General features: G+C 62.7%; 60 protein-coding genes and 4 tRNA genes (2 of these 64 running past the window's edge). 17 read left to right on the top strand and 47 right to left on the bottom strand.

What is annotated here, in order from left to right; genetic code table 11:
• Positions 1-337, top strand: the 3' portion of a protein-coding gene (gene cynS / locus Clow_RS02200; protein WP_055175603.1) for a cyanase. 128 nt of this gene lie to the left of the window's left edge; 337 of the gene's 465 nt are visible here — the last part of the coding sequence; its start codon lies beyond the left edge, outside the window; the stop codon is at positions 335-337.
• A gap of 67 nt (positions 338-404) precedes the next feature.
• Here cynS and rplE read toward each other — a convergent pair whose 3' ends face one another.
• The 5 genes from rplE to Clow_RS02175 form a co-directional block, all read right to left on the bottom strand.
• Positions 405-989, bottom strand: coding sequence for a 50S ribosomal protein L5 (gene rplE / locus Clow_RS02195; protein WP_055175600.1), 585 nt, complete (start codon positions 987-989; stop codon positions 405-407).
• Positions 989-1303 (bottom strand): 50S ribosomal protein L24, encoded by a 315-nt coding sequence (rplX, locus tag Clow_RS02190; RefSeq protein WP_055175597.1) that lies wholly within the window; start codon positions 1301-1303, stop codon positions 989-991. Before rplX ends, rplE begins: the two co-directional genes overlap by 1 nt.
• Complete coding sequence (rplN, locus tag Clow_RS02185; protein WP_018118351.1) at positions 1304-1672, bottom strand: 50S ribosomal protein L14; 369 nt, start codon at positions 1670-1672, stop codon at positions 1304-1306.
• Positions 1673-1887: 215 nt separating this feature from the next.
• Positions 1888-3897: a sucrose-specific PTS transporter subunit IIBC gene (locus Clow_RS02180; RefSeq protein WP_055175594.1), complete on the bottom strand. Its 2010-nt coding sequence runs from the start codon at positions 3895-3897 to the stop codon at positions 1888-1890.
• A 22-nt stretch (positions 3898-3919) separates the two neighbouring features.
• The gene (locus Clow_RS02175) at positions 3920-5332 is read right to left on the bottom strand and encodes a glycoside hydrolase family 32 protein (protein WP_069724546.1); all 1413 of its coding nucleotides are present in this window, start codon (positions 5330-5332) and stop codon (positions 3920-3922) included.
• A gap of 101 nt (positions 5333-5433) precedes the next feature.
• Here Clow_RS02175 and Clow_RS02170 point away from each other — a divergent pair, with 101 nt between their 5' ends.
• On the top strand, positions 5434-6309 hold the full coding sequence (locus Clow_RS02170; protein ID WP_055175589.1) for a carbohydrate kinase family protein: 876 nt from the start codon (positions 5434-5436) through the stop codon (positions 6307-6309).
• On the opposite strand, the gene Clow_RS02165 is transcribed toward Clow_RS02170, so the two are convergent.
• From Clow_RS02165 to rpsJ, 14 genes are all read right to left on the bottom strand, one after another.
• Entirely contained in the window at positions 6306-6914 is a 609-nt protein-coding gene (locus Clow_RS02165; RefSeq protein ID WP_055175587.1) for a hypothetical protein, read from the bottom strand. The two genes, Clow_RS02170 and Clow_RS02165, sit on opposite strands and share 4 nt — an antisense overlap.
• 5 nt (positions 6915-6919) lie before the next feature.
• Entirely contained in the window at positions 6920-7597 is a 678-nt protein-coding gene (locus Clow_RS02160) for a hypothetical protein (RefSeq protein ID WP_055175584.1), read from the bottom strand.
• Positions 7598-7644: 47 nt separating this feature from the next.
• Entirely contained in the window at positions 7645-8187 is a 543-nt protein-coding gene (locus tag Clow_RS02155) for a hypothetical protein (protein WP_055175583.1), read from the bottom strand.
• Positions 8188-8654: 467 nt separating this feature from the next.
• Positions 8655-8933 (bottom strand): 30S ribosomal protein S17, encoded by a 279-nt coding sequence (rpsQ, locus tag Clow_RS02150; protein WP_055175580.1) that lies wholly within the window; start codon positions 8931-8933, stop codon positions 8655-8657.
• A 2-nt stretch (positions 8934-8935) separates the two neighbouring features.
• Complete coding sequence (gene rpmC, locus Clow_RS02145) at positions 8936-9166, bottom strand: 50S ribosomal protein L29 (RefSeq protein WP_018118343.1); 231 nt, start codon at positions 9164-9166, stop codon at positions 8936-8938.
• Positions 9166-9582: a 50S ribosomal protein L16 gene (gene rplP, locus Clow_RS02140; protein ID WP_055175575.1), complete on the bottom strand. Its 417-nt coding sequence runs from the start codon at positions 9580-9582 to the stop codon at positions 9166-9168. Before rplP ends, rpmC begins: the two co-directional genes overlap by 1 nt.
• Before the next feature lie 5 nt (positions 9583-9587).
• Positions 9588-10334 (bottom strand): 30S ribosomal protein S3, encoded by a 747-nt coding sequence (gene rpsC / locus Clow_RS02135; protein ID WP_055175572.1) that lies wholly within the window; start codon positions 10332-10334, stop codon positions 9588-9590.
• The gene (gene rplV / locus Clow_RS02130) at positions 10334-10696 is read right to left on the bottom strand and encodes a 50S ribosomal protein L22 (protein ID WP_055175570.1); all 363 of its coding nucleotides are present in this window, start codon (positions 10694-10696) and stop codon (positions 10334-10336) included. The genes rpsC and rplV overlap by 1 nt, the downstream gene beginning before the upstream one ends.
• A 3-nt stretch (positions 10697-10699) precedes the next feature.
• On the bottom strand, positions 10700-10978 hold the full coding sequence (rpsS, locus tag Clow_RS02125; RefSeq protein WP_018118339.1) for a 30S ribosomal protein S19: 279 nt from the start codon (positions 10976-10978) through the stop codon (positions 10700-10702).
• 16 nt (positions 10979-10994) lie between these two features.
• Positions 10995-11831, bottom strand: coding sequence for a 50S ribosomal protein L2 (gene rplB, locus Clow_RS02120; protein ID WP_055175567.1), 837 nt, complete (start codon positions 11829-11831; stop codon positions 10995-10997).
• A 25-nt stretch (positions 11832-11856) separates the two neighbouring features.
• A complete protein-coding gene (gene rplW, locus Clow_RS02115; protein WP_055175565.1) occupies positions 11857-12162 on the bottom strand; it encodes a 50S ribosomal protein L23 in 306 nt (101 codons plus the stop codon).
• Positions 12162-12821, bottom strand: a complete 660-nt coding sequence (gene rplD, locus Clow_RS02110; protein WP_055175562.1) for a 50S ribosomal protein L4 — start codon at positions 12819-12821, stop codon at positions 12162-12164. Before rplD ends, rplW begins: the two co-directional genes overlap by 1 nt.
• On the bottom strand, positions 12818-13474 hold the full coding sequence (gene rplC / locus Clow_RS02105) for a 50S ribosomal protein L3 (RefSeq protein ID WP_055175559.1): 657 nt from the start codon (positions 13472-13474) through the stop codon (positions 12818-12820). The genes rplD and rplC overlap by 4 nt, the downstream gene beginning before the upstream one ends.
• 37 nt (positions 13475-13511) lie before the next feature.
• Positions 13512-13817 carry a 30S ribosomal protein S10 gene (rpsJ, locus tag Clow_RS02100; RefSeq protein WP_018118334.1) on the bottom strand — a complete coding sequence of 102 codons (306 nt, stop codon included), beginning with the start codon at positions 13815-13817 and terminating at the stop codon, positions 13512-13514.
• 681 nt (positions 13818-14498) lie between these two features.
• Between rpsJ and Clow_RS02095 the strand changes: the two genes are divergently transcribed.
• Genes Clow_RS02095 through Clow_RS02070 form a run of 6 tightly spaced genes read left to right on the top strand, consistent with a single transcriptional unit; the run spans position 14499 to position 17283 of the window.
• Entirely contained in the window at positions 14499-14990 is a 492-nt protein-coding gene (locus Clow_RS02095; RefSeq protein WP_245625664.1) for an Asp23/Gls24 family envelope stress response protein, read from the top strand.
• Between the two features lie 47 nt (positions 14991-15037).
• A complete protein-coding gene (locus Clow_RS02090; protein ID WP_055175556.1) occupies positions 15038-15346 on the top strand; it encodes a hypothetical protein in 309 nt (102 codons plus the stop codon).
• A 42-nt stretch (positions 15347-15388) separates the two neighbouring features.
• Positions 15389-15586, top strand: a complete 198-nt coding sequence (locus tag Clow_RS02085) for a hypothetical protein (protein ID WP_055175552.1) — start codon at positions 15389-15391, stop codon at positions 15584-15586.
• Positions 15583-16173 carry an Asp23/Gls24 family envelope stress response protein gene (locus Clow_RS02080; protein ID WP_055175549.1) on the top strand — a complete coding sequence of 197 codons (591 nt, stop codon included), beginning with the start codon at positions 15583-15585 and terminating at the stop codon, positions 16171-16173. Before Clow_RS02085 ends, Clow_RS02080 begins: the two co-directional genes overlap by 4 nt.
• Positions 16163-16726 carry a DUF6286 domain-containing protein gene (locus Clow_RS02075; RefSeq protein ID WP_055175546.1) on the top strand — a complete coding sequence of 188 codons (564 nt, stop codon included), beginning with the start codon at positions 16163-16165 and terminating at the stop codon, positions 16724-16726. Before Clow_RS02080 ends, Clow_RS02075 begins: the two co-directional genes overlap by 11 nt.
• A complete protein-coding gene (locus Clow_RS02070; protein WP_055175543.1) occupies positions 16723-17283 on the top strand; it encodes a hypothetical protein in 561 nt (186 codons plus the stop codon). The genes Clow_RS02075 and Clow_RS02070 overlap by 4 nt, the downstream gene beginning before the upstream one ends.
• On the opposite strand, the gene Clow_RS02065 is transcribed toward Clow_RS02070, so the two are convergent.
• The 12 genes from Clow_RS02065 to rplJ all read right to left on the bottom strand — a co-directional run bounded on the left by Clow_RS02065 (position 17280) and on the right by rplJ (position 34502).
• A complete protein-coding gene (locus tag Clow_RS02065; protein WP_055175540.1) occupies positions 17280-17954 on the bottom strand; it encodes a hypothetical protein in 675 nt (224 codons plus the stop codon). The genes Clow_RS02070 and Clow_RS02065 overlap by 4 nt on opposite strands.
• 80 nt (positions 17955-18034) lie before the next feature.
• Positions 18035-19225 carry an elongation factor Tu gene (gene tuf / locus Clow_RS02060; protein WP_055175537.1) on the bottom strand — a complete coding sequence of 397 codons (1191 nt, stop codon included), beginning with the start codon at positions 19223-19225 and terminating at the stop codon, positions 18035-18037.
• 346 nt (positions 19226-19571) lie between these two features.
• Positions 19572-21698 (bottom strand): elongation factor G, encoded by a 2127-nt coding sequence (gene fusA, locus Clow_RS02055; RefSeq protein ID WP_055176281.1) that lies wholly within the window; start codon positions 21696-21698, stop codon positions 19572-19574.
• Positions 21699-21854: 156 nt separating this feature from the next.
• Entirely contained in the window at positions 21855-21983 is a 129-nt protein-coding gene (locus Clow_RS12125; RefSeq protein WP_281175627.1) for a hypothetical protein, read from the bottom strand.
• Positions 21984-22011: 28 nt separating this feature from the next.
• The gene (gene rpsG / locus Clow_RS02050; RefSeq protein ID WP_055122280.1) at positions 22012-22479 is read right to left on the bottom strand and encodes a 30S ribosomal protein S7; all 468 of its coding nucleotides are present in this window, start codon (positions 22477-22479) and stop codon (positions 22012-22014) included.
• Between the two features lie 3 nt (positions 22480-22482).
• Positions 22483-22854, bottom strand: a complete 372-nt coding sequence (gene rpsL / locus Clow_RS02045; protein ID WP_055175534.1) for a 30S ribosomal protein S12 — start codon at positions 22852-22854, stop codon at positions 22483-22485.
• A gap of 446 nt (positions 22855-23300) precedes the next feature.
• Positions 23301-27302 carry a DNA-directed RNA polymerase subunit beta' gene (locus Clow_RS02040; RefSeq protein WP_055175530.1) on the bottom strand — a complete coding sequence of 1334 codons (4002 nt, stop codon included), beginning with the start codon at positions 27300-27302 and terminating at the stop codon, positions 23301-23303.
• Between the two features lie 70 nt (positions 27303-27372).
• Positions 27373-30867 carry a DNA-directed RNA polymerase subunit beta gene (rpoB, locus tag Clow_RS02035; RefSeq protein WP_055175527.1) on the bottom strand — a complete coding sequence of 1165 codons (3495 nt, stop codon included), beginning with the start codon at positions 30865-30867 and terminating at the stop codon, positions 27373-27375.
• A 194-nt stretch (positions 30868-31061) separates the two neighbouring features.
• Complete coding sequence (gene pgfA, locus Clow_RS02030) at positions 31062-32030, bottom strand: cell envelope lipid trafficking protein PgfA (RefSeq protein WP_055175523.1); 969 nt, start codon at positions 32028-32030, stop codon at positions 31062-31064.
• A gap of 43 nt (positions 32031-32073) precedes the next feature.
• Positions 32074-33354 carry an MFS transporter gene (locus tag Clow_RS02025; RefSeq protein ID WP_055175520.1) on the bottom strand — a complete coding sequence of 427 codons (1281 nt, stop codon included), beginning with the start codon at positions 33352-33354 and terminating at the stop codon, positions 32074-32076.
• A 163-nt stretch (positions 33355-33517) separates the two neighbouring features.
• Positions 33518-33904 carry a 50S ribosomal protein L7/L12 gene (rplL, locus tag Clow_RS02020; RefSeq protein ID WP_055175517.1) on the bottom strand — a complete coding sequence of 129 codons (387 nt, stop codon included), beginning with the start codon at positions 33902-33904 and terminating at the stop codon, positions 33518-33520.
• Positions 33905-33986: 82 nt separating this feature from the next.
• Positions 33987-34502, bottom strand: coding sequence for a 50S ribosomal protein L10 (rplJ, locus tag Clow_RS02015; RefSeq protein ID WP_055175515.1), 516 nt, complete (start codon positions 34500-34502; stop codon positions 33987-33989).
• A gap of 337 nt (positions 34503-34839) precedes the next feature.
• On the opposite strand from rplJ, the gene Clow_RS02010 reads away from it, so the two are divergent.
• Entirely contained in the window at positions 34840-35823 is a 984-nt protein-coding gene (locus tag Clow_RS02010; RefSeq protein WP_307302853.1) for an esterase/lipase family protein, read from the top strand.
• A gap of 52 nt (positions 35824-35875) precedes the next feature.
• Here Clow_RS02010 and rplA read toward each other — a convergent pair whose 3' ends face one another.
• The 9 genes from rplA to Clow_RS01965 form a co-directional block, all read right to left on the bottom strand.
• Positions 35876-36580: a 50S ribosomal protein L1 gene (gene rplA, locus Clow_RS02005; protein WP_055175512.1), complete on the bottom strand. Its 705-nt coding sequence runs from the start codon at positions 36578-36580 to the stop codon at positions 35876-35878.
• A 72-nt stretch (positions 36581-36652) separates the two neighbouring features.
• Entirely contained in the window at positions 36653-37084 is a 432-nt protein-coding gene (gene rplK, locus Clow_RS02000) for a 50S ribosomal protein L11 (protein WP_018119277.1), read from the bottom strand.
• 235 nt (positions 37085-37319) lie between these two features.
• Positions 37320-38195 carry a transcription termination/antitermination protein NusG gene (nusG, locus tag Clow_RS01995; RefSeq protein ID WP_055176275.1) on the bottom strand — a complete coding sequence of 292 codons (876 nt, stop codon included), beginning with the start codon at positions 38193-38195 and terminating at the stop codon, positions 37320-37322.
• A gap of 205 nt (positions 38196-38400) precedes the next feature.
• Positions 38401-38724 carry a preprotein translocase subunit SecE gene (secE, locus tag Clow_RS01990; protein ID WP_055175507.1) on the bottom strand — a complete coding sequence of 108 codons (324 nt, stop codon included), beginning with the start codon at positions 38722-38724 and terminating at the stop codon, positions 38401-38403.
• Between the two features lie 26 nt (positions 38725-38750).
• Positions 38751-38826 (bottom strand) — tRNA-Trp (locus tag Clow_RS01985).
• 120 nt (positions 38827-38946) lie between these two features.
• Positions 38947-39018: transfer RNA gene (locus Clow_RS01980), tRNA-Met, on the bottom strand.
• 34 nt (positions 39019-39052) lie between these two features.
• Positions 39053-39125, bottom strand: a tRNA-Thr gene (locus Clow_RS01975).
• A 229-nt stretch (positions 39126-39354) separates the two neighbouring features.
• A tRNA-Tyr gene (locus tag Clow_RS01970) sits at positions 39355-39439 on the bottom strand.
• A gap of 85 nt (positions 39440-39524) precedes the next feature.
• A complete protein-coding gene (locus tag Clow_RS01965; RefSeq protein ID WP_055175504.1) occupies positions 39525-40547 on the bottom strand; it encodes a polyprenyl synthetase family protein in 1023 nt (340 codons plus the stop codon).
• Positions 40548-40664: 117 nt separating this feature from the next.
• On the opposite strand from Clow_RS01965, the gene Clow_RS01960 reads away from it, so the two are divergent.
• The gene (locus tag Clow_RS01960; RefSeq protein ID WP_055175502.1) at positions 40665-41906 is read left to right on the top strand and encodes a geranylgeranyl reductase family protein; all 1242 of its coding nucleotides are present in this window, start codon (positions 40665-40667) and stop codon (positions 41904-41906) included.
• Here the strand turns inward: Clow_RS01960 and Clow_RS01955 are convergent.
• Genes Clow_RS01955 through Clow_RS01930 form a run of 6 tightly spaced genes read right to left on the bottom strand, consistent with a single transcriptional unit; the run spans position 41903 to position 47469 of the window.
• Positions 41903-42592, bottom strand: a complete 690-nt coding sequence (locus Clow_RS01955; protein ID WP_055175499.1) for a demethylmenaquinone methyltransferase — start codon at positions 42590-42592, stop codon at positions 41903-41905. The two genes, Clow_RS01960 and Clow_RS01955, sit on opposite strands and share 4 nt — an antisense overlap.
• Before the next feature lie 34 nt (positions 42593-42626).
• Positions 42627-43811 (bottom strand): glycosyltransferase family 4 protein, encoded by a 1185-nt coding sequence (locus Clow_RS01950; RefSeq protein WP_055175496.1) that lies wholly within the window; start codon positions 43809-43811, stop codon positions 42627-42629.
• Between the two features lie 52 nt (positions 43812-43863).
• Positions 43864-44301, bottom strand: a complete 438-nt coding sequence (locus Clow_RS01945) for a DUF3592 domain-containing protein (protein WP_055175492.1) — start codon at positions 44299-44301, stop codon at positions 43864-43866.
• Positions 44298-45923, bottom strand: a complete 1626-nt coding sequence (menD, locus tag Clow_RS01940; RefSeq protein WP_055175489.1) for a 2-succinyl-5-enolpyruvyl-6-hydroxy-3-cyclohexene-1-carboxylic-acid synthase — start codon at positions 45921-45923, stop codon at positions 44298-44300. Before menD ends, Clow_RS01945 begins: the two co-directional genes overlap by 4 nt.
• Positions 45920-46456, bottom strand: a complete 537-nt coding sequence (locus Clow_RS01935; RefSeq protein WP_055175485.1) for a hypothetical protein — start codon at positions 46454-46456, stop codon at positions 45920-45922. The genes menD and Clow_RS01935 overlap by 4 nt, the downstream gene beginning before the upstream one ends.
• Before the next feature lie 5 nt (positions 46457-46461).
• Positions 46462-47469 carry an o-succinylbenzoate synthase gene (locus Clow_RS01930; protein ID WP_055176274.1) on the bottom strand — a complete coding sequence of 336 codons (1008 nt, stop codon included), beginning with the start codon at positions 47467-47469 and terminating at the stop codon, positions 46462-46464.
• 359 nt (positions 47470-47828) lie between these two features.
• Between Clow_RS01930 and Clow_RS01925 the strand changes: the two genes are divergently transcribed.
• From Clow_RS01925 to menE, 3 genes are read left to right on the top strand one after another with little or no spacing between them, the layout of a single operon-like run.
• Complete coding sequence (locus Clow_RS01925; RefSeq protein WP_055175482.1) at positions 47829-48758, top strand: 1,4-dihydroxy-2-naphthoyl-CoA synthase; 930 nt, start codon at positions 47829-47831, stop codon at positions 48756-48758.
• A gap of 49 nt (positions 48759-48807) precedes the next feature.
• Positions 48808-49224: a DoxX family protein gene (locus Clow_RS01920; protein WP_055175479.1), complete on the top strand. Its 417-nt coding sequence runs from the start codon at positions 48808-48810 to the stop codon at positions 49222-49224.
• 17 nt (positions 49225-49241) lie between these two features.
• Positions 49242-50378 (top strand): o-succinylbenzoate--CoA ligase, encoded by a 1137-nt coding sequence (menE, locus tag Clow_RS01915; RefSeq protein ID WP_055175476.1) that lies wholly within the window; start codon positions 49242-49244, stop codon positions 50376-50378.
• On the opposite strand, the gene Clow_RS01910 is transcribed toward menE, so the two are convergent.
• Positions 50359-51279, bottom strand: coding sequence for a hypothetical protein (locus Clow_RS01910; RefSeq protein WP_055175474.1), 921 nt, complete (start codon positions 51277-51279; stop codon positions 50359-50361). The two genes, menE and Clow_RS01910, sit on opposite strands and share 20 nt — an antisense overlap.
• 196 nt (positions 51280-51475) lie before the next feature.
• On the opposite strand from Clow_RS01910, the gene Clow_RS01905 reads away from it, so the two are divergent.
• The 4 genes from Clow_RS01905 to Clow_RS01890 all read left to right on the top strand — a co-directional run.
• Positions 51476-52045, top strand: a complete 570-nt coding sequence (locus Clow_RS01905) for a DUF417 family protein (protein ID WP_055175472.1) — start codon at positions 51476-51478, stop codon at positions 52043-52045.
• A gap of 711 nt (positions 52046-52756) precedes the next feature.
• On the top strand, positions 52757-53656 hold the full coding sequence (locus Clow_RS01900; protein WP_055175469.1) for a 1,4-dihydroxy-2-naphthoate polyprenyltransferase: 900 nt from the start codon (positions 52757-52759) through the stop codon (positions 53654-53656).
• Positions 53657-53668: 12 nt separating this feature from the next.
• Positions 53669-54598, top strand: a complete 930-nt coding sequence (locus tag Clow_RS01895; RefSeq protein ID WP_055175467.1) for an AEC family transporter — start codon at positions 53669-53671, stop codon at positions 54596-54598.
• Between the two features lie 42 nt (positions 54599-54640).
• A protein-coding gene (locus Clow_RS01890; protein ID WP_055175464.1) for a hypothetical protein crosses the window boundary here: on the top strand, positions 54641-55964 show its 5' portion. 353 nt of this gene lie beyond the right edge of the window; only the first 1324 of its 1677 coding nucleotides appear in the window; the start codon lies at positions 54641-54643; its stop codon lies off the right edge, out of view.

Below are 55964 nucleotides of genomic sequence, written 5' to 3'. Positions count from 1 at the left end.
GCTGCTCGGCCAGCACCCCCTCACCGCCAAACAGGCTCAAAGCGTCGTCGAGTTCCTGGGCTTCGAGCAGCAAGAAGCACACGCCATCGCAGAATCCCTCCAATCACAGCCCATGCGCGGGAATGATCCTGCGGTGCTGCGCGATCCCACCATTTATCGCCTCCACGAGGCCATCAATGTTTATGGCGCGGCATTCAAGGCGCTCATTCACGAAGAGTTCGGGGATGGCATTATGAGCGCCATTAACTTCCAGGTCGATATTTCCCGCCGCCCCGATCCGGAAGGGGACCGAGTAACCATCACCTTTGACGGCAAGTTCCTCGATTACCGCTGGTGAGGCACCACCTGCACCAAAGAAAAATCCCCCGCGGCTCATCGCCACGGGGGATTCTATGCGCAGAGGCTTAGGCCTCCTTGGCCTGCATCTTGCCCTCGCCGTCCTTGAACGGGAAGCCCAGCAGACGCAGGAGGGAGCGACCCTCCTCGTTGTTCGTGGCGGTGGTCACCACGGTGATGTCCATACCGCGCGGACGATCAACCTTGTCCACGTCGATCTCGTAGAACATGGTCTGCTCGGTCAGGCCGAAGGTGTAGTTGCCGTGGCCGTCGAACTGCTGGTCAGAGAGACCGCGGAAGTCGCGGATACGCGGCAGAGCCACGGTGAGCAGACGATCCAGAAACTCCCACATGCGGTCGCCACGCAGGGTGACCTTGGCGCCGATGGGCATACCCTCGCGCAACTTGAAGTTAGCGATAGACTTGCGGGCGCGGCGGATCTGCGGCTTCTGGCCCGTAATCAGGGTCAAGTCCTCGATGGCGCCGTTGATGAGCTTGGAGTCACGAGCGGCGTCGCCCACGCCCATGTTCACCACGATCTTGGTCAGACCGGGGATCTGCATGACGTTCTCGTACTCATACTTGTCATTGAGCTTGGTGCGGATCTCATCGCGGTAGATGGTCTTGAGCCGCGGAGTGTAATTCTCGCTCATTAGATGTCCTCCCCGTTGCTACGCGCAATGCGGACCTTCTTGCCGTTCTCATCAAAGCGGTAGCCCACGCGGGTGGGCTTGCCCTCGGAGTCGAGCACCATCACGTTGGACACGTGGATGGGGGCCTCCTGGGTGACAATGCCACCGGACTCGGCACCGCGCTCGGGAGCGGAGTTGGCCACGTGCTTCTTGATGCGGTTCACGCCCTCCACGAGGACCTTCTCCGTCTTGGGGAAAGCCTGGATGACCTTGCCCTGCGCACCCTTATCGGGGCCGGAGATCACCTGAACCATATCGCCCTTATGGATCTTCACTTAGATCACCTCCGGTGCCAGCGACACAATCTTCATGAACTTCTTTTCACGCAGCTCGCGGGCCACGGGGCCGAAGATGCGGGTACCGCGGGGCTCGCCATCGTTCTTGATGAGCACGGCGGCGTTCTCGTCGAAAGCAATGTAGGAGCCGTCCGGGCGACGGGTCTCCTTCTTAGTGCGCACGATGACGGCCTTGACGACCTCACCGGCCTTCACATTGCCGCCGGGGGTGGCTTCCTTGACAGTGGCAACGATGGTGTCGCCAATGCCAGCAAAACGTCGGGTGGAACCGCCGAGCACGCGGATGCACAGGATCTCCCTAGCACCGGTGTTATCGGCGACCTTCAGACGCGATTCCTGCTGAATCACTACTGGTCTCCTGACCTGGTTTTATGTGCGGCAGATTTCCGCCCTGCGCGCACGCGGTCTATGTACATATCGCAGCGTGCACTCCGCCATAAGGCGGGCGATGAACCATCGTGGTCACAGGGTCTCGGCAAGGGGGCTCGGAACGCACCCCACAGGCCGACCTACACGCGCAACCTGCACATTAAACCACCAGGTGCCCCCCGCAATCAAATCCCCTAGGCGCTGGGCTGCTTATCCTCGCTGGGCTGCTTTTCCTCCACGCGCGGGTCCACCATGAGCAGACCGGCTCCGTGCTCCACCTCCTGTGGCAGGGCGAGCGCGGGGTTTACCGGGCCGGTGCGTTTGGAATTGGACACCACCACCGGCGTGGTCAGCTCGTAACCCGCGGCCTTGATGGCCTCCATATCGAACTCGCAAAGCAGATCCCCGGCGCGCACCTCGTCCCCCTTGGCTTTGTGCGGGGTGAAGTGCTGGCCCTTGAGATTCACGGTATCAAAGCCGATGTGCATGAGTACGTCGATATTCTTGCCCTCGGCGTCCTTGGTGCGCACCGCAAAGGCGTGCCCGGAGGGGAAGGCCACGATCACCTTGCCGTCCACGGGGCTATAGAGCGCCCCCACGGAGGGTTCAATGGCCGCGCCCGCACCCAGCTTCCCGGCCGCAAACATCGGATCGCTCACCTCGCTCAGCGCGATGGCGCGTCCGCTCAGCGGAGCCAGCACACCGGTGGCGTTCTCCGCCGCCTCCGGCACCGGGCTTGGCGACGCCTCCGCGGCACCCGGCGCGGCGGGGCTATCGGGGTCAATGGAACCGCGTTGGCGCAGCAGATAACGCCCGTAGAGCCAGGCGGCGGCAAAGGCCACCACAAAGACGATCACCGCGCACACGAGGAACTGAGTCCAATCGCCGCGGCGGATGGATACCACGCCGATGAATCCCGCCGCGCCCAGGGCCGTGGCCTTCACGTCGAGCAGCGCGATCAAGGTGCCGCCCACGGCGGCCGCTCCCATGCCGATGAAGAAGGGCCAGCGCAGGCGCAGGTTCACGCCAAAGACCGCGGGCTCCGTGATACCGAAGAGCGCGGAGACGCCGGTGGCCCCGGCCAGCCCCTTGAGTTTTTCGCTACGCGCCAGGGTGTACACGGCGAGGGTGACCGCACCCTGGGCGATATTGGCCATCGAGGCGATGGCGAAGATGAAGGAACCGCCCTCGGCCCACAACTGCATCTCGAAGGGCGGGAAGGATTGGTGCAGGCCGGTAATGACGATCGGGGTGTACACCAGGCCGAAGAGGAAACCACCCACCGGGCCCGCGAAGTCGTAGCCTGCGGCGAGGCCGGCGCCCAGGGCGTCGCCAAGCCAGCGCATAGCCGGACCCACCGCCACGAAGGTGGCAAAGCCCGTGATGAGAAGCGAAAGCAGCGGGGTGAGCAGGAAGTCCACGGTGCCGCTGAGGTGCTTGTGCAGGAACTTCTCGATGGTGGCCAGCAGGTAGGAGACCACCAGCACCGGCAGCACCGTGCCCTGGTATCCGGCCTGCGCCACCTGGAGGCCAAAGACATCCCAGTAGGGCATGTCCCCGCTGCTCATAGTGGCAGCCACCTCGTAACCGCTGACCAGCGAGGGCATCACCATCGCCATGCCCATGCCCGCGCCCAGGAACTCATTGCCGCCGAAACGCTTGGTAGCGGTAAAGCCCACCAGGATCGGCAGGAAGGCAAAGGGCGCGCTGGCCAGGAGGTTCACCAGTTCCGCAAAGCCCTGAAGCTGGGGAACGCTATCCACCAGGGCGGTGCTGGTGGGATCGCTGGCGTCCTTGGCCGTGAGCACGTTATAGAGGGCCATGAGGAGGCCGCCACCCACCAGAATGGGGATGAGCGGCACGAAAATATCGGCCAGCACCTTCACCGCGCGGGTAAACCAGTTGCCGCTGCGCGTGGCCACCTCTTTGAGTTCCTCGGTGCTCACGGCGATGGACTTTGAGGTCATGGCGTCCAGCTCGTCAAAGACCGTATCCACGTCTCCGGGGCCCACAATGATCTGGAACATCCCGCCGGAGCTAAAGGTGCCCTTGAGGTCGGGGTCATCGTCCAGGCGGGCCATATCCACCTGACCCTCATCTTTCAACACCATGCGCAGGCGGGTGGCGCAGTGCGCCGCCGCAACGATATTCTCCTCGCCACCCACCGCGCTCAAAACGCGGGAGGCGACTTCCTTGTGTTCCATCTATGCGATTCCTCTCGGTGATTCAGTTAATAATCTCAGGTGTGGCCCAGGCCTGCTCGGGATAAGCCTGGAGGCTGGCGGTGGCCGCGCCATCTTCGGCATAAATCTCCACGGCGGCGCCATCGAGCAGCACAGTCAATGTCCCCGGTCCGGCCCGGAAGGTTCGGGTATCCGCGGCATTGCCGTCCCCGCGGTCCAGGCCGCGCACGCTACCGCCGCTGCGCACGCTGCGGCTCACGCTCAGGGCCTGCGCGGCGGCGTCGTAATGCAGGCGCACCACCTCGTTGCCCGCGGTATCACGCAGGGCGATGCGGGTATCTCCCTCCCCCAGCTGTGTGCTCCACTCTGCGCCCTCGGGTGCCAGGGGTTCTTGATAGAGGCGGCCAGCGCGCAGGGTGACGCGGCGCGGCACGGTGAGCATGTGCACCCAGCCGTCCTGGGCGGTGGGGGCGTCGTCGCGGCCCGGCATGCCCATCCAGGCCAGCGCGAGGGCTTCGCCCGGCGCGATCCCCTCTTGATCCGCAATCAGTTGGGCGGCGTAGAACTCGTGGCCATAATCCAGCTCGCTAAAACCCCGAGTGACCTCGAAGGTGGTGCCGCGCAGGTGGCCCACGAGGTAGCCGCAGCGGTCGGGGTCGGCAAAGTTGGTAAGAAAGACGTCCGGGTTCTCCGGCAACATCTCTTCTACCTCGTCAAGGCCCTGGGGGCAGAGCACCAGGACGTCGTAAGCCTTGCCATCGTGCTTATCCACCATGCGCAGCAGGTTCGGGCACTCCCACATGTAGCCCTCGGGAATGAACACCGGGCTTCCCCCCTCCTGCGCTCCGGGGGCGGGGACGCAGCGCAGCGCGCCTTCAAAGTTCCAGTGGTGCAGGTCACGGGAGGTATAGAGCACCGCAGCGCCCTTCTCCTCCTCCGTCTGTGCGCCCAGCACCATGCGCCAGGTGCCCGGTTCCTCGGGGTTCTCGGTGATGTGTGGGTCGCGGTAGTGTCCGGTAAAGCCGGGGGTGGGGGCGTCGATAAGCGGATTAGCTTCATCGCGGCGGTAGGCGGAGGGCTCCCCCGGCTCGCCGTCCAGGAACACGCGGTTCTGGGAGGGGATGCGCTTGCCCTCTACTTTGAGGTTGCCGGTATAGAAGAATTGCACCGCGCCATCGCCCGTGGGCACGGCGCAGCCGGAATAACAACCATGCAGGTCATAGGGCTGGGTGGGCTCCAGCACCGAGGTACCTCCCTGCGGCTGCCAGGCGCGCTCACCGCGCGTATCCATCCGGGCGTGCGCCCAGCCGGTGCACTTGGGGGTATCGGGAAAGATGGGGTCGTATTGGTAGTGCACATGCAGCTGACCATCGCGCAGGAATACCCCATTGGGATCGTTGAGCCTGCCCTTGTGCGGGGCAATGTGGTAGACGGGACGGAGATGTGGACTCGTCATAGCCTTTAGTCTATCCGAGGACATGCCCGAAGTTGACCGATTACTTCCGTATATTGTTTCCGTATCCACGCCCATCCCCTTCCCTCCCCGCAGGAGCACACATGATTAGCGTTTATGGCGAAGGCCTCATCGACCTCGTCCCCGAATCCCCCACCCCCTTGGCTCCACTCAAGCCAGCCCTCGGCGGCGGCCCCTATAACGTGGCCATCGCCGCCGCACGCCAGGGCAGCACCGTGGCCTTCCACTCGCGCCTTTCCGCCGACGCCTTCGGCCAGGCGCTCGCGGAACGGCTCCGCTCCGAGGGCGTCAATACCGAGCATGTCCAGCGCGGCGACGAACCCACCACCCTCGCCGTGAGTGCTATCGACGCCGCCGGTGCCGCCACCTTCCACTTCTACAACGAGGGCACCGCCGATCGGCTCGTCACTCCGCAGGCACTACCCACGGACATCGCTTGCTTTGGCACCTGCTCGCTGGCCTGGGAACCCGGCGCCAGCCGCTACGCGGAGGTCTTAAAAGAACTGGCCGGGCGGGGCACCCTCATCGCCCTCGACCCCAATATCCGCCCTTCCTTTGCCACCCCCGAGCACCGCGATTTCCTGCTTGGTCTCCTGCCCTACGTCACCATTCTCAAACTCTCCGAGGAGGAGGTGGACTTCTTCGGCGGTCTCGATGCGCTGCGCGCCCCCGTCGTCATCGTCACGCGCGGTGGTGAAGGACTCAGCGTGCATACCGACGCCCTCAGCGCCGCGGTCCCCTCCCCCGCCATCACGGTGGTAGACACCATCGGTGCAGGCGATACCGTCATGGGCACGCTGCTGCGCATCATCGACGAAAAGCAGATCAGCCCCGCCGAAGTGGCGGGGCTGAATCAAACCTCCTGGGAGGAAATACTGCACACCTGCGCCGCCGCAGCGGCGATTACCTGCTCCCGAGCCGGTGCGCAGCCGCCCACTCGGGAGGAGCTAGAGGCTTAGTTAATAACTACCTCTACGTGGCGCTCGCGGGGGGCCGAGCCGTAGTTCTGCCGGCCCACCGGCTCCCACTTCATCGACGCACCGCAGCGCACGCGCTGGCTGGTGTAATCATCCATGATGAAGCCCCAGGCAATAGTGCCCTTCTCGCCCGGCATGAGATCGTAGGGGCCGAGGTTCTGGCCCATAGACCAGAACATCTCTCGGTTGTACTCCCAGTCGTACTTCTTCTTGATCTCGTCGGTGAGCTTCACCGTGACGGAAGCAGACCACGTCCACTTCTTCTTCTTGGTTTCCTTGATCGTCTGCTGAAGCGGAACCACACCATCGGTGTCGTTATAGGAGGACTGCTGCCCTTCCACATCGAAGTGCGAATCCTTCAGCACCACGTACTCACGAACCTCGCCGCGCTTGGTGCACTGGCTGCCGGGCTCCGGGCCGCGCTCCACCGGGCGCAGCTTTTGCACCGGAGTCCAGTTATCCGGGGTACGGCCCACGGAGGAATCCTCCGCCGCCATCGCCGGAGCAACCACCAACGAGCCGGTCAGCAGGGCCGCGGAGGCCGCCACGGAAGCGAGAGCCGCAGTAGCGATCTTCTTCACCGCCATGTGGATCACGCCTTCCCGTTAATCGTCTGCGAACCCGGGCCGCTATCGCCGGTCTTGCCCCACTTATCGTTCACCGGAACGTAGTTCTGGGTGTAATCGCCCTCGGCGGTGGTGCGGTGCCACACCACGAAACGGGTGGACGGACCCTTGCCATGGTACTTGCCAAAGGAGTTCTCGCCGCGCCACAGACCGGTCTTTTTATCGCAGGTGCGCACGCGACCGATAAATTCCTTCATGTGCACGCCATAATCGGCACGCACCGTCTCGCCCGGCTTCACCTTGATCGGACCGAGCTTATCGCCCACGGCCCACTCGGAGGTCTCCACCACTCCGTAACGAGTTTTCAGACCCTTGAAGAATACGTCCCAGGTATTACCCGAGCTCATCGCCTTCACCGACTCGTTCACGCCCTCCGTGACCTCCAGGGAGTAGGTGATGGTGCGGTCGGTGGTGTTGGTGAAGGAGGTGGTGCCGTTGTAGCGGTCCCACTCGTCCACGATCCACTGCTCCCAAGGATGGCGCTTAGCGTCCTTAATCGGATCGCACACGTCATCGTTGACGAAGGTGGAGCGGTGCTCATTCTGATCCGGGGAGATCTTTTCAGCGGCCACGGCGGTGCCGCTCGCCAGAGTGCTCAACCCCACGGCCAGGCTGCACACTGCCGTGATTAGTTTCTTCTTCATAGCCTTGCTCTTCCTCGGCGTTGTTGCAGAAATATCGTGCAGAGGGATTAGGCCTCGTTAGCGCGCATGGAAACCTTCACGTGGCGCTCCTTGGGGATGGTGCCGTGGTAAGGACGGCCGGTGTCAACCCACTTGCCGCCGGTGCAGCGGATGTGGGTGCCCTCGAAGCTCTGGTTCAGGAAGCCGTACTCCAGCACACCGGTGTAGCCGGGCTTCACGGGGTACGGGCCGAGGGTCTGGCCGACCTCCCAGGTCTGGCTGGACTGGTAGCCGGCGCTGAAGGTCACGTGGAAGAGCTTGAGCAGGTCAAAGTCCACGGAACCACCGATGTTCCAGGACTTGGTCTTGCCCTCCTTGAGGGTCTGCGTCAGGGGCAGGTCCTCATCGTTGTAGTTGGCCACGGTAGCGGTGCCCTCGACCTCGAAGGTGCTGCCGGTGATCGTCAGGGACTGACCGCGCTGACCCTCGATAGAGCAGGACTGGCCAACGGTACCCGGAACCACCGGCTGAGCGGCGGAGGCGGCGGGAGCAACGACGACGCCGAGGGAAACAGCCGCAGCGGCCACGGCGGAAACAATCTTGGAGCGCATATTTCGCCCTTTCTCAAATGATGATCGCTGAAGGTGGAGGCCAGGTGGCCACACAGCTATCGCATTCACCGCCTGCATTTGCTACGTGGGTAAGCACTCTATCTTGGGGCCGCCTGTGAAAACTTACGTGCGCAGTATAACCCTGTTAACGATTTTTCGATAGAGCAAGAAAGTTTCCAGGGGTAGTGATATTTCCTGGTTTACCCGTAGATATGCCCGGCCCCTCCAGCAAGAAACGCTCCCGTACTGCACGTTCATCTAGCGTTTACCTAAAATACAGCGGTGAATCTAGCTAGAAAGGTACTTTCGTACACACCTTTCGATACCCCCGTTGCCCCGCGCGCACCGGCTTCGCAGCATCGGCTTTCACGGCCTGGTGAGCAGTTTTGAACAGCCACAACAATGAGAAAACCCGGCCACCACTCCCCTATTCGGGAGGCAGCAGCCGGGTTTTCTACGAGAGAGCTTTACTTAGCCTTCTCGATGATCTCCACGAGACGGAAGTGCTTGTCCTTGGACAGCGGTCGCGTCTCAGCGATGCGCACGAGATCGCCCACACCAGCGGACTCATTCTCGTCGTGCACCTTCACCTTGGAGTTGGTGCGCATGGTCTTGCCGTACAGGGCGTGACGCTTGCGGTCCTCCAGCTCAACCACGATGGTCTTCTGCATCTTGTCAGAAACCACGTAGCCGGTGCGGACCTTCTGCGCGCCCTTTTCCTTCTTAGTCACGTTTGCCTCACTCATAATTAAGCCTCAGCTCCCGGGACAACGGACAGACCAAGCTCGCGCTCGCGGATGACGGTGTAAATGCGGGCGATGTCGCGCTTGACCGTCCGCAGCCGGCGGTTGTTGGTCAGCTGGCCGGTAGCCATCTGGAAGCGCAGGTTGAACAGCTCTTCCTTAGACTCTGCCAGGCGGGTCTCAAGTTCCTCCACGGAAAGCTCGCGGAACTCATGTGCGGGGGTACCGGTAGCCATTAGAACTGGTCCTCCTTAGAGATGATACGGACCTTGCAGGGCAGCTTCTGGCCGGCACGGCGCAGAGCCTCCACAGCGGTGGACTTATCCGGGTAGCTCATCTCGAAGAGAACGCGACCCGGCTTGACGTTAGCCACCCACTTCTCCACAGGGCCCTTACCGGAACCCATACGCACGCCGAGCGGCTTCTGGGTCAGCGGGCGATCCGGGAAAATGTTGATCCAGACCTTGCCGCCACGCTTGACGTGGCGGTTGATGGCAATACGCGCGGCCTCGATCTGGCGGTTGGTGATGTACGCGGGCTCAAGAGCCTGGATGGCGTAATCACCGAAGTTGATGCGGTTGCCGCCCTTGGATACGCCGCGACGAGTCGGGCGGTGCTGGCGGCGGTACTTCACGCGCTTGGGGATAAGCATTGCGTTTAGCCCTCCTGCTTCTTCTCAGCGCGGTTACGACGCTGACCGCCACGACGCGGGCGACCAGCGCGGTCACCACGGCCACGACGCTCAGACGGGGCGTTGATCTCGCTTTCACGACGACCGCCCACCACGTCACCCTTGTAGATCCATACCTTCACGCCGATGCGGCCGAAGGTGGTGTGCGCCTCGTGAACGCCGTACTCGATCTCCGCGCGCAGCGTGTGCAGCGGCACGCGACCCTCGTGGTAGCGCTCGGTGCGGGACATCTCGGCACCGCCAAGACGACCGGAGCACTGAACCTTAATACCCTTGACCTGCGGCTGACGCATGGCGGACTGGATAGCCTTGCGCATGGCGCGGCGGAAGGCCACGCGGTTCGCCAGCTGATCGGCCACGTTCTGGGCCACGAGCTGAGCGTTGGCGTCAACGTTCTTGACCTCAAGAATGTTGAGGGCCACCTGCTTGCCCGTCAGCTTCTCTAGGGAGCGACGGATACGGTCGGCCTCAGAGCCGCGGCGACCGATGACGATGCCCGGACGGGCGGTGTGGATGTCCACGCGGACGCGATCGCGGGTGCGCTCGATCACGACGTCGGCAATGCCGGCGCGCTCGATCCCCTTGGAGAGGAACTCGCGGATCTTGATGTCCTCAGCGACGTAGTCCTTGTACTGCTTGTCGGCGTACCAGTGGGACTTCCAATCGGAAGTAATACCCAGCCGGAGGCCGTGGGGGTGAATCTTCTGGCCCACTACTTGGCCCCTTCCTTCTGGCTTTCGACAACCACGGTGATGTGGCTGGTGCGCTTGCGGATCTGGTAGGCGCGACCCTGGGCGCGCGGCTGGAAGCGGCGCATCGTGGGGCCCTCGTTGGCATAAGCCTCGGAGATCACGAGGGTGCGCGGGTCCAGACCAAAGTTGTTCTCAGCGTTGGCGGCGGCGGAGGCAACAACCTTCGCCACCGGCTTCGCAGCGTTCTGCGGAGCGTACTTGAGAATAGCCAGGGCCTCGGAGACGGACTTGCCGCGAACCAGGTCGATCACGCGGCGAGCCTTCATCGGGGTGACGCGAACGTAGCGCGCAGTGGCGCGTGCGGAGGTGATGGTCTCACTCATCGCTTATCGACGTCCCTTCTTATCGTCCTTGACGTGACCCTTGAAGGTCTTGGTGGGCGCGAACTCGCCCAGCTTGTGGCCAACCATCGAATCATCAATGAACACCGGCACGTGCTTACGGCCGTCGTGAACGGCGAAGGTGTGGCCGATGAAGTCCGGCAAGATGGTGGACCGGCGAGACCAGGTCTTGATGACCTGCTTGGTGCCCTTCTCGTTCTGAGCATCCACCTTGTTGAGGAGGTGCTCATCGACGAACGGGCCCTTTTTCAGGCTGCGTGGCATTGTGACTTACCTCCTCTTAGCGCTTCTTGTTGGACCGGCGACGACGCACGATCATGTTGTTGGAGTAACGGTTCGGGTTGCGGGTGCGGCCTTCCTTCTGGCCCCACGGCGACACCGGGTGGCGGCCACCCGAGGTCTTACCCTCACCACCACCGTGCGGGTGGTCAACCGGGTTCATCACAACACCACGGACGGTCGGGCGCACGCCCTTCCAGCGCATGCGGCCGGCCTTACCCCAGCGAATGTTGATCTGCTCGGCGTTGCCCACCTCGCCCACGGAGGCGCGGCAGCGGATGTCCACGCGGCGGATTTCGGAGGAGGGCATACGCAGCACGGCGTACTTGCCTTCCTTACCCAGCAGCTGAATGGAGGCACCAGCGGAGCGGGCGAGCTTAGCGCCAGCACCCGGCTTGAGCTCCACGGCGTGAATGGTGGTACCGGTGGGGATGTTGCGCAGCGGCAGGTTGTTACCCACCTTGATGTCAGCATTCGCACCGGATTCCACCATCATCCCCTGCTTGAGGCCCTTGGGGGCGATGATGTAGCGCTTTTCGCCATCGACGTAATGCAGCAGAGCGATGTTGGCGGTACGGTTCGGGTCGTACTCGATGTGAGCAACCTTGGCCGGGATACCGTCCTTGTCGTTGCGACGGAAGTCGATCACGCGGTAACGGCGCTTGTGGCCGCCACCCTTGTGGCGCGTGGTGATGTGGCCGTGTACGTTACGGCCACCGGTCTTGTGCAGCGGGCGCAGCAGGCTCTTTTCCGGCTTCGAGCGAGTGATCTCCTCGAAGGTGGAAACGGAGCTGAAGCGGCGACCCGGAGTTGTCGGCTTGTACTTACGAATAGCCATAATGTGTCCTTACTTCTCGGCACCCTTAGGCGGCCGAACCGCCGAAGATGTCGATGGAGTCGCTGCCCTCGCGGAGGGTCACATACGCGCGCTTGGTGGCCTTGCGGCGACCGAAACCGGTGCGGGAGCGCTTGCGCTTACCCTCGCGGTTCACGGTGTTCACCGAGGCAACCTTCACGCCGAAGATCTCCTCCACGGCTTGCTTGATCTGAGTCTTGTTGGAGTCCGTAGCCACAAAGAACGTGTAGGTGTTCTGCTCCATGAGGCCGTAGGACTTCTCGGAGACAACTGGCGCGAGGATGATGTCGCGCGGGTTCGCAATCTTAGCCATTAGTTCTCCTCCTTCTCCGCAGCAGCGTCGCTGGAGCGGTTGATGAAGCTGTGCAGAGCCTCCACGGAGAACACAACGTCATCGGAGTTGAGCACATCGTAGGTGTTGAGCTGATCCGGGCTCAGGATGTGAACGTTCGGCAGGTTATTAGCGCTGCGCTGAGCGTTCAGGTCCTCGCGGCCGATCACCAGAAGTACGTTCTTGCGATCGGTCAGGCGCTCGATGAAGGCGCGAGCGGCCTTCGTCGAGGGCTTCTGCCCGGGAACCAACTCCTCGATGACGTGAATACGCTCGTTCGAGGCGCGGTTGGTGAGGGCACCGCACAGGGCGGCAGCCTTCATCTTCTTGGGGGTGCGCTGCGAGTAATCACGCGGCTGCGGACCGTGAACGATGCCGCCGCCGGTGAAGTGCGGAGCGCGGATCGAACCCTGACGGGCGCGACCGGTGCCCTTCTGGCGGAACGGCTTTTTGCCACCGCCGCGCACCATGCCACGAGTCTTGGTGGCGTGGGTGCCCTGGCGCTTGGCAGCGAGCTGCGCGTTCACAACCTGGTGCATCAAGGCCACGGAAGCCTCGCGGTCAAAGATCTCCGCGGGGAGTTCCACCTGGCCGTTGGTCTTGCCCTCTGCGGTGTGGACGTCCAACTTCAGAGTGCTCATGCGTGTGCACCGCCCTTCACTGCGGTCTTGACGGTGACGATGCCGCCGCGGTTACCAGGGATGGCACCCTTGATAAGCAGCAGGTTGGCATCGGCATCCACCTTTTGAATCTTCAGGTTCTGGGTGGTCACGCGGTCGGAGCCCATGCGGCCAGCCATGCGCTTGCCCTTGAACACGCGGCCCGGCGTCGCGGCGCCACCAATGCCACCCACGCGGCGGTGAGCGGCCTGGTTACCGTGAGCGGCACCCTGGCCGGCAAAGCCGTGGCGCTTCATGCCGCCGGCAAAGCCCTTACCCTTGGTGATGCCGGTGACGTCCACGAACTCCACGTCGTTGAAGATCTCCACGGTGACGTCCTGGCCCACCTCGTAGGCGGAGACGTCGTCCATGCGGATCTCGGTCACGTGGCGGCGGGGAGTCACACCGGCCTTCTTGTAGTGACCCGCCTGCGGCTTCTTCACCTTGCGGGGGTCGATCTCGCCGTAGGCGATCTGGATGGCGTTGTAGCCATCGGTTTCGATGGTTCGGATCTGGGTGACCACGCACGGCCCGGCCTCGACGACCGTCACCGGGACAACCCGGTTCTGCTCGTCAAAGACCTGGGTCATGCCGAGCTTGGTGCCCAGAATGCCCTTGATCTCGTTTTCACTCATTAGTTCTTCTCCGCCAAAGTTTGTCGTCGATCGTCGATCACTGGATGTTCACATCGACGCTGGCCGGAAGGTCGATGCGCATGAGGGCATCCACCGTCTTAGGCGTCGGGTCGAGAATGTCGATCAGGCGCTTGTGCGTGCGCATCTCGAAGTGCTCGCGAGAATCCTTGTACTTGTGGGGAGAACGAATAACGGCGTACACGTTCTTTTCGGTGGGCAGCGGCACAGGGCCGATGACGCGAGCCCCGGTACGGGTCACGGTCTCGACAATCTTGCGTGCCGACGCGTCGATCGCCTCATGGTCATAGGCCTTGAGCCGAATGCGGATCTTTTGTCCCGCCACGCTTATCCTCTTCCTCGCTCGTCCCACATCCACCCGGCCTTGACGGCTCCGGTGAAGAGGTGGGAATTAGCTTCCTGATGTTCTCTATAACGTTGTCCCAGGGCCAGCAGGCACAACGCCAGTTTCTTACTTGACCAGCATGACATCACCGGGATCATGCACTGCGAGGCCTCGAAGGCAAAAAACGCAGTCCACCAGCTGTTATGCACTGGTCAAGCCGTAAGGAACCCAGGATTTCCCCCGAAAGATCGCGGGAAAGCGTGGCCCTTGCGTACTGCCGCTGTTTATTTGCCATGCCCCTTCTCCGGTTTCCATTCTCGGGAATGCCGCGCCTACCTAGGCCGACCTACCCCGATCCTGGAGCCTTCCATGCCGCTCCACTCATCGCAGAGAAGCAAGCAAAGGTGTCATGTTCGCCTCACCATCGACGCCCCTCCCGCAATCACCTCGCAGCAAGCTCGGTGGGCACGGAAAAACGACGCCGTGTTAAAGCAACCCTGGTATTAAACCACGCCAAGCCTTTTGATGCAAACCTCACTATTTTCCCCTTTTCACCCCACTGAGCAGGGGAGTTACTTCACCCCCTCTGCCCACTACATAGTGAGCACCCTGGTGCTGCCCCGGCCAATCTGTACACTGGCCGACGTACCTACTAACAGGCCATACATACAAAGGAGCATCATGGCTGAGAAGAACACGAACACCAAGAACAACCAGGACGCCACCAAGAACACCTCCTCCGAGGTGGCCCGCAACGATGCTCTGAGCACCGAGCACGGCCGCACGGTGATCGAGGATCAGGTGGTGGGCAAGATCGCCGGCCTGGCTGCCCGCGAGGTCTCCGGCGTGCACGCCCTCGGCGGCGGCGCCGCTCGCATGCTCGGCTCCATCCGCGAGTCCTTCGGCGGCTCCGATAACGTCCAACAAGGCGTTGACGTAGAGGTAGGCGAGAGCCAGGCCGCCGTGGATCTCTCCATCGTGGCTGAGTACGGCGTTGCCATCCACGAGCTGGCCGAGGCCATCCGCCGCAACATCATCCGCGCCATCGAGCGCATGACCGGCCTGGAGGTTACCGAGGTAAACGTCACCGTTACCGACGTTCACCTGGACCTGGGCGACGACGAAGAGACCACCGAGCAGCCCGCCGAGGACGCTCCCCGCCGCGTGCAGTAACGTCCCTGCCCCGCACCTTCTATTCACCGCACGCCCAAGGAGGCTTTGTGTCCGTTACCGATCCCCTGCCATACGAGGAAGCCGAGGAATTAGTGCGCACCCTATGCGCACTCCCCGGTGTGGCGGATCTCCACGCCGGAACTTTCGGCGAGGCCTCCCTCCTGTACCCAGGAAAGCGCGTGCGGGGACTACGGCTGCGTGAGGGCAACCGCGTGGAGGTACACCTCGTGGCAGATCTCAGCGCCACGTCCAACCTTCACGATCTTGCCGAGAGTGTTCGCCGCACCGTCACCACATCCACGGGGCTACCCACCGATGTGGTGATCGCGGACGTCACCGAGACCTCCCCCGCCTAAAACTGCCACCATCACGACGCTACTGAAATCAAGGAAGATTTCATGAAAAACTTGACCCTCATCGGCATCGCCTTTGGCCTTGCCGTAGCCCTCGCCACCGTTATCGGCGGCTTCGGCGGCTTCATTCTCGCGCTCCTCCTGGGCGCCATCGGCGGTGCCGTGGGAGCGCAGATCGAAGGCCGCATTGACCTCCGAGTTCTCTGGGATAGCCTTACCTCCGGCCGAGGTGGTAAAGGGTGAGTGAGCGCGGCCGCATCTTCATCACGGAACGCGCCGTATCCCGCATCGTCGCGGCCGCCGCCCAATCTGTCCCCGGCACCACGCAGGTGGGCAAGGCCCTGGATCGCATCGCGGCGCGGAGTTTTCCCCGCTATGACGTCCTCGTTGACCCCGAACGCGGCGTTGTCTCCATCGAGGCATTCATCGCCGTCACCTGGCCCGCTCCCGTGACCCGCGTCGCGGAAGAGGTACGCGCCACCATCATCGACTGGGTAACCGGCATGACGGGACTGCGCGTGACCCACTGCAATATCCTGGTGGGAGCAGTTATCAAGGGTGAACAGCGCATCACGGCGGAGCTTATCGACGCCACCCCGGACCTTCCCGCCTTGCGTCCCATCACGGTGCGCGAGCCCCAGGCCATTCCCCCCGCAGTGATTGCCGAGGGGCCCAGCCAGATTCCGCTGCGCCCCATCACCGTGGCGACAACCAAGGAGCAAGCGCCCCAGGTGGTGACGGCTCAGCAACAACCACTCACCCCGATCACGGTTACTCCGTGGCACCCGCTCAGCCCGGCCCAAGAGGAGGCAGAACGCCGTGTCCGATAAAAAGACACCCGGCTACGGCCAAGAGCCCAAAGGCTCCCCCGCCGCGCGCTGGGTATCCATCCTGCTAGGGCTTGGGCTCATCGCCCTGGCCGTGGTGGCTGGCCGCGAGCTATGGCTGTACTATTCCGATGCCGCCACCGATCAAAGCCTGATTGTGCCACTCCTGGATAATCTCTCTCAGGGGAGCTTCCAGGAATGGATGATTCCGGCTTCTATCGTTGCCATCGTGGTGGGACTCCTGCTGCTGCTCATCGCGGTAAAGCCGCGTAAGCGCAGCTACCTCCCCCTGGAATCGGAGGTATCGCTGTGGGCGCGGCCCGTGGACATCGCCCGCTACACCACGGCCACCGCCAAGCGTGTGCCCGGCGTGACCACCGCCTTTACCCAGGTGCGCAAGAACACCGTGAAGCTCCACGCCACGGCTACCAGTGGGGATAGCACCTTGGAGCAGCGCGTCCACGATGACGTGCACCGGAACCTTGATCCCCTGCTAGGCGATTCCATGACCCTCAAACTCAGCATTGATAATACCGCCGGAGGTGACCAGGCATGAGCCATGCTCTTTCTGCTCTCAACAGAATAATCCTCATCCTCCTGGGCCTGTTATCCCTGGCCGGTGGGCTATGGGGTATCGCTTCCTGGCAAGAGTTTGAGCCAATTCAGCAGCTCAATGAGAATATTGACGCCTCTGTACTCAGTTCCGCTCAGGATTCCCCCTGGTACCTGGTGGCCCTCTGGGCCGTCATGATCCTCGGCGTGATTCTGGGGCTGTGGTGGATCGCCGCCAATCTGCGCCGCCGCGGTTTCAACCGCCTGCGCTCCCAGGCCTCCACCAATCAGGGTTCCATTGACATCAGCGTGAGCCGCACGGCCTCTGCCCTCGGTGAATACCTAGAGGAGGTTCCAGGGGTGACGCGAGTACGGCACAAGGTTGCTTTTGACCGATCCCGACCCACCATCTCCTGGACCATCCGCGCAGCCTCGGACACTAACGTGGCGGACCTGCGCGCGGCAGTGGAGGAAAGCGAGAAGGACCTGCGCGCAGCCCTTCCCGGAATGGATATTGATAGCGTGTACAAGATCAACCTCGCCTCCGTTCCCACCTCCTAACGGAGCACTAAGAGGGCGGTGATCCTCCCCAATTCCTTTAATTCACCGCCATCTCGGAGGCGAACTACCAGGCCGGTGCCCAGCGCGCCGGCCTCGATCTTTTCCCAGCGCAGCGTAGAGTGAGCCACGCTGCGCCTTTCTTTGCTGTACACCTCAATGCTGTGGGAGATGAGCACCAGAGCGCCATCCTCCAAACGGCAGGCATAGAGGGCATCACCGAGTTGCCTGCGCCGCATACCGCTGAGATCGCCGGGGCGCGGAGCAATGGCCTCGATACCGCTAATCACCCCTAGGCGATGGGTAATGTCCTCCTTGTCGCGGAGCACCAAGGGAGCCCCCACCCTCCCCTGGACGACCTCGTTAAAGCTCCACCAGGCCGGTTGACGCTCGCGCTGTGGGTGGCGCACCACCACGGCGCCTTCTTCCGGGTGGATACTCACCGCGTATTCCGGCCCCGTGGTGTGCACCAGTACGGGTTTTTCCCCCACGGCTACCGGGCGCTCACGAAGAATCTCCCGCAATATCTGAGCCAGTTGCTCATCCGTGGCGCCCCAACCAATGCCGCGATTTTCCACGATTCCCCAGAGTTCGGAGAACGCCAAGTCCGGCTGTGCCTCCCATGCCTCTTGTATCAGGGCGATGAGCGGGGCGATGCGGGTGGGGTCTTTCATTGTGCTCTTTTCATTCAATGCAAAAAGGCCGCCTCCCCTTTACGGGAAAGCGGCCCTCATGTGCGCTTAAAGGTCAAGTATTACTTGATAACCTTGGTCACGCGGCCGGCGCCCACGGTACGGGAGCCCTCGCGGATAGCGAAGCGCAGGCCCTCGTCCATAGCGACGGGCTGGATCAGCTCAACGCGCATGTCCACGTTGTCGCCCGGCATAACCATCTCGGTGCCCTCGGGGAGGTGCACAACGCCGGTCACGTCGGTGGTGCGGAAGTAGAACTGCGGACGGTAATTGTCGAAGAACGGGGTGTGGCGGCCACCCTCATCCTTGGACAGAACGTACACGGAGCCCTCGAACTCGGTGTGCGGAGTGTAAGCGCCCGGAGCGATCACAACCTGGCCACGCTCCACGTCCTCGCGCTTGATACCACGGAGAAGCAGACCACAGTTGTCGCCAGCCTCGGTGTAGTCCATCATCTTGCGGAACATCTCGATACCGGTAACGGTGGTGGAGGTGGACTTCTCCTTGATGCCGATGATGTCAACATCCTCGTTCAGGTTCAGCTTGCCGCGCTCCACACGACCGGTCACCACGGTGCCGCGGCCGGTAATGGTGAAGATGTCCTCAATCGGCATGAGGAAGGGCTTGTCGGTCTCGCGCTCCGGATCCGGGATGGAGTCGTCGCAAGCCTGCATGAGGTCCACGATGGACTGGGTCCACTTCTCATCGCCCTCAAGAGCCTTCAGAGCGGAGATGTGAACGATGGGGGCCTCCTCATCGAACTCCTGCTCAGCGAGAAGCTCGCGGATCTCCATCTCCACCAGCTCGATGATTTCCTCATCGTCAACCATGTCGCACTTGTTCAGAGCAACGAGGATGTAGGGCACGCCCACCTGGCGGGCCAGCAGCACGTGCTCGCGGGTCTGCGGCATCGGGCCGTCGGTAGCGGCAACCACCAAGATAGCGCCGTCCATCTGGGCAGCACCGGTAATCATGTTCTTGATGTAGTCGGCGTGGCCCGGGGCGTCAACGTGAGCGTAGTGACGCTTCGGGGTGGAGTACTCAACGTGGGAAATGTTGATCGTGATGCCACGCTCCTTCTCCTCCGGCGCCTTGTCGATGGCGTCGAAAGCGAAGGCAGTGTTCTCATCCGGGTACTGGTCAGCCAGCACCTTGGTGATGGCGGCGGTGGTGGTGGTCTTACCGTGGTCCACGTGACCGATGGTACCGATGTTGACGTGCGGCTTCGTACGCTCGAACTTCGCCTTTGCCACTGTATGTCCTCCTGGACTTCATGGTGGCTACGACTCTCGCAGCCACGTAATTAACGGGTGCCACCTCCGCGCGAAAGAAACCCCGCGCAGGGGCGACAATTACACAACGTGCCAGTTACTTAATCCTAGGTTTATGCGCACGGAATATCAAGCCAGAGCCACACGCAAGAACCCATAACGGATGTGCCTCCGGGTCCGTAACGGCCGCCTGCCCAGCCCGCCTTGTCCAGGCAAGATGCACAGAAGGCCCTCACGAACCCAAGGCCTTCACCGGGGGCACAATCCGGTGAAGAGCAACTAGTGGCAGTGATGGTACCCGAGGGCACCTCACCGCCGGAGCGCGGGGCTACTTGTTGCCGTTGCGCTCGTCGATGATCTCCTGGGCGACATTCGTGGGAACCTCACCGTAGGAATCAAAGACCATCGAGTAGTTAGCGCGGCCCTGCGTCTTGGAACGCAGGTCACCCACGTAACCGAACATCTCGGAGAGCGGCACCTTGGCCTTGACGATCTTGGCACCGGCGCGGTCCTCCATCGTGGAAACCTGACCACGGCGGGAGTTGATGTCACCGATCACCTCGCCCATGTACTCCTCGGGCGTGGTCACCTCCACGGCCATCAGCGGCTCCAGCAGCACCGGCTTTGCCTTAGCCACGCCCTCCTTGAGGGCCTGGGAACCGGCGATCTTGAAGGCCATTTCGGAGGAGTCCACCTCGTGGTAGGCGCCGTCGAGAAGCGTGGCCTTGATGTTCACCAGCGGGAAGCCAGCCAGGTAACCGTACTGCATGGCGTCCTGCACACCGGCGTCCACGGAGGGGATGTACTCCTTGGGCACGCGGCCACCGGTCACGGCGTTCTCGAACTTGTAGATCGCGGACTCGCCCTCTTCCAGCTCCTCCTCGGCGGGAGCGTAGGGCTCGAAGGCCATGATGACCTTAGCGAACTGACCGGAACCACCCGTCTGCTTCTTGTGGGTGAACTCCAGCTTCTCCACGGCCTTGCGGATCGTCTCGCGGTAAGCCACCTGCGGGGCACCCACGTTGGCCTCCACCTTGAACTCGCGGCGCATGCGGTCCACGAACACGTCAAGGTGCAGCTCGCCCATGCCGCCGATGATGGTCTGGCCGGACTCGGCATCCAGCTCCACTGTGAAGGTCGGGTCCTCTTCGGAGAGCTTCTGGATGGCCACACCCAGCTTCTCCTGGTCAGACTTGGTCTTGGGCTCGATGGAGACCTTGATAACCGGGTCCGGGAAGTCCATGGACTCAAGAATGATCGGGTCGGTCTGGGAGCACAGGGTGTCACCCGTGGTGGTGTCCTTCAGGCCGATCACGGCGTAGATGTTACCGGCGTGAGCGAACTCCACCGGGTTCTCCTTGTTGGCGTGCATCTGGAAGAGCTTGCCGATGCGCTCCTTCTTCTCCTTGGTGGAGTTGAGCACCTGCTCGCCGGGCTCCATCGTGCCGGAGTACACACGCACGAAGGTGAGCTTGCCGAAGAAGGGGTGAGCGGCGATCTTGAAGGCCAGAGCAGACAGCGGGGAGTCATCGGAGGGCTTACGGGTAAGCTCCACGGACTCATCGCCCACCTTGTGACCGTGCACCTCTCCGACGTCCAGGGGCGTGGGCAGGTAGTCCACGATGGCGTCGAGAAGCGGCTGCACGCCCTTGTTGCGGTAAGCGGTACCGCAGAGCACGGGGTAAATCTCGGAGTTCACGGTCATCTTGCGGATGGCGCCCTTGATCTCCTCGATGGTCAGTTCCTCGCCACCGAAGTACTTTTCCATGAGGGCCTCATCGGACTCCGCCACGGATTCGAGCAGCTTCTCGCGGTACTCCTCGGCCTTCTCCTGAAGGTCGGCGGGAATCTCCTGGTACTCGGGCTCAGCACCCACCTCAACCTTGCCGGGCCAGACGATGGCGCGCATGTTGATGAGGTCCACCACGCCGTCGAAGTCATCCTCGGCGCCGATGGGGAGCTGAAGTACCAAGGGCTTAGCGCCCAGGCGATCAACGATGGTGCCCACGGTGTAGTAGAAGTCCGCACCGAGCTTGTCCATCTTGTTCACGAAGCAGATGCGCGGCACATCGTACTTGGTGGCCTGGCGCCACACCTGCTCGGACTGCGGCTCCACGCCCTCCTTGCCGTCGAACACGGCAACGGCGCCATCGAGCACACGCAGCGAGCGCTCCACCTCAACGGTGAAGTCCACGTGGCCCGGCGTATCAATGATGTTCACCTGGTGGTTATCCCAGAAACAGGTCACAGCAGCGGAGGTAATGGTGATACCGCGCTCCTTCTCCTGCTCCATCCAGTCGGTGGTGGAGGCGCCGTCGTGCGTCTCGCCCACCTTGCGGTTAATACCGGTGTAGAAAAGAATGCGCTCAGTGGTGGTGGTCTTACCAGCATCAATGTGCGCCATGATGCCGATGTTGCGGACCTTCTTCAGATCCTTAAGCACTTCTTGTGCCACAGTCATACCCCAACTTGGTTGTTGTGGCAGTCCATCCCGCCGCGGCCCCGTAGTAAGGCTCAAAGCAGGCAGACATGCCAGGTGGATAATTCTCGTTCAATTGTGCCATTCTTTGCCGCCGCAGGCATGGCGGGAGGTGCTCCCCTGCGCTCAAGCCTATGCGGTACGCGCGGCGGCGTCGATAAGCAGGCAGGAAAAACGGCCCCTCGCACGCCCTCCACGCGCCCACGAGGCCCCGCGCTGCTGCGCGAGCAAGGCCGTGGGGGCGGAAGGGGGTGCTATCAAAGGGGCCGTCCTCATCTTTGTGGTGCGACTACCAGCGGTAGTGGGCGAAGGCGCGGTTGGCCTCGGCCATCTTGTGAGTATCCTCACGGCGCTTCACGGAAGCACCCAAGCCGTTGGAGGCGTCCAGGATCTCATTAGCCAGACGATCCATCATGGTGTGCTCGCGGCGCTGACGGGTGAAGGTCACCAACCAACGCAGGGCCAGGGTGTTGGAGCGGCCCGGCTTAACCTCCACCGGCACCTGGTAGGTGGCGCCACCCACGCGGCGGGAGCGAACCTCCAGGTCGGGGCGGATGTTGCCCAAGGCCTTCTCCAGGGTGCCCACGGGATCGGTGCCGGTCTTATCGCGGCACTTCTCCAGCGCGCCGTACACGATGCGCTGGGCGGTGGACTTCTTGCCGTCGAGGAGAACCTTGTTCACCAGCTGGGTCACCAGCTCGGAATCGTAAACCGGGTCCTTGATGATTTCGCGCTTCGGCGCACGAGACTTACGCATCGTTTACTTCTCCTTCTTCGCGCCGTAACGGGAACGAGCCTGCTTACGATCCTTCACACCCTGGGTATCCAGAGCGCCGCGAATGATCTTGTAGCGCACACCCGGGAGGTCCTTCACACGACCACCGCGCACGAGCACCATCGAGTGCTCCTGAAGGTTGTGGCCCTCGCCCGGAATGTAGGCAGAAACCTCGATACCGGAGGTCAGGCGCACACGGGCAACCTTACGCAGAGCGGAGTTCGGCTTCTTCGGGGTGGTGGTGTACACGCGGGTGCACACGCCACGGCGCTGGGGGGAACCCTTCAGCGCAGCGGTAGCCACCTTGGTGGTCTTATCATGACGGCCCTTGCGGACCAACTGCTGAATAGTGGGCATTGACCTTCCCTTGGTTGATTTTCTACAACTGACCTGTATCAACTGTGGTGAAACATGCAAAAATGGGGGCTCTTCTCCGGGGCCCTACCGCATCATCACCACCATCAGCACAGACCAGCAGGAACCGATCCGACCGATGGGCAATTTCTCAGGCTGCACGGGGCAGCCGAGAATCAAGAGAATGATACCCCGTTCTTCTGCTCAATACCAAACTCGGTGTGGGCTTCGGCGCCTTCACTGGCTTATCGACGGCGCGGGGGTTGAGCTTAGTGGGAACAGCACTGCCTCTCAGTTTGCTTATCTAAATGGACATATCAGCCCCATATGTCCATTTAGACTCTGCTCTCGTCTCTCTTATGTGACATCCAACGCACATATGTCCAATAAGAAAACTCCCGCCCTCCATCACAGGAGGGCGGGAGTTCTTTCCCTAGAGCCTAAGAACCTTAGAGTTCAAAGGCCTCGTCCAGCGGCACCGAGGCGCCGGTGAACTCACCAAAGCCATCGTCGCCGTAGATGGCCTCCCCGTAGGTGGGGATGGCGTAGGCCGCGTTGCGCGCCTCCTCGGTGGGGGTCACCGAGATGTTGCGGTAGCGCGGGATACCCGTACCGGCCGGGATGAGCTTACCGATAATCACGTTCTCCTTGAGACCGATCAGCTTATCGGACCGCTTGTTGATCGCGGCGTCGGTAAGCACGCGGGTGGTCTCCTGGAAGGAGGCCGCCGAGAGCCAGGACTCCGTGGCCAGCGAGGCCTTGGTGATACCCATGATCTCGCTGCGCAGCTCGGCGGGGTTGCCGCCGGCCGCGATGGCCTCGGCGTTGGCCGCCTTGGCCTCGGAGAGGTCCACCAGGGTACCGGGCAGGAACTCGGTGGAACCGGAGTCGATCACGGTACCGCGGCGCAACATCTGGCGAATGATGATCTCGATGTGCTTATCGTGGATCGCCACACCTTGCGTGCGGTACACGGCCTGCACCTCGTCGATAAGGTGCTTTTCGACGCCGCGACGGCCCAGAACTTCGAGCACATCGTGCGGGTCGGCGGGGCCGCGCAGCAGGCGCTCGCCCACCTCCACGTGATCGCCCTCGCGCAGAGCGCGCTCGATCATGGCGTTCGGGTTGGACTCCATCGGGCGACGCACCTGGGCCAGGCCCTGGCGCTTGGAGAGCTTCTCGTAGACCACGTTGTCCGAACCATCGTCCGGGGTGATGGTCAGGGTGTAGAAGTTACCCTCGTCCTCCAGGTGAATCCGGCCCGCCACCGAGGCGATCGGGGCGCGGTTCTTGGGCACGCGGGCCTCGAAGAGCTCCTGCACGCGGGGCAGACCGCCGGTGATGTCACCACCCACACCACCTTGGTGGAAGGTACGCATGGTCAGCTGGGTACCGGGCTCACCAATGGACTGGGCGGCCACGATGCCCACGGCCTCACCGATGTCCACCAGGTGACCGGAGGCCATCGACTTGCCGTAGCACTTGGCGCACACGCCGGTGGGCGTCTGGCAGGTCATCACGGAACGAACCTTCACGGTTTCCACGCCAGCGGAGACCAAGCCCGCCACGGTGGCCTCGGTGAGGTCGGCACCGGCTTCCAGCACCACCTCGCCCTCGGCGTTCTTGGCGTCGGCGGCGAGCACGCGGCCCGCCACGGAGGTCTCCACGAACTCGTGGGCGCGGAAGCCGCTCTTCTCCTCGTCGATCGCCACAGCCACGGGCACGCGCACACCCTGGCGGGTGCCGCAGTCCTCTTCGCGCACGATGACGTCCTGGGCCACGTCCACCAGACGGCGGGTGAGGTAGCCGGAGTCGGCGGTACGCAGAGCGGTATCGGCCAGGCCCTTACGGGAACCGTGGGAGTTGTTGAAGTACTCCAACACCGAAAGACCCTCGCGGAAGGAGGTCTTGATCGGGCGGGTGATGTAATCACCCTTGGAGTTCACCACCATGCCCTTCATGCCGGCGAGTGTCCAGATCTGGCGCATGTTACCGGCGGCACCGGACTTCACGATCATCGGAATCGGGTTATCGTCCGGGTACAAGTCCTCCACGGCCTCGCCCACCTGGTTGGTGGCGGCCTGCCACAGCTCCACCAGGCGGTCGTAGCGCTCGCGCTCGGTCAGGGCACCCTGCTGCCAGTACTTGCGCTCAATCTGGCGGGCCTCGGCCTCGTAGCGCTCCAAGATCTCCGTCTTGTTCGGGAGCACCAACACGTCGGACATAGAGATGGTCACGCCGGAGCGCGTGGCCCAGTAGAAGCCCGCGTCCTTCATCTTGTCCATCGTCTGCGCCACGGTAATCATGGGGTACTTGGCGGCGAGGTCATTAATGACGTCGCCCAGCAGAATCTTGCCGGAGCCGCCGCCCTTACGCACCATCACGCCCTCAAGGTAGGGGTAATCCCAGGGCAGCAACTCGTTGAAGAGGATACGGCCCAGGGTGGTATCGGCCGCCCATTCCTGGCCACGCTGCCAGCCCTCGGGGAACTGCTCCACCTCGATGGCCTCCGGCGGACGCAGGTGGCTGATACGCACCTTGATCGGGGCCTGGAGCCCCAGCACGCCGCGGTCGCGGGCCATGATCGCCTCCGCCATAGAGGTGTACTCGCCCTGGGCGGGCTTGTCCTCCGTGGCGGGGGTGTAGCGGCCCTGGCCGCCGATCTCCTCGGGGCCCTTATCCATCGTGATGAAGTACAGGCCCGTCACCATATCCAGACGCGGCATCGCCAACGGCTTACCGGAGGCCGGGGAGAGGATGTTGTTGGAGGCGAGCATGAGCACGCGGGCCTCGGCCTGGGCCTCTGCCGAAAGGGGCAGGTGCACGGCCATCTGGTCGCCGTCGAAGTCGGCGTTGAAGGCCTCACAGGCCAGCGGGTGCAGCTGAATAGCCTTACCCTCCACCAGCTTGGGCTCGAAGGCCTGGATACCCAGGCGGTGCAGGGTGGGGGCGCGGTTGAGCATCACCGGGTGCTCGGAGATGGCCTCTTCCAGCACGTCCCACACCTCGGGGCGCTGGCGCTCCACCATGCGCTTGGCGCTCTTGATGTTCTGCGCGTAATCGTGCTCCACCAGGCGCTTCATCACGAAGGGCTTGAAGAGCTCCAGAGCCATGAGCTTGGGCAGGCCGCACTCGTGCAGCTTGAGCTGCGGACCCACGATAATCACGGAACGACCAGAGTAGTCCACGCGCTTACCCAGCAGGTTTTGGCGGAAGCGTCCCTGCTTGCCCTTGAGCAGGTCAGACAGGGACTTCAACGGACGGTTGCCCGGGCCGGTCACGGGGCGACCGCGGCGGCCGTTATCGAAGAGCGCGTCCACGGACTCCTGCAACATGCGCTTCTCATTGTTCACGATGATCTCGGGGGCACCCAGATCAATCATGCGCTTGAGGCGGTTGTTGCGGTTAATCACGCGGCGGTACAGATCGTTGAGATCCGAGGTGGCAAAGCGTCCACCGTCGAGCTGCACCATCGGGCGCAGCTCCGGCGGGATCACCGGGATGGCGTCGAGCACCATGCCGGCGGGATCGTTGCCGGAACGCTGGAAGGCGGCCACCACCTTGAGGCGCTTGAGGGCGCGCACCTTCTTCTGGCCCTTGCCGTTATTGATGATCTCGCGCAGTTCCTCGGCCTCGGCGTCGAGGTCGAAGTTGCGGATCAAGGTCTGAATAGCCTCGGCACCCATGCCGCCGGTGAAGTAATCCTCGTAGCGATCCACGAGCTCGGCATAGATGGTCTCATCAATAATCATCTGCTTGGGAGCAAGCTTGATGAAGGTCTGCCAGATCTCCTCAAGGCGCTCCACCTCGCGCTCGGCGCGCTCGCGGATGTGCTGCATCTCCTTGTTGGCAGCATTCTGTACCTTGCGGCGGGCGTCGGCCTTGGCACCGGCGGCCTCCAGCTCGGCCAGATCCTCTTCTAGCTTCTGGGCGCGATCGGCAATCTCGGACTCGGCATCGGCCTCAACGTCCTTCTTCTCCAGCAGCATCTCCGCCTCAAGGGTGGACTGATCGGCGTGGCGCGCCTCCTCGTCCACCGAGGTGATGATGTTCGCGGCGAAGTAGATGATGCGCTCCAGGTCCTTCGGAGCGAGGTCCAGCAGGTAACCCAGGCGGGAGGGAACGCCCTTGAAGTACCAGATGTGGGTCACGGGTGCGGCGAGCTCGATGTGGCCCATGCGCTCGCGGCGCACCTTGGACTTGGTGACCTCCACGCCACAGCGCTCACAGATGATGCCCTTGTAGCGCACGCGCTTGTACTTGCCGCAGGCGCACTCCCAGTCGCGCGTGGGGCCAAAGATACGCTCGCAGAACAGGCCGTCCTTCTCCGGCTTGAGGGTGCGGTAATTGATGGTCTCCGGCTTCTTGACCTCGCCCTTGGACCAACGACGGATGTCGTCAGCAGTGGCCAGGCCAATGCGAAGCTCGTCGAAGAGGTTTACGTCGAACACGTAACTCCCTTTCCCCTCCCCTGGTGGGAGGGATTGAAATGGCGGATAGAACTAAGGGGTCTAGTTTGCTTTAGGCGATGTCGGCATCGGAGCGCTCGTCGCGGGAGAGGTTGATTCCCAGCGAGGTCGTCGCTTCCATGTCGTCATCGGAGCCGGAGAGCTCCATCGGGGTGCCATCGGCAGAGAGCACCTCCACGTTCAAGCACAGGGACTGCAATTCCTTGAGCAACACCTTGAAGGATTCGGGGATACCCGGATCGGGGATGTTCTCGCCCTTCACGATGGCCTCGTACACCTTCACGCGGCCCATCACGTCATCGGACTTAATGGTGAGCAGCTCCTGAAGGGTGTAGGCTGCGCCGTATGCCTGCATGGCCCACACCTCCATCTCGCCAAAGCGCTGGCCACCGAACTGCGCCTTACCACCCAGCGGCTGCTGGGTAATCATGGAGTACGGGCCGGTGGAACGGGCGTGAATCTTCTCGTCTACCAGGTGGTGCAGCTTGAGCATGTACATGTAGCCCACGGAGACCGGGTACGGGAAGGGCTCGCCGGAGCGGCCGTCGAGAAGCATGGTCTTGCCGTTGCCATCCACCATGACGTCGCCGTCGCGGTTCGGGCGGGAGTTAGCCAGCAGGCCAGCCACCTCGCCGTTGGTGGCGCCGTCGAACACCGGGGTCGCGGTAAGCGAGCCCGCCGGGACGTCGTACAGCTCCTCGGGGAGGGTCTTGAGCAGGTCGGCGTTCTTCTCGTCGGCGGGGTCCACCTTCCAGCCCGCGGCGGCGAGCCAGCCGAGGTGGGTTTCCAGCACCTGACCGATGTTCATACGGCGCGGCACGCCGTGGGTGTTCAAGATGATGTCCACGGGGGTGCCATCGGCCATGAAGGGCATATCCTCCGGCGGGAGAATCTTGCCCACCACGCCCTTGTTGCCGTGGCGGCCGGCGAGCTTATCGCCGTCCTGAATCTTGCGCTTCTGCGCCACGTACACGCGGATCATCTCGTTCACGCCGGCAGCGAGGTCATCGTCGTCCTCGCGGGAGAAGCGGCGCACGCCGATGACCTTGCCGGTCTCGCCGTGGGGCACCTTCAGGGAGGTATCGCGCACCTCGCGGGCCTTCTCACCGAAGATGGCGCGCAGCAGGCGCTCCTCGGGGGTCAGCTCCGTCTCGCCCTTCGGGGTGACCTTACCCACCAGGATGTCGCCCGCGCGCACGTCGGCGCCGATGCGCACGATGCCGCGCTCGTCGAGGTCGCGCAACACGTCCTCGGAGACGTTCGGGATCTCGCGGGTGATCTCCTCGGCGCCCAGCTTGGTATCGCGGGCGTCGATCTCGTGCTCCTCGATGTGAATGGAGGTGAGAATGTCCTCCTCCACCACGCGCTGATTGAGGATGATGGCGTCCTCGTAGTTGTGGCCCTCCCAGGGCATAAAGGCCACGAGCAGGTTGCGGCCCAGGGCCATCTCGCCGTTGTGGGTGCCGGGGCCGTCGGCAAGCACCTGGCCCGCCTCCACTCGGTCACCGATGTTCACCAGGGGGTTCTGGTTGTAGCAGGTGCCCTGGTTGGTGCGCTCGAACTTGCGCAGCATGAAGGTATCGCGCTGGCCCTCATCGTCCATGACGGTGATGAAGTCAGCCGAAACGTTCTCCACCACGCCCGCGCGCGGGGCGATCACCAGATCGCCGGCGTCGTAGGCGGCGCGGTACTCCATGCCGGTGCCCACCAGGGGAGCCTCGGAGCGCAGCAGCGGCACGGCCTGCTTCTGCATGTTCGCACCCATGAGGGCACGGTTGGCGTCGTCGTGCTCCAGGAAGGGAATCATGGCGGTACCCACGGAAACCATCTGGCGCGGGGAAACGTCCAGGTAATCCACGCCCTGCGCGTTGGTCACCTGAATATCGCCGTCCTTCACGCGCACCTCGATGCGGCCCTGCGTGATGTTGCCCTCGGCGTCCACCTCGGTGGAGGCCTCGGCTACGGCAAAGCGATCCTCCTCATCGGCGGTAAGGTACTCCACCACGTCGGTGACCTTGCCATCGACGACCTTGCGGTACGGCGTCTCGATGAAGCCAAAGGGGTTCACGCGGGCATAGGTGGCCAGCGAGCCGATCAGGCCAATGTTCGGGCCCTCGGGGGTCTCGATGGGGCACATGCGGCCGTAGTGCGAGGGGTGCACGTCGCGCACCTCGATACCGGCGCGCTCACGCGAGAGGCCGCCGGGGCCCAGCGCGGAGAGACGGCGCTTGTGGGTCAGGCCAGACAGGGAGTTGTTCTGGTCCATGAACTGCGAGAGCTGCGAGGTACCAAAGAACTCGCGGATCGCGGCCGAAACCGGGCGCACGTTAATCAGGGAGGTAGGAGTAATGGACTCCGCGTCCTGTGTGGTCATGCGCTCGCGCACCACGCGCTCCATGCGGGAAAGACCCACGCGCACCTGGTTCTGGATCAGCTCACCCACGGTGCGCAGGCGGCGGTTACCAAAGTGGTCGATGTCATCGGTCTCCACCGCGATCACCTGGCCCGCGGGCGAGGTCATAGTGCGCTCACCGGCGTGCAGGCGCACGAGGTATTCCAGGGTGGTGGCGATGTCCTCTTCCGTGAGCGTCATCAGGCCGTCGTGATCGCCGCCCAGACCCAGCTTGCGGTTGACCTTGTAGCGGCCCACCTTGGCGAGGTCGTAACGCTTGGCGCGGAAGAAGGCGTTATCCAGCAAGGACTGCGCCAGCTCGCGGGTGGGCTGCTCACCGGGGCGCTGCTTGCGGTAAATCTCCAGCAGAGCCTGGTCAGTATTCTCCACACCGTCATTTTCCAGGGTGGACATCATAATCTCGGAGAAGCCAAAGCGCTCCCGAATCTGCTCGGCCGTCCAACCAAGGGCCTTGAGCAGAACAGTCACAGGCTGCCGACGCTTGCGGTCGATGCGCACACCGACGGTATCGCGCTTATCGACGTCGAACTCAAGCCACGCACCGCGCGAAGGAATCACTTTCACGGCATGCAGCGGACGCTCCGTGGACTTGTCGATGGTCTGATCGAAGTACACGCCGGGAGAACGCACGAGCTGCGAGACCACCACGCGCTCGGTGCCGTTCACGATGAACGTGCCCTTATCCGTCATCATCGGGAAATCACCGATGAACACGGTCTGGGACTTAATCTCCTGGGTATCGTTATTGATGAACTCAGCCGTCACGTACAGCGGGGCGGAGTAATTAATATCCTTGTCTTTGGACTCCTCAATGGAGTTCTTCACATCCTCGAAGCGGGGCTCCGAAAGCGACAACGACATGTTGCCGGAGTAATCCTGAATCGGAGAGAGTTCGTCGAGAATATCCTCAAGACCACTGGTGATGCGCGCCTCGGGGCCGCGCTCCTCCTGCTGGCGGGCGCGCCACTCGGGCGTGCCGACGAGCCAATCAAAGGAATCACGCTGCACGTCAAGGAGACCCGGGATCTCAATAGGCTCCGAATATTTAGCAAAGGAGTAACGCTTCGGAGCTCCGGGGGTATCGGCCACTGACTTGGTCTGGCGGGAGACTGCCAAGATGGGTCCTTCCAGCACCTCACGCGGACGCCGATTGCATGGGCCAACAATCGGCATATCCGCTGGTAGTTTTAGCATTGTCACTGCTGTGGATACCCGCCCCCAGATAGCACAAAATCACCTTGTCAAATTGGCTTTTTCTGCCAATCGACGAAGGTTCCTCAGCGTTCCAGAGACGGATTCCAGCGCAACGAAGTAGCCTATACCACTTTTTATCTACGCGCAAGGTTTCGGCCCGAACTCGGCCGCAGCGCACCCAACAATCCCACCACGAGCAGCACCGTGCCGATCAGGATACCTGCCCAGGACCAGGCTCCCACGGAGCCCCGCGACGTCGCCTTGTGCGCGGCATCCAGCAGGGCCTCGGACTGCTCGGAGGCCAGGGAGGCGTCGAAAGCCAAGACCTGCTCCCGCTTGGCACCATCGGCGGTGCCGTAATAATCATCAATCTTTTCATGCAAATCCACCACGAGGCCGGATTCCCGATCCACATAATAATCCCGCGTGGCCGAATGGAAAAGGAAGCCACGCGCAGCCTCCCCCTCGGCCCCCTCGAACTCCGTGGTGTGGAAGATTCCCTGATAGCGCTGCGCCATATTCGTGGGCTCGATCACCTGGCGGAAATGATAAACCTCGCGGCCATCGCGCTCCTGGGCCTCCTGAAACTCCGCAGGGGCACCCGCGCGCAGCGTCTCATCAAAGACCTCGTAGGCGCGCTGCTCTACCTGGGCGGGAAACTTCCACCACGCCCCTACACCCTCGATCTCCGCCGTGGGGCTGGCGAGCTGCTGACTCAGCGTGGCAGGCCCCAGCGCCTGCCCGGTGCTCCGATCCATCGCGTAGCTCCACACCTGGGCGGAGATCAACCGATCCGCCTCCTGCTGCTGGCTTTCGCGCAGTTCCGTGGTGCCCACCCGCACCGTCACGCTCTCCTCGCTGGAGGGCTCCTCCAAGGTCACGTGCCGCTGCTTGGTCACCGGGGTATTCACCACAGGGCGCTGCGGATCGGCCAGCACCATCGAACGCGCCTCATCATCGCGCAGCGTCCACGTGAGCTCCCCCATATCCAGCGGCAACCGCCCATCCGTGGAGATTAATCGCGGCGCCAAAAGCCCAGCGATCAGTAGGGCAGCCCCCAACCCCATGAGGAGCACGGACACAACACGAGAGGTAGGAAGCATGACCGCGATGTTACCTGCTCACCGCGGCGCGATACTCCCCCGCTCAGTGTCCGATACCCCGCACTTGGGAGCTAGAAGCGAGCCACACCACACCGGCGATACCCAAGGCCCCCACGCCAATCCCCAACGCGGCATCAGCCCCGCGCATCACCGCCTGACTAGCCAGCACCGGAGCGAGCGCCGTGGAGAGCCCACCCAGGAGGGCAAAGGTAGCCATCACGCGACTTTGCAGCGCCTCCCCCGTCACCTCAAAGACATAACCAAAGAGCGCCCCGTTCAACGCCGGGGATAAGAGCATGGAGAAACCCGCCAGAACCATCAACACCCACGGCTCGCGCGGCACCGCGTACATCGCGCACAGCACCAACATCGAAAAGCCCAGCCCCACGATCACCAGCCACCCGGCCGGAAAACGATCCGTGAGCACCGGGGTTAGCGCCGCGCCCACCACCCCGCCGATGGCAAAGCCCGCCGAGGCGAAACCCACCACGGCGGAACCGTGGCCGTCCGTGGTGAGGCGGTAGACCACCCAGCTCATCGTGCCAAAAACCGTGAGGTTCACCAGCGGGGCACAGAGCAGAAGGCGAAAGAGCTCCGGGCGGGAACGCAGGTGGTGCCAACCCTCAGAGAAGGAGGTGATGGCGCGCCACAACCCTGTGAGCCCGGCGATTTTTCTGCGGCTTTGCCGCGGTTCCTCGCCCTCGTGCAACCGCGGCCCAATATCCGCCCTAATGGCCCGCACCAGCACCAGGGACACCACATCGCAAACACTGCGCACCGCAAAGGGCACGAACGACGCCACTGCAAAGAGCCAGCCCGCCGCCGGGGCACCGGCCATAGAGAGCGTGGAGGAGCGCGCCTGTGCCGCACTCATGGCGCGGGGAAACTCCTCCGGGGTGATGATCTGTTTTAGCGAGGCGTCCAGCACCGGATCGCGGAAGGCAGCCGACGCCTCCACCACAACGCAGAGCAGCGCCACGACGATAACCGACCACGGCGCCGCTCCCCCTGTTACCCCCGCTATTCCCATCACCAAGAGAATCGTCAGGAGCAGGTTGCACGCCAGGGAAAAGGAGCCGGTGGTAAGCAGCAAACGCCGCCTGGGCAGGGCGTCGCCCAGCGCTCCGCCGAGGAAGGTAGCTAATAGAGCCACGGCGCTGGATATGCCGCCGATGAGCCCCGCCGCAGAGACCGAACCCGTGACCTGCACGAGAATCAGCGTGATAGCCAGGCCGAGGCTGGCGGAACATTCCAGGGCGGTTTCCGCGAGGAACCACCAGCGATAATCGCCGCGACGGAAGGGATTGAGGTTCTTCTTAGACATCACACCTCGCGTACCGTGCCGAACCAACGAGCGCCCCACAGTGAGGCCTGCACCATAATTTCAAGGAATGATACTTAAATCACAATTAAAGGTCAATATTCAGGCACGAAAAACCCGGCCCCACCGCACGGGTGAAAGCCGGGTTGTGAAGTAATCGAGGAGATTACTTGAGGGAAACCTTGGCGCCAGCGTCCTCCAGCTTAGCCTTGGCAGCCTCGGCGTCGTCCTTGTTAGCACCCTCAAGGATAGCCTTGGGAGCGGACTCCACCAGCTCCTTGGCCTCCTTCAGGCCCAGGCCGGAAACGATCTCGCGCACGGCCTTAATCACGCCGATCTTCTTAGCGCCGGCGTCCTCCAGCACGACGTCGAACTCGTCCTTCTCCTCAGCGGCAGCGCCGCCCTCAGCGGGGGCACCAGCGGCAGCCACGGCCACCGGAGCAGCAGCGGTAACCTCGAAGACCTCTTCGAACTCCTTGACGAACTCGGAAAGCTCGATCAGGGTCATCTCCTTGAAGGCCTCGATCAGCTCGTCCTTGGAAAGCTTAGCCATAATGGCATCCTTTCTTTTATGTGCGCGGCCTCAGCGGCCTGCGCGGTGGTGTGTATGGGGTGCGCGAAAACGCGCGGTTTTATTAGGCTTCCTTCTTCTCTTGAAGCGCAGCCGCGAGGCGCGCAACCTGAGAAGCGGGGGCATTGAACAGGCCTGCGGCCTTGGCCAAGTTGCCCTTCATGGCGCCAGCCAGCTTTGCCAGCGTGGTCTCGCGGTTATCGAGCTCAGCGATAGCCTGAACCTGCTCTGCGGTGAGAGCAGCGCCGTCCATGTAGCCACCCTTAACGATGAAGGCCTTGTTATCCTCGGCAAACTTCTTCATCGCCTTGGCGGCGTCCACAGCCTCGCCCTTGATGAAGGCGATGGCGGTGGGGCCGGTCAGGTAATCGTCGAGCCCCTCGATACCGCTGTCCTTGGCGGCCAGCTTGAGAAGGGTGTTCTTGGCGACGGAGTACTGGACATCGGTACCCAGGGCCGTGCGCAGCTCGGTGGTCTGCGCCACGGTCAGGCCGCGGTACTCAGTGAGCACCACGCTATCCGCCTCGGCAAAACGGTTCTTCAGTTCCTTCAGATCCGCCTCGTTCTTGGGATTAGCCATGTACTTCGCCTCCTTCCTCGTTATATGTCGTGTTTTCCGCCCGGAGACCTTCTCGCAAGAAAAAGCCCCCGTGCAGGAAGCACAGGGGCCTGCCCCATTGAGGAATGAGGCGGTGGCTCGAAAGTGTCTCCTGCGTGGGTTGCCCCGGTAAACCGGGAACCTTCGATCCGCTCAAGCGGATAACCGACGGTCTCTGGTGAAACTTGAGCTAGGCGCGCGAACGCGACCATTCAAACTTCGGGAATCACCATACCCCACAACCGCGCGAAAACAAAAAATTGGCTATGTTCTACCCAAACACTAACGAGATACTTTTGTTCCTTGTATGGTGTTCCCCATGACCATGAACGCAATGGCCTCTCCGCTTCACGTTTCCTCCACGGAAAACGTCCATGCCTCTAAGAACTTCCTCGCAGCATTCCTGCGCTCCCTCGTTCACCCCGAGTGGATGCCCCAGGGGATCAATGACTGGGATACTCCCCTGGACGGCAAGATTCCCGTGGTGCTCATTCACGGAACGTGGCTGAACTCCTACAACACCTGGTGCCGCATCGCCCCAGAACTTGCGGACGCAGGCCACCGCGTATTCGCCTTTAACTATGGCCGCGATACCGCCCCCGTGACCGGCCGCCCCCGCTCCATCTACGGCACCAAAGGCATCCTTGAGGCTCAGCCGGAAGTCGCCGCCTTCATCGACCACGTTCTAGAACGAACCGGCGCCTCCCAGGTAGACCTCCTCGTCCATTCCCAGGGTATGAGCCAGGCCCGCCTGTATCTTTCTGATTCCGGCGGCACCAATCCCGAGGACCCCAGCCGCAATCGCGTGCGCAAGGTCATCGCCATTACCCCCAGCCATCACGGCACCACTCTCTGCGGTATCGGCTCCCTCGGCCTCGCCATTGAAAAGCGCTGGGCGGGTATCCGCCCGCTCATTAAAAAATTGCTTGGCGACGCCGCCTTGGATCAGCTCGTGGGCTCGGAGGCCATGACCCACATCAACCGCGGCGGAGATACGCTGCCGGGAGTCAGTTACACCACGCTGTGCACTCGCTTTGATGAAATTGTCACGCCCTGGCAAAACCAATTCCTTGAGGCAGGCCCAGGAGCCACCGTGCGCAATGTGCTGGTCCAAGAAGGTGCGGTGCGGGATTTCAGCGATCACCTCGCTATTCTGTACTCCCCTCGCGTTATTGACTTCATCTTGGAGGAATTAGACATCACCGGGGAATACCGCACCACTAACCCCCAGGTGCGCGGCACCGTGCTCCCCGGATATGGCTCCCTGCCGCAGTGGAAGCGGCGTCGCCAAGCTCAGGTATAGATACATTAAAGCCCTCGCTTGAAAGCGAGGGCTTTAATGTATTTCCAAAGAATTACTCCGCAAAGTTCTTCTGCACGGAGGGATCCACCGGAACGCCGGGGCCCGTGGTGGAAGAAAGGGTGATCTTCTTCATGTAGATGCCCTTGGAGGAAGAGGGCTTCAGGCGGTTAAGCTCCTCGATCAGGGCACCGTAGTTCTCCGCGAGCTGCTGCTCGGTGAAGGAGGCCTTGCCGATGGAGGCGTGCAGGTTAGCAGCCTTGTCCACGCGGAAGGAGATCTTGCCGCCCTTGATTTCCTTCACGGCCTTGGCCACATCGGTGGTCACGGTGCCGGTCTTGGGGTTCGGCATGAGGCCGCGGGGACCCAGCACGCGGGCCACGCGGCCCACCTTGGCCATCTGATCCGGGGTGGCGATGGCGGCGTCGAAGTCCGTCCAGCCGCCCTGGATGCGCTCGATCAGCTCGGCGGTGCCCACCACATCGGCGCCAGCCTCCTCGGCGGCGGTGGCGTTGGGGCCCTCCGCGAACACCACCACGCGCACGGTCTTACCCGTGCCGTTGGGCAGGCTCACGGTGCCGCGCACCAGCTGGTCGGCCTTGCGGGGGTCCACGCCCAGACGCAGGGCCACATCCACGGTGGCGTCAAAGTTCTTGGAGGAGGTCTCCTTGACCAGCTTGGCGGCCTGGAGGGGGCTGTACAGGTGCTTCTGATCCACGGCCTCGGCGGCGGCGCGGAAAGCCTTAGACTTCTTGCTCATAATTCAAAGATCCTTAACTCTGATCCTGTGGTAAGCGGGCCGGAGCTGGCCCTACCACGGTATTGGGGGAAATTAATCCTCGACGGTGATGCCCATAGAGCGGGCGGTACCGGCGATGATCTTGGCAGCGGCGTCGATGTCGCGGGCGTTGAGGTCCGGCTTCTTCTGCTCGGCAATCTCCTTGACCTGCGCCATCGTCACGGAACCCACCTTGTTGGTGTGCGGCACGCCGGAACCCTTTTGCAGGCCAGCGGCCTTGAGCAGGAGCTTGGCGGCCGGAGGGGTCTTGAGCTTGAAATCAAAGCTGCGATCCTCGTAGACCGTGATCTCCACCGGGATGACGTTGCCGCGCTGGCTCTCGGTGGCGGCGTTGTACGCCTTGCAGAACTCCATGATGTTCACGCCGTGAGCACCCAGGGCCGGGCCCACGGGGGGAGCCGGGTTAGCGGCGCCCGCCTCGATCTGGAGCTTGATAAAGCCAGTAACCTTTTTCTTCTTTGCCATCGCTCGCTCTCTTTCCTAGGTACCGGCGGGAAGGCTTATCGACGGCGCGCCTACCCACCGTCCGGATGCCGAGTCCCGCTCGCAGCATGTGGCGCTGCTTCTCCGCGTAACCCGGCCACCGGGGATGAATGTTTCTGTGCGCGCGCCATCTTCATGGCACACGCGAAGAAATATGGTAGCGCAGCAACCGCCGCGCTACCAAGCCGCTCTCCCGGCCAGGGCCGGGTGGCGGGTCTTAGATGATCTTTTCCACCTGATCCGCGGTGAGTTCCACCGGGGTTTCGCGGCCAAAGATGGAAACGAGCGCCTGGAGCTTGCCCGTCTCATAGTCGATGTCGGAGATGGTGGCGGAAACAGAGGCCAGGGCGCCGGTGAGAATGGTGACGGCCTCGCCCACCTCGAAGTCGATCTGCTGCTTGGGAGCGGCCTTCTCCTCCGGCATGGCCACCACCTGCTCGGCCTCGCCGCCGGTGGCCTGCTGCTCGCCCTCCGCCGCAGCGCGCGGCATGAGGAACTTAGCCACATCGCGGTGGCGCACGGGGGTGGCATTGCCCTCGTTACCCACAAAGCTGGTCACGCCGGGAGTCTCGCGCACCACGGACCAGGCGCGGTCGTTAATCTCCATGCGCACCAGCACGTAGCCCGGAAGCAGCTTGCGCTTCACCATCTTGCGCTTGCCATCGCGTACCTCGATGGCCTGCTCAATCGGCACCACCACGTCAAAGATGGAATCCTCCACCTCAAGGGTCTGGGCGCGCATGTCCAGGTTGGTCTTAACCTTGTTCTCATAACCGGAGTAGCACTGGATGATGTACCACTGGCCCGGCTTCTTCTTGAGCTCGCGGGTGAACTCGCGCAAGCGGCGGCGATATTCGGCGTCGGAAGCATCTTCCTCCGACGCCGCGGGGGCCTCGGACGGCTCTGCTGCCTCGGGGGCAGGAGTGTCCTCTGCGGTGTCAGTTCCGGCGCTCTCAGCCTCCGGAGCGGCGGTTTCCGCGGCCTCCGCCTCGCTCGCCGGTGCCTCGGCCTCCACGGAATCCTGAATGGCCTCCCTCGCGGCGGCAAACAGGGGGGAATCGGAACCCTGCTCGGGGGTGTAATCCTCGCTCATCGTGCGCTCCATTGCTTCATCGTCTTGATTGCGTCAATTGAAATGGTGCCCATTTTAGCCTGCTCCCGCTCCTTCCAGGGGCTCGCTGGCTATGCGGTTATCAACCCTTCGCGGGCTTTCACGCGGATCGGGCACCCTACCCAAAGAATTATCCCGCCACCCATCCGGGCAGCGGGATAATTACTGAAAGTATGAAGAAAGATTACTACGGCACGAGAACCTTCTCAACTCCCAGGCCCACCAGGAAATCAACGCCGGACACCAAAGCCGTGAGCACGATGAGGAAGGTGAAAACCACGAGGGTGTACGTGACCATCTGGGAGGCGGTGGGCCAAATGACCTTCTTGATCTCGGAGCCCACCTCGGGCAGGAATCGCAGCGGGCCGCCACCGGGCTTATCCTCGCGGGCCCCCTTGGCTGGTGCCTTTTGGGCCTCGTAAGAGGACGTGGTGGTGGTATTAGCACCAGTGCGCTGACGCTTACCCGTGGGGCGAGCAGCCCCAGGCTGGTTTGCGCGATCCTCGCTCACAGCACTCCTTAGAGTTTGAAAAGTAATGGCAGGGGCGACAGGACTCGAACCTGCAACCTACGGTTTTGGAGACCGTTGCGCTACCAATTGCGCCACGCCCCTTCGTTCACACCGCTCGCGCGGCAGGAACTACCCTACCAGAGATACCCAGTGTGCAAATTGCGCAGGTACCTCGGAATCTAGAACGAAAGCCAGGCATAGAAGCCCGGCCTTCCGTTCTAGTAGCGATGGCGAGAATTGAACTCGCGACACAGCGATTATGAGTCGCTTGCTCTACCACTGAGCTACACCGCCTCGTGCTCTTACTGATAGTCAGAAAGAACAACAGAGCCCCCTAACAGAATCGAACTGTTGACCTTTTCCTTACCATGGAAACGCTCTGCCGACTGAGCTAAGGGGGCACAACCACAACTTCTGCACTGAGTATTTTCCCAGCCGCTCCGTTGAAGCCTCACAAAGACTAACCCGATGGCACTCACAACCACAAATCCGCAGGATAAAAGGCATTTTCGAGCACGTCAGGCATCAACCCTAGCCCCGCACAGAGTCACCCTCATATCCACCCCCCAAAAAAAGCAAAAACCCGCAGCCCTCATTCCCCCATCGGGAATAAAAGCAACGGGTTGTTAATGGTGCCAGGTAGAAGATTCGAACTTCTGAAGGCAATGCCGGCGGATTTACAGTCCGCTCCCTTTGGCCGCTCGGGCAACCTGGCAAACCACACCATGCGGTGCGGGGGATACTTTACTATGCCGCCACCCCTACCAAGCAAATCGCCTGGTCACACTAGCCCACGCGCACTAGCCCACGCGCTCGGCGGTGTACGTCACCAAGGCATCCAGGGCGCGGGTAGCGGCGGTATCCGGCAATTCCTCCAGGTAGCCACGGGCGCGCTGCGCCCACTGGGCGACGTCGGCAACGGCGTGGGCGCGCCCCTGCGAACGCTCCAGCAAGCTCAATACCTCCACCACGGCCTCCTCAGAGGTCACAGGGCCGGTAAGAATCTCGCGCAGGCGGTCACCCACCTCGCCGGGCTCAGCAAGGGCATAGAGCACCGGGAGGGTCAGCACACCCTCGCGCAGGTCGGTGCCACGAACCTTGCCGGATTCCTCGGGGGTGGAGAAGAGGTCAATGATGTCGTCCACGATCTGAAAGACCATGCCAATGGCGTGCCCATAGCCTTGGAGCGCGCGGATATGTGCCTCGCTGGCCCCGCCGTGGAGGCCTCCGAGGTATCCGGCGGAGGCGATGAGCACCCCGGTTTTCTCCTCGATCACGCGGGTGTAGTGCGCAATCGGATCGCTGCCCTGCGCACCCACAGTCTCCCGCATCTGGCCGGTGACCAGCGTGCCGAAGGTCTCGGAAAAGTGCTTGACCGTGGGGGTTCCCAGCTCCGCCATGATGCCGGAGGCTTGGGCCAGCAGATGATCGCCCGCGAGGATCGCCACCGAATTGCTCCAGCGGGCATTGGCGGATTCCACTCCGCGGCGCCTGGAAGCCTCATCCATCACATCATCGTGGTACAGCGTGGCCAGGTGCGTCATCTCCACCACAGCAGCGGCGCGCACCACGTCCTCATTCATAGGGTTATCGCCATACTCGGAGGCCAGGAGCGCAAACATGGGGCGGAAACGCTTTCCTCCGGCGCGCACCAGGTGCATCACCTTATCCTGGAGGATCTCATCCCCCTGGCTGAGATGGGCGTAGAGGGCATCTTCCACGAGGGCCAGACCGCGGCCCACACGCTCGTTTAGCGCCTCATCCCCAAGGTTCAGCGACCCCGCTACCACCCCAGGGGTTGCCGCTTCTCGCCCATTGGTCATTTCTTGGTGTCCTCGCAGGTGATTTGTATCTCCGGGCCAGGTGGCTCCCATCCTGGAGAGTAACTTTAACTCGGACTCAACCGTAGCGGAATTGCCCCCGTAGATACACTCCGGGGTGTGAGTTCCCACCTTTCCCCTTTCCTGCTCATCATCGGTGCGGGCCCCGCTGGCTCCGCCGCAGCAATCTGGGCCGCCTCCCGCGGCTTCGAGGTTCTGCTTATCGACGCCGCTTCCTTCCCCCGCGATAAAACCTGCGGCGATGGCCTCACCCCTCGCGCCATTCATCACCTCGATCGTCTGGGACTAAGCCGCCAGATTCTTCATCGCTATAGCAATAGAGGTCTCAAATTACACGGCTTCGGCGGCTCCGTCACCGCCCCGTGGCCCCACAGTGAGTTCGGCTCGGTGGGTTCCGCCATGCCTCGCGTGAAGTTTGACGCCCTCCTGCTCAACACCGCACGGGAAGCCGGAGCCAGCGTGTGGGAGGATGCCCATGCCCTGCGCCCGGAGTTTCGCGGCGATGCGATCTCGGGCGTCCTCGTGCGGCATCGGGGAGAAGAAAAGATGATTCGTCCCGCCTCCGTACTGGTGGCCGATGGCGTGCGCTCCCCCTTTGGCAAGCAGCTAGGGCGCACCTGGCATCAAGAGGAGGTCTATGGCATCGCGGCCCGTTCCTACTGCACCACGCCCCACCACAGAGAGCCGTGGATTCACTCGCACCTGGAACTACGCGACGCCGAGGGTATCGCCCAGCCCGGTTATGGCTGGATCTTCCCCTTGGCCAACGGCACGGTCAATCTGGGGTGCGGGGCACTTTCTACCACCAAGCGGCGCGCCAAGGTCAATACCAAAAAGCTCCTAGAGCACTATGCCGGGCAACAACGCCAGGAATGGGAACTGGGCGAACCCCAAGCTATCACCTCGGCCCTGCTGCCAATGGGCGGGGCCGTGAGCAATGTGGCGGGACGCAATTGGATGCTCATTGGCGACGCAGCCGCCTGCGTCAACCCCCTCAATGGGGAGGGCATCGACTACGGCATGGAAACCGCCGCCCTCGCGGTATCGCTGCTGGGTTTCTCCGACTATCGACGTCTCTGGCCGACTGTACTGCGCGAGGAATACGGAGATTCCTTCGCCCTGGCGCGCACCGCCGCCCGACTGCTTACCTACCCACGTCTGCTCCCCGCCGTGGGGCCGCTGGCATTACGCGGGCCCTTAGGTGCTCGGCTCATGCCCGCCGCTGCTCGGTTGATGGGCAACCTCGTCACCGAGGAAGATCGAGACCTCGTGGCGCGGGCCTGGCGGGCCGCTGGTGGGGTGGTGTCCCGGTGGCCCGGACACCGTGCACTGTGGGATTAAATCGGTTTGACTGCTGAGTGCATTGCCACGATTCCCAGGGTGAGATTCTGCCAGCCGCACTCCTGCCAACCATTCGCATTAATCTCCCTGGCCAGGTCCTCCTGATCCGGCCAGGCTCGAATGGAATCGGCCAGGTACTCATAGGCCTCGGGATTAGAAGAGACCACCCGCGCCACCGCGGGCAAAAGGCGCATGAGGTATTCCTTGTACACGGTGCCAAAAAGCGGCACCACGGGGGTGGAAAACTCATTGACCGTGAGGCGCCCTCCGGGGCGCGTGACCCGCGCCAGTTCGCGCAGCCCGGCGCGAAAATCGTGAATATTGCGCAGACCGTAGGAAATGGTCACGGCGTCGAAGGTGTTATCCGCAAAAGGCAAGTGCATCCCATCGCCCACCACCTTGGGCACCGGGCGGTGGGCTCCCGCCTTCACCATGCCCTGAGAGAAATCGCAGGCCACGCACCAGGCGCCGGACTTAGCCAATTCCACGGTGGATACCGCCGTGCCCGCGGCGAGATCTAGCACCCTCTCCCCCGGTTGAAGGTTCAGGCGTTCCCGCGTGCGCCGACGCCACCGGCGATCCTGCCCGAAGGAGAGGATCGTGTTGGTGAGATCGTATTTCTTGCCCACATCGTCAAACATCGCGGCGACGTCGAAGGGCTTTTTATCCAGTGATGCCTTAGCCACGAGGCACCAGTCTAACCGCTACGCCAGGCCTCGCTTAGACGCGGCTGCGGGTGGAAACCGGCGCGCCACCCCACAGCGCTCCCAAACCGCGCGGGCCACGGCGGTGTTCTTCGATGACCTCCCGGTAATGGGTCATCAACTTCTCACACTGCGCCTCCCAGGTGCGATTCTCCACGTCCTGCCGGGCATTGGTGCGCAGTTTGTCGTAGCGCACCGGGTCGAGCACCCAGCGCACGGCGGCGGGAAGTTCGTGGGAGAACGTCGGGACGTTGAGAAGCACTCCGTTGTGTCCCTCCGTGATGAGGTCGATGGGCCCCCCGGCGCGCGGGCCGATGGTGGGCACCCCCGAGGCCTGGGCCTCCTGCACCGCCTGGCAGAAGGTTTCAAACTCGCCGGGATGCACGAAGAGGTCGAGGGAGGCATAGGCTCGGGCGAGGTCCTCCCCACCGAGCTGGCCCATAAATACCGCGTTCGGGAGCTTTCTTTCCAGTTCGGGGCGCTCGGGGCCATCGCCCACGATCACCAGTTGCAGGGCCGGATTGTGGGCCAGGGATTCCAGCCTGCGCACTCCCTTTTCCGCGGCCAGGCGGCCCACGAAGCCCACGATCTTCTTGGCACCCGTGGGGTCCCACTGGCGGCGCAGCACCTCGGAGCGCTTGGCCGGATGGAAGCGCTCGGCGTCAACCCCCCTGCCCCAGCGGTAAACGTTCTTGATGCCGTGGGAGCGCAGTTCCTCGATCACGGGGCTCGACGGGGCCAGGGTGCGCTGGCAGGCATTGTGGAAGGTGCGCGTCCATTCCCACGAGGCCGCCGCCAGCGGCCCCAGGTGGTAGCGGGTGGAAAAGCCCGCCACGTCTGTTTGGTATACCGCCACCGCGGGAATCTTGAGCTGGCGGGCGGCAAAGGCACCCGCAGCCCCCAGCACGAAGGGGGAGGCCAGGTGCACCACATCCGGCTGGTATTCCCGCAGGGTGGCCGCCACCGAGGGGCCAGGCACCCCCACGGGGAGGGAATCAATGAGGGGCACCATCACCGTGGGCACGCGGTGGATGGGAAAACCCAGATAATCGGGGATCTCCTCCTGGAAGTCCCGGGCTCCCGGAGCAATCACAAAGGCCTCATGCCCATGAGCCTTGGCGTATTCCAGGACGCGCAGCACGGAGTTCACCACGCCGTTGACGTTAGGAAGGAACGATTCTGACACAATGCCAATCCGCATAGCCCTCATCTTCTTTGCCCTCCACTACAGCAATGCTACGAGAAGTTGAGCATCACGTAACAGTTCTGGAAAGTTTTGGTGAACGAGCCGCCACGCCCGCCGCCCACCACAATAATCCGGTGAGCGCCGTGGCGACGACCCCCACAGATACCGCGGGCAGCACCGCCAGCGTCCACCCGCGCCCCTCCACCTTCACCAAATCGGGATCGTGGCGTGCATAGGTAACCCACACGTTTTGCCCCTCACCTAGGCCCGTGGGATATAAAACGCCGGTGGCGGGGAGGTGATAGATACCCTGATCGTCCTGGTATTCCACCGTGGCACGCCAGGACGTCACCGCCGTGACCTGGGCTAAGGCCCGGCCTGAGTCTTGGGCAATAGCGCGATCGTTGAGCCACGGCCCCAGCACCATCGCCACGCACCCCAGCAGGGCCAGCACATAGAGCCCCATGATCCCCTGCCGGGTGCGGTGCAAGACGCGCTGCCTCATTGCCCCACCCGCACCGCGCGTTCCAGAGCGGCGTGCATATCCCGGCGCGTTCCCCTGACGGTGCGCGCCTCAATCAGGCGGAAACCGCCCGCTTCCTCGGCCTCATCGAGGGCCTCCAACAAGGAGGGAAGATCCTCCGCCCGCGCGTATTCCACGGAATAGGCCGCACACAGGCCCTCTATTTCCGCGCCGTGAGGGGTTCCAAAGCCGCGCTCAAAGGCATCGCGGAGGTCGGGCGCCCCCACTTCTAGCGTTTCAAAGATTCCACCGCCATCGTCGTTAGCCACCACGAGGGTGAGGTTTTCCGGGCGGGATTCCAGGGGGCCGATGAGCATGCCGCCGGCGTCGTGCAGCAAAGCCAAATCCCCCAGCAGGGCCACGGTGCGCGGGGCGCGCACCGCCTCCGGCTCCGCGCTTTGGGAGGCCAGTGCTAGGCCGACGGCCTGCGAGACCGTGCCGTCAATGCCTGCGGCTCCGCGCGGGGTGTGGGTATCCACGCCGCTAAAGGGCAGTCCCACCAGGGAGGCATCGCGCACCGCGTTCGACGCCGCGAGGAAGAGGGAATCACCCACAGCCACGCCATCGGCCACCGCGGCCGCCACGTGCAGGCCGGTGAAACCGTACTCGGTGGTCGCCACGGCATCGCGCACCGCCTGGGCGGCCATATCGGAGGCCGCCTGGGTGACCTTCATCCACTGGGCGGGAATCTTCCCCGTGGTGCGCACGCGGCTGGCCACCTGGCGCGCCCGACGCCCCGGATCGGTCACCGTATCGGTGCGGCTGAGCACCACCACCTCGATGGCGGGGTCGTCGAGAAGCGCCAACACCGGGCGATGCAAGGTGGGGTGCCCCACCACGATCACCTGCTCCGGCTTGGTATTGACCTCCTCGACGCCCCCGCACAACAGGTGCGCGGCCAGGGGGTGCACCGGATGATACGGGGTGGGAGCGGAGGGTTCCGCGATGGTGGGAACCTCCCCGAGTTCTTCCACCTCCCAGGCCTCATCCCCGGCGATCACCAAGGTAGAGCGGGTGAGGTCTACCTCCACCACTCCATGATCCACCCAGCGCGAGGGGGTTTTCTGCGGGGGCGGACCCGTGCGGCGCGCGGGCTGACCCTCCGGGGCGGGAAGTTCCTCCGGCACCAGGGGAATCTCAAATGCCACATTGAGGTGCACCTGGGCGTAGGCCTCCATCGCGGCGTGAATCTGGCTGACCTCCTCGGTGCTTTCCACCTGCACCGTGGGGGCATAGGAACCAAAAAGGCCCACCTGGTCAATCGTCTGGCTCGCGCCGGTGCCCACCAGCACGCGGGGACGATCCGCGCTGAGCACCACGAGAGGGGTATGCGATTGCGCGGCCTCAATGACCGCGGGCAGACAATTAGCCACGGCGGTACCGGAGGTCATCATCACCGCCACCGGGCGGCGCTGCTGGCGCGCCATGCCCAGCGCCAAAAAGGAAGCGCTGCGCTCATCAATGCGCACGTGCACCCGCAGGTCGCGGCGGGCCAGCATGGCGAGGGTGAGCGCGGAATTGCGAGAACCGGGGCAGATCACTACGTCACTGACGTATTGCGCCACCGCCGCCGCCACGTCGCGGGCTAAAAGCGGGGCATTCATAGCTCAGGCTCCTGGTACTGCTCGCTTTCCAGGGAGCCACCCCCTAGCAAATCCTCCAGCCACGAGGGCACCTCAACATTAGGAATCTCACTGGGGAACTCCCTGGGCAGCTCCGGCAGGTGAAGGCCGGAATCCTCCGTCACGGTCTCCGTGACCGTCACCGTGGAAACCTGGGTTTCCGTAATAACCTCCGGTTCCGGCGTTTCCGTGGAACCCGTGGCGCGACCGAGAAAGAAAAAGAGACCCGAGGCGATCAGCACGGCGGCAATCACGCCGATAACCGCCATCGCGGTATTGCCCTTGGACTCCTGGGGTTCCTCGTAGTATTCCTGGCCATAGTTCTGCGGCTGTTCGTAGCCCTGCTGCTGATACCCCTGTTGCTCGTAACCCTGAGCTTCATAACTCTGTTGTTCGTAACCCTGGGGCGCGGAATACTGCTGAGGATCGGGGAAGTGCTGCCGAGGGCGCTCCGGCCGCCCCCGGCCACCCTGGTTACCCGTGGGACCTAAATAGCGGGTCTCATTATCGTCCATGCGAATTAGTCTAGGTGATGGAGACATCGCCCCAGACGCTCGATCCACCACTGACGCCGCGACGCAGGGGCCGCCAGCGCCTCCAACCGCTCCCGTTGCGGCACCACCGGAGCCGTGGAAAGGCGCCCATCCACCAGGTCGCGCGGCGGAGCCACATCCTCCACAAAGAGGCTCTGCGTAGCCAAACCCGCCGGGGCCTGCGGCTGCGGCAGCGCCGACGCCGCTACCAAACCGGCGTTCATGCCCACCGCCGTATCCAGGGCGCTAGCCACCGTCACGGACACGGAGTGCTCGCCCATGTGCGCGGCTATGTCCAACAACCGACGCACCCCGCCCAGGGGCGCCACCTTGAGCACGGCGGCGTCGGCAGCTTTTTCTTCTACTACCCGGTACGGGTCGCGGGCGCGGCGAATGGACTCATCGGCGGCCACCCGCGTTGGTCTGCTGTTTATGTTGCCGCGCTCGCCCTGGTGTGTGCGTAATTGTTCCCGCAGCGTGGCTAACTCCGCCACCGTGGCGCAGGGCTGTTCCATATAATCCAGCGGGCCTAATTCCTGGGCGGCCCGGAGAGCCTGGGGCACCGTCCAACCGCGATTAGCGTCCACCCGGATCTTTGCGCCGGCGATGTGCTCCCGCACGGCGTTCACCCGCGCCACGTCCTCGGCCAAGGTCTGCCCCGGCTCCGCCACCTTCACCTTCACCGTGGTGCAGCCGGGGTAGCGCTCTAGTAACTCGGGAACTTGCTGCGGCGGCACGGCGGGAATGGTGGCATTGACCTCCACCGTGGGGTGCTTGGGGGCGGACAGCCCCTCGTAGGCGGCCTCGATGGCACTGGCGAGCCAGGTGGCGGCCTCGGCGTCCTTGTATTCCGCAAAGGGCGCCCACTCCCCCCAACCACACGGCCCCTTGATGAGCAGGGCCTCGCGGGTGGTTACCCCACGGAAGCGCGTGCGCATGGGCAGGGCCACGATGTGAGAGCGGTCGAGGAGGTCATCGAGGGTGGGGGTTCGCATAGGGGGAATGGTAGTGGGGCCGCAGAGAAGGCGGGTTTTCAACTCGCTGCCCCGGTATTGTCTAGTTCAACTTCTGCACCCGCATAGAAAAATGATCCGCACCTGCCAGTAGCCACAGTGCGGATCGAGCAGAAGTGTACCTTGCGGCAAAGATCTGCTCCACGAGCTTAATTGTAAGCCAAGCTCCACTCACTCCAGCGTGGTAGGTAACCAACCGTGCATCAGGGAACGGCTTGACCTTGAAAAATCACAGCAATATCATGGGTATCGCTATACGGCGCTTGAACGCCGTCTTTTCCATGAAACCCCCGAGGCATCGCTTCGGGGGTTTCTCGTATCTGCCCCTACACTCTTAACCCATGAGCACCTACAGCACGGAACAGCCCTTCGACCCTACCCAGTGGCACGCGGTGGAGGGTTTCGAGGACATCACCTATCACCGCCACGTGGGCACCCACCGCCGCGATGGCATTGTGCGCATTGCCTTCGACCGCCCCGAGGTGCGCAATGCTTTCCGCCCGCACACCGTCGATGAGCTTTACCGCGCCCTCGATCATGCGCGCCGCACCCCGGACGTGGGCGTGGTGCTGCTCACTGGCAATGGTCCCAGCGCTAAAGATGGCGGCTGGGCCTTTTGCTCGGGCGGGGACCAGCGTATTCGCGGCCGCTCGGGGTACCAGTACGCCGGGGGCGAGACCGCCGATACGGTGGACGCCCAGCGCGTGAAGGCCGAGGGCGGACGCCTGCACATCTTGGAAGTGCAGCGCCTGATTCGCACCATGCCCAAGGTGGTGATCGCGGTGGTCAATGGCTGGGCGGCCGGCGGCGGCCACTCCCTGCACGTGGTGTGCGATATGACCATCGCCTCGCGCCAGGAGGCGCGCTTTAAGCAGACCGACGCCGATGTGGGCTCTTTCGACGCCGGTTATGGCAGCGCCTACCTGGCTAAACAGGTGGGACAGAAGTTCGCCCGCGAAATCTTCTTCTTGGGCCGTTCCTACAACGCGGAGACCATGCAGCGCATGGGGGCGGTGAATATCGTGGCCGATCACGGCGAGTTAGAAGCCGAGGCTATCCAGGTGGCACGGGAGATTAATGGGAAGTCCCCCACCGCACAGCGCATGTTGAAGTTCGCCTTCAATCTCACCGACGACGGCCTGATGGGCCAGCAGGTTTTCGCTGGTGAGGCCACCCGTTTGGCGTATATGACCGATGAGGCCGTGGAGGGCAAGGAGGCCTTTTTGAACAAGCGGGAACCGGATTGGTCGGAGTTCCCCTTCTACTACTGAGCGCTACTGAGTTTGGCCTTAGTGGGCACGGCGGGCTAACTTTGTTGTCGTGTCAATAATCAAAGATCTTGGACTCCTCATCGCTCGCCTCCTGCTGGGCACCATTCTCATCGCCCACGGCTGGCAGAAGGCCAGCGACATCGGCGCGGCTCAGGCCATGTTCGAGGGCATGGACGCACCGCTGCCGAATATCAGCGCGATCATCGCCGCCGCCATCGAACTCGGCGGCGGCATCGCCCTGATTCTGGGTCTGCTCACCCCACTGGCGGGCGCGCTCGTATTCCTCAACATGCTCGGCGCCGCGCTCATCGCGCACGTGGGCAACGGCATCTTGGCCTCCGACGGCGGCTGGGAACTCCCCGGCGCTATCGGTGCCTGCGCCCTGGCCCTGGCCGTCGCGGGCCCCGGTCGCATTGCGGCCGACGCCTTCCTCTTCCGCTCCCGCAGCGCCAGCGCCGCCGCCTAAGCACTATTCTGTGGGGAATGAGCGAGCGTTTCCTCGAGCCACTCACGGTTCCCTCCGCCAATCCCGCCGCGATCCTTCCCGATCTGCGCGAGGCCATCGCTGGGAACCGCAGCCTGCTCCCCCTCCCCGATAACGACCCTAGCCGCGCCCACCTACTGCGCAGCACACAGCGCGCGGGCCAGGCTATCGACGCCGAGGTAGCCCTCGTGGTGGGTACCTCCGGCTCCACTGGCACCCCCAAGGGGGCCGAACTCACCGCGTACAACCTCATCAGCAGCGCAGACGCCACACACGAAACCCTCGGCGGGGAGGGCTCCTGGTTACTCGCCATGCCCGCCCACTACATCGCGGGGATACAGGTGCTCGTGCGCTCCCTGGTGGCGGGCACCACGCCCATCTGCCTCGACCTGCGCGCCGGCTTTGACGTGGAAGCCTTTGCCCAGGGGATGCGTCGATTAGCAGAAGGCCGCAGATACACCGCGCTAACTCCGCCGCAACTACTGAAAACAATGGATACCCTGGCGGGAATTGAGGCCCTGCGCGCCTTTGACGCCGTGCTCGTCGGCGGGGCCCCACTGCGCACTACCCAGGCTCAAGCCGCTCGCGACCTGGGGATTAACGTGGTGCGCACCTACGGCGCCTCCGAGACGTCGGGAGGCTGCATTTACGACGGCCACCCGCTGCCCGGCGCGCGCCTGCGCCTCGGTGAGCAAAACAGGATTCATCTGGGTGGCCCCATGATCGCCCGCGGCTACCGCAACGCGCCTGGCCACGAAGCCTTCACAGAGCCCGGCTGGTTTGCCACAAGCGACGCCGGGGCTCTCAGCAAAGAAGGCACGCTCAGCGTGCGCGGCAGGCTGGATAACGTGATTGATTCCGGGGGCCTCAAACTCCACCCCGAGGTGCTAGAACAGCACCTGCGCGATATACCGGGGGTAAGCGAAGTCTGCGTGGTGGGGGTGCCGCACCCGCGCCTGGGACAGGCCATCGCCGTGGCCTATACGGGCACGGCAGAACCCGGCGACCTCATCGAAGCCCTCGACGACCTACCCCGCTGGCAATTACCCAAGGAACTACGCCGGGTAGAGGCTCTTCCTCACACGGGTTCAGGCAAGATTCACCGCGCGGGCGTGGTTAATCTTCTTTCTCGCTAACGCCCACCAGGGCGGCTACATCCTCCGGCCCATAGGCAAGCGCGATCTGCTCATCATTGCCGCCACCCATGCCATTGCTCAGAATCAAGGCGCTGAGCTGGGTGGAGGGCACGATAGCAAAGTTGCGTGGGTTAGCAAAAACCTGGCGCACCGGATGCCCAGAGCGTAGGGCGCACACGTGCAGCCATACATCATCAGCCTTGGGGGCAACCATCTTAAACACGGTGCCCTGCTCCACCACGTATTCAATAAAAGAAGGCGGGTAGCACACCCCGGACACCCCCGTGGCAAAGTGCAGCAGGCTGGCATCGCAAGTATCGGCAGGAGTCCACTTCATATACGGAAGCATCTGCCCATCGCGCAGCTCAATCCGATGCGCACGGTACGCCACCACAGTATCCAGGCGCAGGCCACCAATGATGAGCAAACGATCAAGAAACCACTCGGGATAAATGATGTCATCATCAATGGTGACCACGCTGGTCCCCGTGCCCGCCACCTCTACAAATTGATTCCAGTACTTGGCGTGCGGGCCTAGACCGCCATCGCCACGGCGCACCGTCAGCCCCCGACGCACCAAGCGCTTGAGGCTCGGCGGCCAATCCTGGGGGCTGTCATAATCCTCCGGGTCAAGCCACAACACGATAGGCACTCGGTGCGGGCCACGAGCCACCGACTCAATGGCAAAAAAGACCGTGCGCAGGCGACGGCCGTGGGTGGTCAGGGAGATAAGAACGTTGCTGTGCCCTGTGCCGGGTTCCCTGGACTTGCTTCCCGGTTCCTGTCCCCCCGGTGCGGGAATACGGGTGCGGGAGAAGCGGTTATTCCACTGCAAAGGAATAAGACGGAACAGGGTAAAGAAGAAACTAACCACCTGGCCCGCCACATACCTCAACCACACAGCACTTCCACCCTTCCCTACTCTCCACCCCCGTTACGGGAAATACCACCCTATCTTACACTGAATACCATTGCGCACCCACCACACAGCCACACTCTATGTTAATAAGCAACTGGAATGTTTACCAAATAACTTTGCAAGAAACCTGGAGTTATTTATATAATGTCCTTCCCAATACTAAGGAGGATTAACCACGGTGGATACCCTTTTCCACAAACTTGCCAGCCTCGACCGCCTCGGTGCCGCACTTACCCGCCTCGGGCTCGTGGTGGTCACCGTATGGATCGGTGCCCTGAAAGTCTTTCACTACGAAGCCCAGGGCATCATTCCTTTCGTAGCTAATAGCCCCTTCATGTCCTGGCTCATGCGCGACCCTGAAAACTACGCCGCCAACAAGATCCCCGAGGGAGCCGCCGACGCCGCCGCACAGGCCTGGCACGAGGATAACGGCACCTACTGGATTGCACTTCTCATCGGCGGAACCATCGTGACCATCGGCGTACTCATTGCCCTGGGCTGGATATGGCCCAAGATAGGGGCCGTTGGTTCGCTCCTCCTCGTGGGCATGAGCCTGGTCACCCTTTCCTTCCTCGTCACCACACCGGAGGTATGGGTCTCCGATAAGGGCGGCGGGGAATCGGGCTTCCCGCTGCTCGCAGCGCCTGGACGCCTAGTAGTAAAGGATCTCATCATGCTGGGAGCTGCACTGTGGAGTGCTGCGGACTTTGCCAAGATCGCGGTGAAGAAAAACAAAGCAGCGGCATAACTCCCACAATAAAAGCCCTTTCCCTAAATCCCCCACCCCCAACCAACCCCGTACAGCACATAACATCAAAGCAACTAAACAGGGCGCCGTTGGATGATATGAAGCCGCTCATGCCTTTTGAGCGGCTTCTTCTGAGATTTTTTGTTCGGGCCAGGCTGGAAGGACGTGCCGCAACCTCGCCCCCCACTTCGTGCGTGCGGCAGTGATGCGTTCCTCCGGCCCCCACGTTCAAAATCCTCAGCAATAGCTTGCTCTTCAGGGACAAGCTGTGAAAGATACCCCTTAGATATGAGGTGCGCATTTAGGGCGAGTTTTCATCGCATGGAATATCTTGGCAGTACCATCAGAATACACATTATTTCCATGCGCGAAATATCTGCATATCCATGTTTGAGAACACTTTCCACAATAAGCTACGCGATACCCTCGCCATCATTCACGGTTTCGGCACCATCCTATAACGCATATACCTCACCCAACCCACCCAAAATATCAAAGAGCGCGAATTTCCCACACCACGCTGCCCGATTACTACCGCCACATCCTCCTGCATAAATACGGCGCCCCCTTGAAACAGCCTGCCGCTTTATCAAGCCAGAGTCCTCCATCACTGTGTGGTTCATAACCACCTCGTAGTGATTCCACAACAGATAGTAGTGACAAAAATCATGTTACTCTGTCCTGCCCCACCCCAGTGCCACAATGGAAGCCATGCCAATGTCTCCGCAATCGCGCCGCACTGCCACTCCCGCCCAATGGCTAGCTGGCGCACGCCCCCACACCTGGGCCAATGCCTTCGCCCCCGTTATCTCTGGTACTGGCGCAGCCGCACTCCGCGATTCTGCTAACTGGTGGCGCGCTCTGCTCGCCCTCGGGGTTGCTTGGGCGCTCATCATCGGCGTGAATTACGCCAACGATTACTCCGACGGTATCCGGGGGACAGACGAGGATCGCTCCGGCACCCTGCGTCTCACCGGCTCAGGAGTGGTCGCCCCCCAAAAAGTCAAGCGCGCCGCTTTCCTCGCCTTTGGGGCAGCGGGAGTGCTGGGCATCGCACTCAGCCTCGCTAGTAGTTGGTGGCTCATTCTCGTTGGGGCCTTCTGCATCGCGGGGGCGTGGTTTTATACCGGCGGTTCCCGCCCCTATGGTTACCGGGGCCTGGGTGAGGTGGCCGTGTTCATCTTCTTTGGTCTAGTGGCGGTGCTAGGCACCGAATACACTCAGTCCGGGACCATCAGTTGGGTGGGCCTGGCCTGTGCGGTGGCTATCGGTTCCATCTCCGCAGCAGTGAACCTGGCTAATAATCTGCGCGATATTCCCTCCGATTCTGCCAGCGGCAAAATAACGCTGGCGGTCAAACTTGGTGATTCCTCCACACGCCGCCTCTTCTGTGCTCTTGTTACGGTTCCCTTCGCGATGTCCTTGTTATTAGCGGTCACCAATACCTGGTGGGCGCTGCTGGGGCTGCTGGCGGTGCCGCTGGGGGTCGTCGGCATGCAACCGGTACGGAAGGGGGCTATGGGGAAGGCACTCATCCCCGTGTTGGGTCTAACTGGGCGCGCGATGTTGGCCTGGGCCGTGTTAATGTTCCTGGGCTTTGTTCTTTCCTGAAAGGCGGCGTAGATGATCGGTGTTCTCACAGGCTTTGCCATCATCATGGTGGTGATTGCCGTGGGTTACGTATTGGGGCGCACCGGCATCATCAGCCCCGGCGATTCGCGCCTCATGCTTAACCGCGTGGCCTTTTATGCAGCCACCCCGGCTCTGCTGTTCACGGTGGTTTCCACCTCGCAGCCGCAGGCATTGTTCTCTCCAGTGATTGTCGTGAGCCTGCTCGCCACGCTGTTCATCGGGGCCGTGTTCTTCCTCATAAGCCGCCTGCTCCCGCACTACGACGAACAGGGACGGGCCGATACCGCGATGGGTGCGGCCTCGGCCTCCTACGTGAACTCCAATAACATCGGTCTGCCGGTAAGTATGTATGTGCTGGGCACGGCCACATACATCGCCCCTATTTTGGTGATTCAGATGGTGCTGCTCACGCCCCTGCTGCTAGCGGTGCTGGGTTCGGAGGATAAGAATCATTCCCCTGCCACGACTATCCGCACAGCCCTGCTCAGCCCCATTGTGCTGGCCTCCGTAGTGGGTCTGGTGGTGTGCCTAAATGGATGGAGCGTACCAGAGCCGGTCATGGCACCACTGGAGATTCTGGGTGGGGCTTCTATCCCCATGATTCTCATGAGCTTCGGTGCCTCGTTGAACACCACCACCGTGCTCGATTCTCCCAAGGATCGCCCGCGCGTGCTGCTGGCCACGACGCTGAAAACCGTAGGCATGCCCCTGGTAGCCTGGCTGCTCAGCCTGGCCTTTGATATGGAGAGCCAAGAGCGCTACGCCGCGGTAATTCTGGCGGCGCTACCCACCGCACAGAACGTGTATAACTACGCCGCCACCTTCCAAAAGGGCACCATCGTGGCCCGCGATACCGTGTTACTCACCACCTTTGCTTCGCTCCCGATCATGCTGTTCATCGCAGCGCTCAGCGGCAGATAACAGCAGGCCACACCGTCCGTCCCCACCTGCTACTGTGGCGGCGTGACCCGTCTCATCGCTTCGCCGCGCCGCGCAGCCCTGCTCCTCGTGTTATTCCTGGGTACCGCCCTGCGCACGGCGGTGGCCGCACAAGGCTGGTTTTATTATGACGATCTCACCCTCTACGCCCAGGCCAGGGAACATAATTTCCCCGATCTAGGGCTGCTCTTCCAGGATCACGATGGGCACCTCATGCCTGGTTCCTGGCTCATCGTCTGGCTGCTCTCCCACCTCGCCCCGCTCAATTGGCCTGCGGCGGTAGCCGTGCTGGGGCTGGGAAACCTGGCGGCGGGGGCGTCGGTAGCCTGGGCCTATAGGCCACTGAGCCGCAGCCTTATACCCCTGGGTTTTTATCTGCTCACCCCCATCACGCTCACCACCTCCACGTGGCTGGCCTCTGCGGTGAATACCCTGCCTCTGCACATCGCACTCGCGCTGTGTCTGGGCTTTGCGCTGCGCGCCATGCAGGCCGCGCGCGACCCGTACCGGGGCTATAAACAAGCTGCCGCGCTCAGCCTCAGAGCGGGGCTGAGCCTACTAGGCGGTGCTCTTTTGAGCGAACGCGCCCTCTTCATCGCCCCCACCGTATTCCTGGTTTTGTGGTGCTGCGGGCAACTTCCCGGCCAAAAAAATCGCCGGGCCACGGCGGTGCTGGCGCTGTATTTGTGGCTGCCCACCCTGCTGTGGTTCGGCGTGTACGCGCTCAGCGTGGGCGACCCGCGCACCGCCCCCGCCAGCCCCCTGCCCTTTATCACCCATGGCTATGGGCTGGGCCTGCTGCCCACCCTGGCCGGCGGCCCCTGGCATTGGGAGCGCTGGCACCCCGGCCCGCCCTGGGCTGCCCCGGATACGGCGGTCATTCTGCTCGGAGCGGCATCGGGCTGCGCACTCCTGGCGCTCACCCTGCGCCGAGCCACCGCTTGGATTCCGGTACTACTTTATCCCCTCCTGCCCTTTGTGGCACTGGCCCTGGCGCGCTCGGGTCCGGATACCGCACTAGAGATCACCCAAACTCTGCGCCACGTGAGCGAGGTCGCAGTGCTCGCCGCTGTGGCCCTGGCCTATGCCCTCCCTGCGCGGCTCCCCCTGCCTGCCAAGGCCCCCATGGCCGTGTGGGTACTCTCTAGTCTGCTGAGCACCATCACATTCACCCAGACATGGGCTACACAGCCCGCCCGAGATTTCTTCCACGGACTCCGCACCTCTCTTCAAGGGCACGATACTCCATTGCTAAACCAAGATCTTCCGTTGGAAGTTCTACTACCGGTAACCAACCCCTATAATAAGCTCTCCGCTTACGGAGCCGCCCTGGGGATCCCCTCTCCCG

This window comes from Corynebacterium lowii (genome assembly GCF_001412085.1).
Taxonomy (GTDB): Bacteria; Actinomycetota; Actinomycetes; order Mycobacteriales; family Mycobacteriaceae; genus Corynebacterium; species Corynebacterium lowii.
This window is presented reverse-complemented; position numbering and strand designations above follow the sequence as displayed.

Excerpts from the sequence above, each read along its gene's own strand:
- Clow_RS01950 (WP_055175496.1), bottom strand. The coding sequence starts at position 43,811 with ATGCGGATTGGCATTGTGTCAGAATCGTTCCTTCCTAACGTCAACGGC.
- rpmC (WP_018118343.1), bottom strand. The coding sequence starts at position 9,166 with ATGGCTACCGGTACCCCCGCACATGAGTTCCGCGAGCTTTCCGTGGAG.
- rpsG (WP_055122280.1), bottom strand. The coding sequence starts at position 22,479 with ATGCGTAAGTCTCGTGCGCCGAAGCGCGAAATCATCAAGGACCCGGTT.
- Clow_RS01895 (WP_055175467.1), top strand. The coding sequence starts at position 53,669 with ATGATCGGTGTTCTCACAGGCTTTGCCATCATCATGGTGGTGATTGCC.
- rplD (WP_055175562.1), bottom strand. The coding sequence starts at position 12,821 with ATGAGCACTCTGAAGTTGGACGTCCACACCGCAGAGGGCAAGACCAAC.
- rplW (WP_055175565.1), bottom strand. The coding sequence starts at position 12,162 with ATGGCTAAGATTGCGAACCCGCGCGACATCATCCTCGCGCCAGTTGTC.
- Clow_RS02165 (WP_055175587.1), bottom strand. The coding sequence starts at position 6,914 with ATGGCGGTGAAGAAGATCGCTACTGCGGCTCTCGCTTCCGTGGCGGCC.
- rpsQ (WP_055175580.1), bottom strand. The coding sequence starts at position 8,933 with ATGAGTGAGGCAAACGTGACTAAGAAGGAAAAGGGCGCGCAGAAGGTC.
- Clow_RS01945 (WP_055175492.1), bottom strand. The coding sequence starts at position 44,301 with ATGAGGCAGCGCGTCTTGCACCGCACCCGGCAGGGGATCATGGGGCTC.
- rplJ (WP_055175515.1), bottom strand. The coding sequence starts at position 34,502 with ATGGCTAATCCCAAGAACGAGGCGGATCTGAAGGAACTGAAGAACCGT.
- Clow_RS01930 (WP_055176274.1), bottom strand. The coding sequence starts at position 47,469 with ATGCGAACCCCCACCCTCGATGACCTCCTCGACCGCTCTCACATCGTG.
- Clow_RS02085 (WP_055175552.1), top strand. The coding sequence starts at position 15,389 with ATGAAAAACTTGACCCTCATCGGCATCGCCTTTGGCCTTGCCGTAGCC.
- rplA (WP_055175512.1), bottom strand. The coding sequence starts at position 36,580 with ATGAGCAAGAAGTCTAAGGCTTTCCGCGCCGCCGCCGAGGCCGTGGAT.
- Clow_RS01900 (WP_055175469.1), top strand. The coding sequence starts at position 52,757 with ATGCCAATGTCTCCGCAATCGCGCCGCACTGCCACTCCCGCCCAATGG.
- Clow_RS02070 (WP_055175543.1), top strand. The coding sequence starts at position 16,723 with ATGAGCCATGCTCTTTCTGCTCTCAACAGAATAATCCTCATCCTCCTG.
- rpsL (WP_055175534.1), bottom strand. The coding sequence starts at position 22,854 with ATGCCCACTATTCAGCAGTTGGTCCGCAAGGGCCGTCATGATAAGACC.
- rplB (WP_055175567.1), bottom strand. The coding sequence starts at position 11,831 with ATGGCTATTCGTAAGTACAAGCCGACAACTCCGGGTCGCCGCTTCAGC.
- menE (WP_055175476.1), top strand. The coding sequence starts at position 49,242 with ATGAGCGAGCGTTTCCTCGAGCCACTCACGGTTCCCTCCGCCAATCCC.
- Clow_RS02025 (WP_055175520.1), bottom strand. The coding sequence starts at position 33,354 with ATGTCTAAGAAGAACCTCAATCCCTTCCGTCGCGGCGATTATCGCTGG.
- Clow_RS02175 (WP_069724546.1), bottom strand. The coding sequence starts at position 5,332 with ATGACGAGTCCACATCTCCGTCCCGTCTACCACATTGCCCCGCACAAG.
- rplK (WP_018119277.1), bottom strand. The coding sequence starts at position 37,084 with ATGGCAAAGAAGAAAAAGGTTACTGGCTTTATCAAGCTCCAGATCGAG.
- rplC (WP_055175559.1), bottom strand. The coding sequence starts at position 13,474 with ATGAGTGAAAACGAGATCAAGGGCATTCTGGGCACCAAGCTCGGCATG.
- Clow_RS02180 (WP_055175594.1), bottom strand. The coding sequence starts at position 3,897 with ATGGAACACAAGGAAGTCGCCTCCCGCGTTTTGAGCGCGGTGGGTGGC.
- rplV (WP_055175570.1), bottom strand. The coding sequence starts at position 10,696 with ATGAGTGAGACCATCACCTCCGCACGCGCCACTGCGCGCTACGTTCGC.
- Clow_RS01935 (WP_055175485.1), bottom strand. The coding sequence starts at position 46,456 with ATGGACGATAATGAGACCCGCTATTTAGGTCCCACGGGTAACCAGGGT.
- rplE (WP_055175600.1), bottom strand. The coding sequence starts at position 989 with ATGAGCGAGAATTACACTCCGCGGCTCAAGACCATCTACCGCGATGAG.
- rpsS (WP_018118339.1), bottom strand. The coding sequence starts at position 10,978 with ATGCCACGCAGCCTGAAAAAGGGCCCGTTCGTCGATGAGCACCTCCTC.
- Clow_RS02010 (WP_307302853.1), top strand. The coding sequence starts at position 34,840 with ATGACCATGAACGCAATGGCCTCTCCGCTTCACGTTTCCTCCACGGAA.
- nusG (WP_055176275.1), bottom strand. The coding sequence starts at position 38,195 with ATGAGCGAGGATTACACCCCCGAGCAGGGTTCCGATTCCCCCCTGTTT.
- rplL (WP_055175517.1), bottom strand. The coding sequence starts at position 33,904 with ATGGCTAAGCTTTCCAAGGACGAGCTGATCGAGGCCTTCAAGGAGATG.
- Clow_RS02095 (WP_245625664.1), top strand. The coding sequence starts at position 14,499 with ATGGCTGAGAAGAACACGAACACCAAGAACAACCAGGACGCCACCAAG.
- Clow_RS02160 (WP_055175584.1), bottom strand. The coding sequence starts at position 7,597 with ATGAAGAAGAAACTAATCACGGCAGTGTGCAGCCTGGCCGTGGGGTTG.
- Clow_RS01965 (WP_055175504.1), bottom strand. The coding sequence starts at position 40,547 with ATGACCAATGGGCGAGAAGCGGCAACCCCTGGGGTGGTAGCGGGGTCG.
- menD (WP_055175489.1), bottom strand. The coding sequence starts at position 45,923 with ATGAATGCCCCGCTTTTAGCCCGCGACGTGGCGGCGGCGGTGGCGCAA.
- Clow_RS02155 (WP_055175583.1), bottom strand. The coding sequence starts at position 8,187 with ATGCGCTCCAAGATTGTTTCCGCCGTGGCCGCTGCGGCTGTTTCCCTC.
- Clow_RS02170 (WP_055175589.1), top strand. The coding sequence starts at position 5,434 with ATGATTAGCGTTTATGGCGAAGGCCTCATCGACCTCGTCCCCGAATCC.
- pgfA (WP_055175523.1), bottom strand. The coding sequence starts at position 32,030 with ATGCTTCCTACCTCTCGTGTTGTGTCCGTGCTCCTCATGGGGTTGGGG.
- rplP (WP_055175575.1), bottom strand. The coding sequence starts at position 9,582 with ATGCTTATCCCCAAGCGCGTGAAGTACCGCCGCCAGCACCGCCCGACT.
- Clow_RS01925 (WP_055175482.1), top strand. The coding sequence starts at position 47,829 with ATGAGCACCTACAGCACGGAACAGCCCTTCGACCCTACCCAGTGGCAC.
- Clow_RS02065 (WP_055175540.1), bottom strand. The coding sequence starts at position 17,954 with ATGAAAGACCCCACCCGCATCGCCCCGCTCATCGCCCTGATACAAGAG.